Annotated in this window: 49 protein-coding genes, 1 tRNA gene and 1 pseudogene (1 of these 51 running past the window's edge); 35 read left to right on the top strand and 16 right to left on the bottom strand. The window is 37.0% G+C overall.

The window, feature by feature from the left end:
- Positions 1-86: 86 nt before the first annotated feature.
- A complete protein-coding gene (locus QEZ38_RS02525) occupies positions 87-1,094 on the bottom strand; it encodes a lactonase family protein (protein WP_281334926.1) in 1,008 nt (335 codons plus the stop codon).
- A 209-nt stretch (positions 1,095-1,303) separates the two neighbouring features.
- Between QEZ38_RS02525 and QEZ38_RS02520 the strand changes: the two genes are divergently transcribed.
- From QEZ38_RS02520 to QEZ38_RS02500, 5 genes are all read left to right on the top strand, one after another.
- Entirely contained in the window at positions 1,304-2,467 is a 1,164-nt protein-coding gene (locus QEZ38_RS02520; protein WP_281334925.1) for an AI-2E family transporter, read from the top strand.
- Positions 2,457-3,686, top strand: a complete 1,230-nt coding sequence (locus tag QEZ38_RS02515) for a tetratricopeptide repeat protein (RefSeq protein WP_281334924.1) — start codon at positions 2,457-2,459, stop codon at positions 3,684-3,686. The genes QEZ38_RS02520 and QEZ38_RS02515 overlap by 11 nt, the downstream gene beginning before the upstream one ends.
- Before the next feature lie 182 nt (positions 3,687-3,868).
- Positions 3,869-4,705, top strand: a complete 837-nt coding sequence (locus tag QEZ38_RS02510; RefSeq protein WP_153224982.1) for a DegV family protein — start codon at positions 3,869-3,871, stop codon at positions 4,703-4,705.
- A 106-nt stretch (positions 4,706-4,811) separates the two neighbouring features.
- Positions 4,812-5,087 (top strand): HU family DNA-binding protein, encoded by a 276-nt coding sequence (locus QEZ38_RS02505; RefSeq protein ID WP_001284633.1) that lies wholly within the window; start codon positions 4,812-4,814, stop codon positions 5,085-5,087.
- 341 nt (positions 5,088-5,428) lie between these two features.
- A complete protein-coding gene (locus tag QEZ38_RS02500; protein ID WP_153224981.1) occupies positions 5,429-5,749 on the top strand; it encodes a heavy metal-binding domain-containing protein in 321 nt (106 codons plus the stop codon).
- A gap of 44 nt (positions 5,750-5,793) precedes the next feature.
- Here the strand turns inward: QEZ38_RS02500 and QEZ38_RS02495 are convergent, their stop codons facing one another.
- The gene (locus QEZ38_RS02495) at positions 5,794-6,036 is read right to left on the bottom strand and encodes a type B 50S ribosomal protein L31 (RefSeq protein WP_096408869.1); all 243 of its coding nucleotides are present in this window, start codon (positions 6,034-6,036) and stop codon (positions 5,794-5,796) included.
- Between the two features lie 96 nt (positions 6,037-6,132).
- Positions 6,133-7,068: a DHH family phosphoesterase gene (locus QEZ38_RS02490; RefSeq protein WP_281334923.1), complete on the bottom strand. Its 936-nt coding sequence runs from the start codon at positions 7,066-7,068 to the stop codon at positions 6,133-6,135.
- Positions 7,069-7,171: 103 nt separating this feature from the next.
- Here QEZ38_RS02490 and QEZ38_RS02485 point away from each other — a divergent pair, with 103 nt between their 5' ends.
- From QEZ38_RS02485 to QEZ38_RS02460, 6 genes are all read left to right on the top strand, one after another.
- Positions 7,172-7,615 (top strand): flavodoxin, encoded by a 444-nt coding sequence (locus QEZ38_RS02485; RefSeq protein WP_001162134.1) that lies wholly within the window; start codon positions 7,172-7,174, stop codon positions 7,613-7,615.
- A gap of 116 nt (positions 7,616-7,731) precedes the next feature.
- On the top strand, positions 7,732-7,998 hold the full coding sequence (locus QEZ38_RS02480) for a chorismate mutase (RefSeq protein ID WP_153224979.1): 267 nt from the start codon (positions 7,732-7,734) through the stop codon (positions 7,996-7,998).
- On the top strand, positions 7,995-8,369 hold the full coding sequence (gene crcB / locus QEZ38_RS02475) for a fluoride efflux transporter CrcB (protein WP_153224978.1): 375 nt from the start codon (positions 7,995-7,997) through the stop codon (positions 8,367-8,369). Before QEZ38_RS02480 ends, crcB (QEZ38_RS02475) begins: the two co-directional genes overlap by 4 nt.
- The gene (crcB, locus tag QEZ38_RS02470) at positions 8,363-8,692 is read left to right on the top strand and encodes a fluoride efflux transporter CrcB (protein ID WP_281334922.1); all 330 of its coding nucleotides are present in this window, start codon (positions 8,363-8,365) and stop codon (positions 8,690-8,692) included. Before crcB (QEZ38_RS02475) ends, crcB (QEZ38_RS02470) begins: the two co-directional genes overlap by 7 nt.
- Positions 8,693-8,810: 118 nt before the next feature.
- Entirely contained in the window at positions 8,811-9,158 is a 348-nt protein-coding gene (rplS, locus tag QEZ38_RS02465) for a 50S ribosomal protein L19 (protein ID WP_001068669.1), read from the top strand.
- A 42-nt stretch (positions 9,159-9,200) separates the two neighbouring features.
- Positions 9,201-9,272, top strand: a tRNA-Arg gene (locus tag QEZ38_RS02460).
- Between the two features lie 61 nt (positions 9,273-9,333).
- Here the strand turns inward: QEZ38_RS02460 and QEZ38_RS02455 are convergent.
- From QEZ38_RS02455 to QEZ38_RS02430, 6 genes are all read right to left on the bottom strand, one after another.
- Positions 9,334-10,485: a tyrosine-type recombinase/integrase gene (locus QEZ38_RS02455; RefSeq protein ID WP_281334921.1), complete on the bottom strand. Its 1,152-nt coding sequence runs from the start codon at positions 10,483-10,485 to the stop codon at positions 9,334-9,336.
- Positions 10,486-10,536: 51 nt separating this feature from the next.
- Positions 10,537-10,875: a DUF771 domain-containing protein gene (locus QEZ38_RS02450; protein WP_281334920.1), complete on the bottom strand. Its 339-nt coding sequence runs from the start codon at positions 10,873-10,875 to the stop codon at positions 10,537-10,539.
- A gap of 63 nt (positions 10,876-10,938) precedes the next feature.
- Positions 10,939-12,267 carry a Rep family protein gene (locus QEZ38_RS02445; RefSeq protein WP_281334919.1) on the bottom strand — a complete coding sequence of 443 codons (1,329 nt, stop codon included), beginning with the start codon at positions 12,265-12,267 and terminating at the stop codon, positions 10,939-10,941.
- Between the two features lie 143 nt (positions 12,268-12,410).
- Positions 12,411-13,850, bottom strand: coding sequence for an FtsK/SpoIIIE domain-containing protein (locus tag QEZ38_RS02440; RefSeq protein WP_281334918.1), 1,440 nt, complete (start codon positions 13,848-13,850; stop codon positions 12,411-12,413).
- Positions 13,847-14,086, bottom strand: a complete 240-nt coding sequence (locus tag QEZ38_RS02435) for a hypothetical protein (protein WP_268709563.1) — start codon at positions 14,084-14,086, stop codon at positions 13,847-13,849. The genes QEZ38_RS02440 and QEZ38_RS02435 overlap by 4 nt, the downstream gene beginning before the upstream one ends.
- A 13-nt stretch (positions 14,087-14,099) precedes the next feature.
- A complete protein-coding gene (locus QEZ38_RS02430; protein WP_281334917.1) occupies positions 14,100-14,525 on the bottom strand; it encodes a hypothetical protein in 426 nt (141 codons plus the stop codon).
- A gap of 200 nt (positions 14,526-14,725) precedes the next feature.
- Between QEZ38_RS02430 and QEZ38_RS02425 the strand changes: the two genes are divergently transcribed.
- Positions 14,726-15,772: a hypothetical protein gene (locus QEZ38_RS02425; protein WP_281334916.1), complete on the top strand. Its 1,047-nt coding sequence runs from the start codon at positions 14,726-14,728 to the stop codon at positions 15,770-15,772.
- Between the two features lie 8 nt (positions 15,773-15,780).
- Here QEZ38_RS02425 and QEZ38_RS02420 read toward each other — a convergent pair whose 3' ends face one another.
- A complete protein-coding gene (locus tag QEZ38_RS02420; RefSeq protein WP_281334915.1) occupies positions 15,781-16,119 on the bottom strand; it encodes a helix-turn-helix domain-containing protein in 339 nt (112 codons plus the stop codon).
- A 165-nt stretch (positions 16,120-16,284) separates the two neighbouring features.
- On the opposite strand from QEZ38_RS02420, the gene QEZ38_RS02415 reads away from it, so the two are divergent.
- The 4 genes from QEZ38_RS02415 to QEZ38_RS02400 all read left to right on the top strand — a co-directional run bounded on the left by QEZ38_RS02415 (position 16,285) and on the right by QEZ38_RS02400 (position 22,025).
- On the top strand, positions 16,285-18,891 hold the full coding sequence (locus tag QEZ38_RS02415; RefSeq protein ID WP_281334914.1) for an SEC10/PgrA surface exclusion domain-containing protein: 2,607 nt from the start codon (positions 16,285-16,287) through the stop codon (positions 18,889-18,891).
- A 993-nt stretch (positions 18,892-19,884) separates the two neighbouring features.
- Complete coding sequence (locus QEZ38_RS02410; protein WP_281334913.1) at positions 19,885-20,751, top strand: helix-turn-helix domain-containing protein; 867 nt, start codon at positions 19,885-19,887, stop codon at positions 20,749-20,751.
- A 234-nt stretch (positions 20,752-20,985) separates the two neighbouring features.
- Positions 20,986-21,543, top strand: a complete 558-nt coding sequence (locus QEZ38_RS02405) for a CYTH domain-containing protein (RefSeq protein ID WP_281334912.1) — start codon at positions 20,986-20,988, stop codon at positions 21,541-21,543.
- A gap of 122 nt (positions 21,544-21,665) precedes the next feature.
- On the top strand, positions 21,666-22,025 hold the full coding sequence (locus QEZ38_RS02400) for a hypothetical protein (protein WP_232196994.1): 360 nt from the start codon (positions 21,666-21,668) through the stop codon (positions 22,023-22,025).
- Positions 22,026-22,261: 236 nt separating this feature from the next.
- Here the strand turns inward: QEZ38_RS02400 and yidA are convergent, their stop codons facing one another.
- Together yidA and QEZ38_RS02390 are read right to left on the bottom strand one after the other, a co-directional pair.
- Positions 22,262-23,068, bottom strand: coding sequence for a sugar-phosphatase (yidA, locus tag QEZ38_RS02395; RefSeq protein WP_281334911.1), 807 nt, complete (start codon positions 23,066-23,068; stop codon positions 22,262-22,264).
- A 12-nt stretch (positions 23,069-23,080) separates the two neighbouring features.
- Complete coding sequence (locus QEZ38_RS02390; RefSeq protein WP_281334910.1) at positions 23,081-24,385, bottom strand: HD domain-containing protein; 1,305 nt, start codon at positions 24,383-24,385, stop codon at positions 23,081-23,083.
- Positions 24,386-24,456: 71 nt separating this feature from the next.
- On the opposite strand from QEZ38_RS02390, the gene QEZ38_RS02385 reads away from it, so the two are divergent.
- Positions 24,457-24,834 carry a YwiB family protein gene (locus QEZ38_RS02385; protein WP_281334909.1) on the top strand — a complete coding sequence of 126 codons (378 nt, stop codon included), beginning with the start codon at positions 24,457-24,459 and terminating at the stop codon, positions 24,832-24,834.
- 117 nt (positions 24,835-24,951) lie between these two features.
- Here QEZ38_RS02385 and QEZ38_RS02380 read toward each other — a convergent pair whose 3' ends face one another.
- Together QEZ38_RS02380 and QEZ38_RS02375 are read right to left on the bottom strand one after the other, a co-directional pair.
- Positions 24,952-26,034 carry a DEAD/DEAH box helicase gene (locus QEZ38_RS02380; protein ID WP_281334908.1) on the bottom strand — a complete coding sequence of 361 codons (1,083 nt, stop codon included), beginning with the start codon at positions 26,032-26,034 and terminating at the stop codon, positions 24,952-24,954.
- Positions 26,031-27,008, bottom strand: a complete 978-nt coding sequence (locus QEZ38_RS02375; protein WP_281334907.1) for a Gfo/Idh/MocA family protein — start codon at positions 27,006-27,008, stop codon at positions 26,031-26,033. The genes QEZ38_RS02380 and QEZ38_RS02375 overlap by 4 nt, the downstream gene beginning before the upstream one ends.
- Positions 27,009-27,153: 145 nt before the next feature.
- Between QEZ38_RS02375 and QEZ38_RS02370 the strand changes: the two genes are divergently transcribed.
- The 6 genes from QEZ38_RS02370 (at position 27,154) to QEZ38_RS02345 (ending at position 40,956) form a co-directional block, all read left to right on the top strand.
- On the top strand, positions 27,154-27,840 hold the full coding sequence (locus QEZ38_RS02370; RefSeq protein ID WP_153224971.1) for a YoaK family protein: 687 nt from the start codon (positions 27,154-27,156) through the stop codon (positions 27,838-27,840).
- A gap of 279 nt (positions 27,841-28,119) precedes the next feature.
- Positions 28,120-28,434: a 50S ribosomal protein L21 gene (rplU, locus tag QEZ38_RS02365; protein ID WP_000109137.1), complete on the top strand. Its 315-nt coding sequence runs from the start codon at positions 28,120-28,122 to the stop codon at positions 28,432-28,434.
- 15 nt (positions 28,435-28,449) lie between these two features.
- Positions 28,450-28,794, top strand: coding sequence for a ribosomal-processing cysteine protease Prp (locus tag QEZ38_RS02360; protein ID WP_075229048.1), 345 nt, complete (start codon positions 28,450-28,452; stop codon positions 28,792-28,794).
- A gap of 16 nt (positions 28,795-28,810) precedes the next feature.
- Positions 28,811-29,104 (top strand): 50S ribosomal protein L27, encoded by a 294-nt coding sequence (gene rpmA, locus QEZ38_RS02355; RefSeq protein ID WP_075229047.1) that lies wholly within the window; start codon positions 28,811-28,813, stop codon positions 29,102-29,104.
- A gap of 306 nt (positions 29,105-29,410) precedes the next feature.
- Complete coding sequence (locus tag QEZ38_RS02350) at positions 29,411-35,065, top strand: ZmpA/ZmpB/ZmpC family metallo-endopeptidase (protein WP_281334906.1); 5,655 nt, start codon at positions 29,411-29,413, stop codon at positions 35,063-35,065.
- 41 nt (positions 35,066-35,106) lie between these two features.
- Positions 35,107-40,956, top strand: a complete 5,850-nt coding sequence (locus QEZ38_RS02345) for an SIALI-17 repeat-containing surface protein (protein WP_281334905.1) — start codon at positions 35,107-35,109, stop codon at positions 40,954-40,956.
- 50 nt (positions 40,957-41,006) lie between these two features.
- Here QEZ38_RS02345 and QEZ38_RS02340 read toward each other — a convergent pair.
- Positions 41,007-41,747: pseudogene (locus tag QEZ38_RS02340) on the bottom strand (transposase); the annotation flags it as partial.
- Between the two features lie 181 nt (positions 41,748-41,928).
- On the opposite strand from QEZ38_RS02340, the gene QEZ38_RS02335 reads away from it, so the two are divergent.
- The 6 genes from QEZ38_RS02335 (at position 41,929) to sdbB (ending at position 47,312) form a co-directional block, all read left to right on the top strand.
- The gene (locus QEZ38_RS02335; protein WP_153224968.1) at positions 41,929-43,188 is read left to right on the top strand and encodes a UDP-N-acetylglucosamine 1-carboxyvinyltransferase; all 1,260 of its coding nucleotides are present in this window, start codon (positions 41,929-41,931) and stop codon (positions 43,186-43,188) included.
- A 16-nt stretch (positions 43,189-43,204) separates the two neighbouring features.
- On the top strand, positions 43,205-43,756 hold the full coding sequence (locus tag QEZ38_RS02330) for a GNAT family N-acetyltransferase (protein WP_153224967.1): 552 nt from the start codon (positions 43,205-43,207) through the stop codon (positions 43,754-43,756).
- Positions 43,749-45,026: a CBS-HotDog domain-containing transcription factor SpxR gene (gene spxR, locus QEZ38_RS02325; protein WP_000033785.1), complete on the top strand. Its 1,278-nt coding sequence runs from the start codon at positions 43,749-43,751 to the stop codon at positions 45,024-45,026. Before QEZ38_RS02330 ends, spxR begins: the two co-directional genes overlap by 8 nt.
- Positions 45,027-45,040: 14 nt before the next feature.
- Entirely contained in the window at positions 45,041-45,901 is an 861-nt protein-coding gene (locus QEZ38_RS02320) for a methionyl aminopeptidase (protein WP_248034388.1), read from the top strand.
- Between the two features lie 127 nt (positions 45,902-46,028).
- Entirely contained in the window at positions 46,029-46,736 is a 708-nt protein-coding gene (ccdA2, locus tag QEZ38_RS02315; RefSeq protein WP_281334904.1) for a thiol-disulfide oxidoreductase-associated membrane protein CcdA2, read from the top strand.
- Positions 46,737-46,748: 12 nt separating this feature from the next.
- Complete coding sequence (gene sdbB, locus QEZ38_RS02310; protein WP_281334903.1) at positions 46,749-47,312, top strand: thiol-disulfide oxidoreductase-associated lipoprotein SdbB; 564 nt, start codon at positions 46,749-46,751, stop codon at positions 47,310-47,312.
- 57 nt (positions 47,313-47,369) lie between these two features.
- Here sdbB and QEZ38_RS02305 read toward each other — a convergent pair whose 3' ends face one another.
- Positions 47,370-48,356, bottom strand: a complete 987-nt coding sequence (locus QEZ38_RS02305) for an L-lactate dehydrogenase (RefSeq protein WP_000176425.1) — start codon at positions 48,354-48,356, stop codon at positions 47,370-47,372.
- Positions 48,357-48,549: 193 nt separating this feature from the next.
- On the opposite strand from QEZ38_RS02305, the gene gyrA reads away from it, so the two are divergent.
- The 6 genes from gyrA to topA all read left to right on the top strand — a co-directional run.
- Positions 48,550-51,018 (top strand): DNA gyrase subunit A, encoded by a 2,469-nt coding sequence (gene gyrA, locus QEZ38_RS02300; RefSeq protein WP_281334902.1) that lies wholly within the window; start codon positions 48,550-48,552, stop codon positions 51,016-51,018.
- Positions 51,018-51,761, top strand: a complete 744-nt coding sequence (locus tag QEZ38_RS02295; protein WP_153225724.1) for a class A sortase — start codon at positions 51,018-51,020, stop codon at positions 51,759-51,761. Before gyrA ends, QEZ38_RS02295 begins: the two co-directional genes overlap by 1 nt.
- A gap of 155 nt (positions 51,762-51,916) precedes the next feature.
- Positions 51,917-52,993 carry an aspartate-semialdehyde dehydrogenase gene (locus QEZ38_RS02290; protein ID WP_153225725.1) on the top strand — a complete coding sequence of 359 codons (1,077 nt, stop codon included), beginning with the start codon at positions 51,917-51,919 and terminating at the stop codon, positions 52,991-52,993.
- Positions 52,994-53,043: 50 nt separating this feature from the next.
- A complete protein-coding gene (gene dapA, locus QEZ38_RS02285; RefSeq protein ID WP_153225726.1) occupies positions 53,044-53,979 on the top strand; it encodes a 4-hydroxy-tetrahydrodipicolinate synthase in 936 nt (311 codons plus the stop codon).
- Between the two features lie 106 nt (positions 53,980-54,085).
- Complete coding sequence (gene dprA, locus QEZ38_RS02280) at positions 54,086-54,943, top strand: DNA-processing protein DprA (protein ID WP_152904343.1); 858 nt, start codon at positions 54,086-54,088, stop codon at positions 54,941-54,943.
- Between the two features lie 118 nt (positions 54,944-55,061).
- Positions 55,062-56,352, top strand: the 5' portion of a protein-coding gene (gene topA, locus QEZ38_RS02275; RefSeq protein WP_281334901.1) for a type I DNA topoisomerase. It continues 797 nt past the right edge of the window; only the first 1,291 of its 2,088 coding nucleotides appear in the window; its start codon is at positions 55,062-55,064; the stop codon falls past the right edge of the window.

Here is a 56,352-nt window from a genome sequence, read left to right as displayed (position 1 = left end):
ATGGGACTTTTTTTCTACAACAAAATAGGCTCCATAATTCCTATGGTGGTTTTACCCACTACAGAAATTATAGAGCCTTTTTATGTTTAAAATGTGACGCAAACCGCTTCGGGAACGTGGAAATCATTGGAAAGTTCTGCAAGACGACCAGTCTCTGGATTACGTTTAAAGACAGTTGCATTATCAGAATCCTGGTGAACGGCGATGAGGAATTCTTGGTCTGGTGAGAGAATAAAATCTCGAGGAGTTTTTCCGTTTGTAGGAACGAATTCCAACAATTCTAAACTACCATCAGCTAGAATAGTGTAAACTACAATAGAATCATGACCACGGTTTGATGCGTACAGGTATTTTCCATCTTGTGAGAGACGAATAGCAGCAGTTCCATTAAAGTCATTAAATCCTTCAGGAAGGGTAGAAATAACTTGCATTTTTTCAAATGCACCAACACCATCATAAATCAATACTTCAATTGTACTATTGAGTTCACAGATGAGATAAGCAATCTTGTAGTGGTTGTGAAAAACAAGGTGACGTGCACCAGCACCAGGACTGCAATTGTAGGTAATTATCTTATTTAGTTTTCCTTCTGGATTGACATCATAAGTAGTAACCTCATCAGTACCTAAGTCGCAAGTCACTAAATACTGATCTGGTGTTAAATCTGTAAAGTGTACATGTGGAGAAGTTTGATTTTTATGAGGACCATGACCGCTATGCTGAACTGTATCAGCCAATTCTAGACTACCATCTTCTTTACGTTTATAGACCAAAACTTGTCCCTTGTGATAGTTAGCCCCATATACTAGGCTACGTTTCTCGTCAACTGCAACATAACAGTGAGGAGCACCTTCTGTCACAAGATGGTTTAGCAAAGTACCATCTGTTTGATAGGCAGCAATTCCACCTTGTCCATCTTTGCTACCGACAGTGTAGAGGTGATTTTCTTGATCAAAGGCAAGATAGGTGGGACTTGGCTCAGCTGCAAATAGTTTAAGATTGGATAGTTGCCCAGTTTCTGTATCAAAATCAGCTTGATAAATCCCTTGGGATAAACGACGTGTGTAAGTTCCGAAATAAATTGTTTCAATCATAGCTATACCTCTAAATAAAGATGCTTCTATTATATCATAAATTGGGAGACCTGAAGAAAATAGTGAAAAAAGTATGAAACATCTAAGTATAAAATTAGTAAAAAGCAAGGTCGCTTTGTTAAAGTTCTCAATCGTCACCTCAACACTTTAAAAACAGTTTATTCCCTGTAAAAATGGTATAATGAAAGGACAAAGGAAAGGAAGTAGATATGGAACAAAAAGAGAAACATTTTAATTTATCTTGGTTTTTTAAATGGTTTTTAGATAATAAGGCTGTTACAGTTTTTTTGGTAGCCTTGTTACTAGGTTTGAATATTTTTATTTTAAGTAAGATTAGTTTTTTATTTATCCCTGTCGTTGATTTTTTATCAGTGGTTATGTTGCCTGTTATTTTATCAGGATTACTTTTTTATCTCTTAAATCCACTGGTAGATTTGATGGAGAAGTACAAGATAAATCGTGTCTTAGCCATTAGTATTATCTTTGTCATTATTGCCATACTCTTGATTATTGGTCTGGCCGTTGCGATTCCAAATCTTCAACGTCAGGTAGTTATTTTTGCGCAAAATGTACCAAATTATCTCGAAGATGCTGATAGAGTTATTGATGATCTTGTAACTAAGCGTTTGCCAGATGACTTTAGACCTCAACTGGAACAGGTTCTGGCTCAGTTTTCAACACAAGCAACTGCTTGGGCAAGTAATATATCTTCTAAGGCTGTGAACTGGGTGAGTGCTATTATCAGTGGAACGTCACAAGTCATTGTCGCTCTAATTATCATGCCGTTTATGCTCTTTTATCTCCTTAGAGATGGAAAAGGCTTGAGAAATCATATCACTCAATTCTTACCAAATAAATTGAGAGAACCAGTAGGTAAGGTTCTAACGGATGTGAACCAACAACTTTCTAACTATGTTAGAGGACAAATTACTGTTGCTATTATCGTGGCAATTATGTTTATCATCTTCTTTAAAATTATTGGTTTGAGATATGCGGTGACTCTTGGTATTACTGCGGGGGTCTTAAATCTTATCCCTTATCTTGGAAGTTTCCTTGCTATGATACCAGCTCTGGTCTTAGGGTTAATTGCTGGACCAGTTATGCTCTTGAAAGTTATTATCGTTTTTATCGTAGAGCAGACAATTGAAGGTCGTTTTGTGTCTCCATTGATTTTAGGTAGTCAGCTAAACATCCATCCAATCACTATTCTATTCGTTTTGTTGACGTCTGGTTCTATGTTTGGTGTTTGGGGAGTCCTATTGGGAATTCCTGTTTATGCTTCAGCCAAAGTTGTTATTTCAGCTATTTTTGAATGGTATAAAAAAGTTAGTGGTCTGTATGAGTTAGAAGAGGAGGTTGAAGGTGAGCAATAGTCAAGAAATGCTTGAAGCTTTGGATCAGCAAGATTTAACAAAAGCTGATTACTATTTTCAAAAAGCATTGGTAGAAGACTCTGATGATCTTCTTCTGGAACTGGCTTATTATCTAGAAGGTATTGGTTTTTATCCACAAGCTCGTCAAATCTTTGAAAAACTAGCTCCAATATTTCCAGAAGTAAATCTCAATCTAGCTAGTATCGCAAGTGAAGACGGACAAATCGAAGAAGCTTTTGCTTATCTGGAAGAAATTCAACCCAATAGCGATTCTTATGTATCTGCGCTTGTTTTAAAGGCTGATTTTTATCAAATGGAAGGATTGACGGATGTAGCTCGCGACAAGCTATTAGAAGCTCTTAATTACTCTGATGATCCTTTATTGATTTTTGGGCTAGCAGAGTTAGATAGTGAACTTGGAAATGATTTAGAAGCGATTAAGGGCTATGCTCAACTGGATAATCGTGAAATATATGAGCAGACAGGGATTTCGACCTATCAACGAATTGGAACTGCCTATGCTCGACTTGGAAAGTTTGAATCAGCCATAGAGTTTTTAGAAAAAGCTTTAGAGTTAGAGTATGAAGATCAGACTGCATTTGAATTAGCAAGTCTTTACTTTGATCAAGAGGAATATCAAAAGGCAGTTTTATATTTTAAACAGCTGGATACTATTTCTCCAGATTTTGAAGGGTATGAGTATGGTTATAGTCAGGCTCTACATAAGGAACACCAGACTGAGCAAGCCTTACTGATAGCTCAACAAGGTTTGGAAAAAAATCCATTCGAAACACGTTTACTACTCCTTGCTTCACAATTATCTTACGAATTGCATCAACCCGAGCAGGCGGAAGCTTATCTTCTTCAAGCTCAAGAAGATGCGGAAGACCAAGAAGAAATCCTCTTGCGACTAGCAACCATGTATCAGGAGCAAGAACGGTATGAGGATATTCTAGCCTTAGAAGTATATGAGCCAGAAAATCTCTTGACTAAGTGGATGATTGCACGGAGTTACCAAGAAACTGAAGATTTGGATGTTGCCTATGAATCTTATCAGGCATTGGTTTCAGAACTCAAGGAAAATCCTGAGTTTTTAGAGCAATATATTCATCTATTACGCGAACTTGGAAGGTTTGAAGAAGCAAAAGAACAGATCCAACACTATCTCAAGTTGGTTCCTGATGACATACAGATGCAAGATTTGTATGAACGTTTATGATGATACCAAAATAGTCGTCTTTGAAGGCGACTATTTTTATAAAATGAAAGATTTAAAAATCTATAAATTCCATCATAAAAATGAATAGATACAGTATGAATTTTTAGCATTTTTTTGATATAATTGTTATAGTTAAATTGAAAAAACTCACTCAAAAAGTGAAATATAGAAAGATTTGAATTATGACACAAGTAAAAATCGTAACAGATTCGTCAGTTACCATTGAACCAGAAGTGGTCAAAGAATTAAATATTACCGTCGTTCCGCTCTCTGTAATGATTGATAGTGTTCTTTATTCGGATGCTGATCTTGAAGAAGGGGAATTTCTTCGCTTGATGAAAGAGAGTAAAAATCTGCCTAAAACAAGTCAACCTCCAGTTGGACTCTTTGCTGAGATTTTTGATGAGTTAAGTAAAGACGGTAGTCAAATTTTAGCCATTCATATGTCTCATGCCTTATCAGGAACTGTCGAAGCAGCTCGTCAGGGTGCAAGTTTGTCAACGGCTAATGTGACCGTATTGGATAGTTCCTTTACAGACCAAGCCCTAAAGTTTCAAGTGGTTGAAGCAGCTAAGTTAGCTCAAGAAGGACAAAACATAGAAACAATTGTGGCTCATGTTGAAGAAGTCAAGAAAAACACAGAGCTCTACATCGGTGTTTCTACCTTGGAAAACCTTGTTAAAGGTGGCCGTATTGGCCGAGTGACAGGTCTTTTAAGCTCTCTATTAAATATCCGCGTAGTCATGCAGATGAAAGATGATGAATTGCAACCAATCGTTAAAGGACGTGGAGCAAAAACCTTTAAGAAATGGTTGGATGAACTAGTTTCAACACTGTCAGAGCGTTCTGTTTCTGAGATTGGTATTTCCTATTCTGGAACTAGGGACTGGGCAGAAGAGATGAAAGAAATCCTACAACCATTCGTTGAAAAACCAATCTCTGTACTTGAAACAGGTTCTATTATTCAGACCCATACAGGTGAAAATGCTTGGGCTATTTTGGTCAGATACGAGTCCTAAAAAAATAAAGAAAATAGCAAGAAATAGCGTTTTTGACTTGACCTACAAGAGAATTTAGGATATGATTGTAATTGTTAATTAGAAAATATTTGGAGGAATTATTAACATGGCAAACAAACAAGATTTGATCGCTAAAGTAGCAGAAGCTACAGAATTGACAAAGAAAGACTCAGCAGCAGCAGTTGATGCTGTATTTGCAGCAGTAGCTGATTACCTTGCAGCTGGTGAAAAAGTTCAATTGATTGGTTTTGGTAATTTCGAAGTTCGTGAGCGTGCAGCACGTAAAGGTCGCAACCCACAAACTGGTAAAGAAATCACTATCGCAGCTTCAAAAGTTCCAGCATTCAAAGCTGGTAAAGCTCTTAAAGACGCTGTTAAATAATGAATTTAGAAAAAGCCTATTGTATCAAGCTTTCTAGCTTGGTCGATAGGCTTTTTTGTAGTTTTGGGGCAAAAAGGGGGCAGGAGAGAACAGTATTTTCTATACCAGTCATAGATTTTAAGCTCTACTATTGGTAAGAATAGTGAGGCTGAGAAGCCTATCTCAAGTTAGGCTTGCAAAGAAAAGATTTAGGTCACCATCCATACAATTGGCACTAAATAGAGAGCAAACAAGGATGGTGAGAAGAGTTTCCTTTCAAGTATTGAGCCCCTTATAGTATTTATTGACAGAGTTAGTGAAAGGGTTTACAATTATATAAAAGAAGTTAGGAGGAAAGGAAGATGATTATTTCAACTACGGGAATTGAAGGGAAAAAAATCCTAGCCTACAAAGGAATTGTCTTTGGTGAAGTAGTTGCTGGAGTTAATATGTTCAAAGATATGGCTGCTGGCTTCCGTAATGTTTTTGGAGGTCGAGCGAGTAGTTATGAAGGTGAATTGACTCAAGCAAGAGAAGAAGCTATAGCAGAAATGATGGAGCGTGCAAGTGAACGTGGAGCAAATGCTATTATAGGTATAAAAATGGACTATGAAACCTTAGGTGCTGAAAATGGTATGCTGATGGTCACCTGTAGTGGAACAGCAGTGGTGGTTGACTTTTAATTTGAGGAACAAAAAAAGAACAGTCGGAACTGTTCTTTTTATGATTATTTGAGACCGTATTTTTTGTTGAAACGATCCACGCGTCCATCTGCTTGAGTGAACTTTTGACGTCCAGTGTAGAATGGGTGTGAGTCTGATGAAATTTCCACACGGATCAATGGGTAAGTTTCGCCTTCGAACTCAACAGTTTCGTTTGTGCGTTTTGTTGAACCGCTAAGGAATTGGTAACCAGTAGTTGTGTCCATGAAGACAACTGGGCGATATTCTGGATGGATATCTTTTTTCATTTTGCAATATTTCCTTTCTGCCATGGTCTCTTTGCGAGCCATAGATTGTTACCATACTAGTCTAACAGATTATGCTAAGTTTGGCAAGCTTTTTATCTATTTTTTCAGTAAGTTTTTTAATTTTTGGTAGATGACTTCATTTTCCTCTAGGCTATAGGAGTTAGCCCCACTTGCAAGTGGGTGACCTCCACCATCATGTTCTTTTGCAACACCATTGATTGGAACGAATTTACTGCGAAGTCGAACGCGATAGTGGCCATCTGCTTGTTCCACAAATATTCCCCAAAGGTTAACAGTATCAATACGACCTGGAGCACCAACAATGGCTGCTGTTTCTGCGTCTGTTACTTGATATGTTTTTAGAATTTTTTGAGTCAGAATGACACGCGCAACACCGTTTTCATCAACTTCTAAGTGATCATAGACATAACCTTGAAGTTTAGCAATTTTAAAGCTCATGGTGTCCATTTTACGTGATAATTCAGCATAGTCAAAGTCATGTTCTCTTAGTTTACTAGCAATTCGAAGGGTACGAGCAGAAGTAGACGGATAAAGGAAACGGCCGGTATCGCCAATAATTCCAGCGCATAGCATTTTAGCTGCATAGTCAGATAATTCAAGATTAGTTGCTTCAGCAAAGAGAGCAATCATCTCACTGGCACTGCTCGAGTTGGTATCTACCCAAACAAAATCTCCGTATACTTCATCATTTGGATGGTGGTCAATTTTAATAATGGTTTCAGCATTGATATAACGTTTATCATCGATACGAGCAGTATTTGCTGTATCACAAATGATAGAAAGTGCCCCTTGATAATCTTTGTCTTCTACCTGATCCATCTTTGCCAGCCATGTTAGTGTTGGTTCATCATAACCAACTACCTTGATATTTTTCTCTGGAAAATGATGTTCCAAGAGAGCCTTTAGTCCAACCTGACTTCCCAAGGCATCAGGGTCTGGTTTCATATGACGGTGAATGATAATGGTATCATATTCTTTAATTTTTTCTAAAATTTGGTGGCAAATCTCCATAAATAACCTCAATTCTTTCTCATTTCATTGTAGCACAAGAGTTTTTATTTTTAAAATGAAAAAGATGTGATATAATGGAGAAAGATAAATTGAGGAGGACGATATGGCATTAGCAAAAATTGTATTTGCCAGTATGACCGGTAATACCGAAGAAATTGCAGATATTGTAGCAGATAAATTGCGTGAATTGGGCTTAGAGGTGGATGTTGATGAGTGTACAACTGTTGACGCATCTGACTTTCTTGAAGCAGATATCGCAATCGTTGCAACCTACACTTACGGTGATGGAGAGTTACCAGATGAGATGATGGACTTCTACGAGGACCTAGCAGATCTTAATTTGAGTGGTAAAATCTACGGTGTAGTAGGATCAGGTGATACTTTCTACGATGAGTTCTGTAAAGCTGTTGATGACTTTGATCGTGTATTTGTGGCAACAGGAGCTGAAAAGGGATCAGAGTGTGTCAAAGTGGATCTCTCTGCAGAAGAAGAAGATATCGAACGCTTGGAACAATTTGCAGAAGAATTGGCTGCTAAAGTAGGATAAGCATGAAGTTGCACTGATGAAAGTTGTCAGTGCAGTTTTTGTTAGATAACCCTAAGAATGTACTGGCCCATTTAGAAGCTTTTTGATACAATCATTCAAATAATGAAGGAGACTCTATGGATTTAGATATTATTAGACAAGAAATCGATCAAATTGATGACCAAATCGTAAAACTCTTAGAAGAAAGAATGCATCTAGTTGAGGGTGTAGTGGCTTATAAAAAAGCTTCAGGAAAAGCTATTCTCGATACTAAAAGAGAAGAAGCCATCTTTGAGAAGGTCAGAAGTCATGTCAGAAATAAAAAATACGAAGAGACAATCGTTGAGACTTTTTCTGATATTCTCAAACGTTCACGCGATTATCAGGATAAAAACATCAAATGAAAAAAGAACAATTTTACCCACTAGGAATCTTTCTAGCTGCCATGCTAGGAGGACTTATCCGATATCAGATTTCGAGATGGTTGCCAGCTAGTCCAGGCTTTCCATGGGGAACTCTCTTTGCTAACTATCTAGGAATTTTCTGCTTAGTCTATCTTGTCAAAGGTTATTTGGTTTATAAGGGAAGCAGTAAAGGTGTCATTTTAGCGCTTGGAACTGGCTTCTGTGGAGGATTAACGACTTTTTCAAGCCTCATGTTAGATGGCGTAAAATTGCTGGATAGAGGTTCTTACCTAAGTCTAGTAGTCTATCTAGTTCTGAGCATTGGTGGTGGACTTTTATTGGCTTATTATTTAGGGAGGAAGAAATGGTAGTATTATATCTAGCACTTGCTTGTGGATTAGGTGCTCTCGTGCGTTATTTCTTTTCACGTTATAATCAGGGTTCAGTACTGCCTCTAGGAACTCTCATAGCTAATCTACTGGGCTGTTTTTTGATCGGCTTATTTTACAATCATGTGGAGTCTAAAGAAGTCTATCTTATCCTTGCCACAGGATTTTGTGGAGGTCTAACCACTTTTTCAACCTTGAATGATGAACTCCAAAAACTCTTGGCTGATAAGAAGGTCTTTTACAGTTATTTTCTCTTGACCTACTTAGGTGGTTTGCTTGTTATTTTTTTAGGAATTTTACTGTAAATTTCTTTACTTTTTCTAGGAAATTTGGTAAACTGTATCTTGTGTGTAATGGACACACAAAAATACAGTTTATCCGCTGAGGAAGCTTCCTCAAGATTGACAAAGATAGGAGAATAAAATGAATCCATTAATCCAAAGCTTGACAGAAGGTCAACTTCGTACTGATATCCCATCATTCCGTCCTGGTGACACTGTTCGTGTACACGCGAAAGTTGTCGAAGGTAACCGTGAACGTATCCAGATTTTTGAAGGTGTTGTTATTGCACGTAAAGGTGCTGGCATCTCAGAAAACTACACAGTTCGTAAAATCTCTAACGGTGTAGGTGTTGAACGTATCTTCCCAATTCACACTCCACGTGTTGAAAAGATCGAAGTTGTTCGTTACGGTAAAGTACGTCGTGCGAAATTGTACTACTTGCGTGCCCTTCAAGGTAAAGCAGCTCGTATCAAAGAAATCCGTCGTTAATTCGACAAAAAAACTCTGCTCATTCGGCAGAGTTTTTCTCTAGCTCCCTTAGTTCAATGGATATAACAACTCCCTCCTAAGGAGTAGTTGCAGGTTCGATTCCTGCAGGGGGCATATAATATACTATAGAAACGTTGAATTAACAACGTTTTTTTATTTTTTGGTCAACATTTGGTCAACTAATATCCTTTTTATTTAAACTAGTTAATACTGCACGAACTTTATTATTTTCAATATCAGCTTTTTCTTTTATTAAATGTCCGTAAGTTTCAGTTATTTGTTTTATATCTTTATGTCCCATCAATTTTGATACTGCCCAAATATCAATTCCTTTAGCTAACATTGTTGAGCAGTATGTATGTCTTAGTCCTGTGCTAGTCATCTCATGAGGAGTAATATTTAATTTTTTTAATACTTGTCTTAAATGCTTGTTAATTCCTGCATTTGTCACAATATTATAATTCAAATCAATAAATATCATATTTTCTTTATTTGAAATTGTTCCATTTTCAATGAATACCCTTTGCTCTTGTTTTAATTTTTTGAGAACTGATAGTGTGTCATCATCGACAGGAATTGTACGAATTGAATCTTCTGTTTTAGCTTTTGTCCAACGTTGCCTAGCTGTATCGTATCTTCTATAAGTTTTGATTTCTGAAGTTTTCCATAAGATGCAATCCCAAGTGAGACCTGCAACTTCACCTGTTCTCATTCCAGTTTTTAATTGAATAAGTAGTAAGTACGGAACAATAGTAGTTGTTAAATCAAGATTTTTTTCTAGATATGTTATTAATTTTTGATAATCTTTAAAGCTGTGAATATATTTTTCATCTCTCCGTTTTTTAGATAGACGCCCTGAAATAATTATACCCTCAGTGAAATCTTCTATATTTAACTTATCTCTTTTTGCAAAACCAATCACATTTCTAACTTCAGCATTCATTCTACTAACATTGTCGCGACAATTTGTTTCAGCATACTTATTAATAAATGCTTGGTATTCGCTCGCTTTGATTTTTAATGCTGGTTTATCTTTAAAATAATCTTTAATGAATCTTCCTCGTAAAATATGCTTATAAAACGTGATATCGCTTTTGTTTAGTGGTTTTACTGTTAATTCTAACCATTTCTCCCAAAGTGAATAAAACGTAATATTTTTATCTATAATAACTCCATTAATTAACTTTAATTCAAGAGCTAAAGCTTCAATTTCAGCTTCTCGTTTTGTTTTAAATCCAGAATTAGAAGCAACTACTTTTTTATCTTTATCAAAAATCCTATAATCCCATAAATTCTTTTTTCCTCGTTTTCTGTATGAAACTGACATGATTACCTCTTTCTAAAAGACGATAATCAAGATATTATCTTGATTATCGTATCATAAACTAAAAATTTCTGCAAAATTTTCTTCAAAAAATTGTTTCGTTTTGCTAGCTAAAAAGTAGTACCGTCCACCCTGACTGTCTGGATATTTCACAAAACCAGCTTTGTTCTTCTCAATATCGATTATTGACCTAATATCAGCCCGATAGAGAACATTTTCTAACAGCCAAGGTCGAGAGACTGAAACCATCTCTAAAACCTCTGATAAACTCATATATTGCCCCTGTGATGCCTTATTTTTTAAGTCAAGATATTCATCTTTCTTAACTATGATATGAGACGCAGGTAACTGTACTTCTAAATTCTCTATTTTGATTAAAATCTTATCTGTCATATAAATTTTTCTCTTTCTATGATAAAATAGAAGCAGAAATAGTATTTATTATTTCCACTAGTTTTAGTTATCGCTACCCTTACTTTGGTCGGTTGGGTTTGTAGCGATAACTTTTCTTTTACTATCAATATTTTTTTCTTTCTTAATTCTTTCTAATATATCCGAAGCAATTCTTCGAAATTCTTCTTCATTTTCTACACTTTTTAGTATATACGTCTGTAATTTTTTAAATGCTCGTTTCGCTTTTTCTTTTAAATCACGTGTAGCTGTGTAATTCCATAATTCAATTTTGATAACCTTATTCTTTTCATCATGAACCATTTTGATTACAAATCTAATTCTCCGCATTAGTTGATGATATTCTTTATTCTTCTTTCCAAACCACGAATCACACCAATCCCAATAACTATCTGAATTTGTGATAATTGTTAAATCATTGATGATGTACGCATCTTTAAAACGTGAACTTAACTGTGTCGCTGAGTCTGGTTCTAGTATCTGAAATAACTCCCGAAAAGTCATGCCACAACTTGAATCTAATTCGTTTATTACAATTGTTTTTTCCCCTTTATAGCCAGAACCTAAATCGAAACGCTTTTTATTTATAGATGGGGTATGTGCGCCTAATCTATCATGTTCTTCTGCAAGTAAGCGTGCTAAATATGATTTTCCTGTTCCTCCTTCAGCTTGAATATAAATACCTGTGTGATTTCGTTCGCCTTTGCTCATACGAATAAATTCCTTCTGAATATATTCTTGTCTGTTTTCCTCAAATTGTCTTTTATTTGAATTCCATGCTTTTTGTGCTATACGTTGAGTGAATTGCTCAAACAATTGTTGTTTTGCTTCAGTTGTAAGTAAGCCTTCTTCTGAGATTAGATAGCTTAATTCTAAACAATAATCGTCTATTTCTAGACCATTGTCAGCTTTCTCTTTGCTATGATTTTTGATTTTTCCCATGATATCATCAATATAGTTGGCATTTTTTGATGAAATAACTTCTGCGATTTCATACGGAAATTTATGTTCTTCCATGTTACGTTCATTTCGATGCGTTAAGTACCGGCATGCTTTTATCGAACTACGAACAAACTCTAAATTTTTTTCTCTTGAAATTGATAAAGCTTTATAAACAGATGAATAAGTATGAGCATGCTTGAAATCAATATAAAAATGAGCATGTAGTGGTTTTGAACTTCCGTCATCTTTTAAATCTTTATCATGAAAAATAATATGATACCTATCTTCTTCATTTTTACAATAGTCTTTAATCCGTTGAATAACTGATTCACGAAAAGCTTTTTCAGTTAATTTTGAATTTGCATTATGTTCATACTCAAATGAAATTTGACCAAAAAATTTTCGTTTTCTATCATTTTGATTAATTTTCATAAAAATCCTTTCTGTTTTTGACACAAAATGAATAGTTTGTGTTGATTTGTGTTGATTAGATATGTTCTTGATATGGACGCCACTGACGGAGCAAAATGTGGCGTCCAAAAGGTTCAAGAATTAACACAGCACAGTTTCAAATTTTAAGGGTTAGACGCGGGTTGTTCCAATGATTTTCGATTCTTTATACCGTACATAAAAGCCTTTTTAAAAATACTAATCTTTTCCAAACCGTTCTCATGTAGATTGATGTTCCAGAATCGTCTGGGTTTGCTGAACTGTCCATCACTAGTCATGATATAACCTGAAAATCTGACCGCATGATTATCTATATTATCTGCTTCTCCAAATACCATGCGAGCTAATTCGTCAGTTATTGCGCCATTTGATAAACAGATACGAACACCTAAGTTATCCCTAATAGCTGTTGAAAGCAATTCAGAACGCGGTTGTTGCATGCAGATACACATGTAGACACCACTCGAACGAGAACGTGAAACGATAGATAAAACCAAATCTTGAATCCTTCTTCTCATCTTATTATCCGTGATGCTAGAAAGCATAGCTGAATACTCTTCGATAACACATAGCTTCATTTTCATCTCTTTACCGAAATTCACAAAAGTTGCGCCAGTAATATCATCACGTGCTGATAATTTTGCAATTTCTTTTTCACGTTTAATAACTAATTCCAACAAATCTTCAAAATATGCTAAAATCTCTTCACTATCAGAAAGAATTACACCTGTTGGAAGAAAAGTCCAAGAACTGAACTCAGATTTAACATCTAAGATTGTTAAATCAACTTCTGAATCAAACATAAAAACTTGAGTAAGTAATGATTTTAAGAATGTTGTCTTTGAGCTTGAGGTATTGCCCACAATTAACGCGTGAATATTTCTCAGCATTGAGAATGTCAAGCCTTCTTCAACTGTTATTTCAAAATCATTAGCTGATTTTAATTCGGTTATCTTCTTTGGTTTTAGCTGTCTTGCTTTAGCTTCTACAATGTCATCTAATAAATAGATAAATTCTGTTTTATCTTCACTTAACCAATAATCTAAAACTATGAGTGTACGATTTTTTCCCACTAAGCAAGCTGATAACATTTCCGCAAACTTCTCTAAATCCTCAGTACTCTGGTCAGCTAATTTTTTGATTTTAACCGTGATGCGCCTGCTTGACTTCTCGAAGTCCGCATGCGCCTTACTAACATCTATGAATTTGCTACCAAGTTTGCGATTCGCAGTTGCTGAATCTAACAACGCAGAGTGTGTCTGTCGTTCTATCAACCTTAGCTGATAGTATAGAGATACTGAACCAAATTTTGATAGTTTAAAAACAAATCGAACCAATAAAACAAGATTCGTCAAAAGCAAGACAGCTATTCCAATCACTATTAAATTCAAACCAAGCTGTGCTTCACTTCCAAGAATACCAACTTCTGCTCCTTTAAATACTAGCCATTTAATAATAAAGCCACAAAATAGTAACCCTGCTCCAACTACTTGAAGCAGAGTTACGAAATTTGGCAAGCTTGGCATTAAATGACCTGTATTTTCATTTAACCTATATCTAATCATAAAACCCTACAAATTTCTTCCATTTCCTTTAACATTTTGCGACGCATGAGTTCAAAATACATGTAAGCACGAATGAAATCAGTGTAACGACCGTTTGAGTAAACTAAACTCAAATTAACAAAAGATGAAACTCGTCCTTGAACTTCAGAATTTATGTATGCTGCTAAAATTCTACGTAGTTCGATAGGAAGGTCAAACGCTGTTAAATTATCTAATTCTTTAGAAATATCTTTCATATCTATTTTCTTTCTACTTTAAACTAACTTCTTTAACGTCTTCAGCCCAAACTTCTATAACATCATAACTTTTATACTTGTAACGACCTCGCGGGTTGACTAACTGATACAAATGTCTGAACTGAATTTTGTTTGCAATATCCAAATTTGGAACAACTAAACTAATCAATTTAACAGCTCCATTGTCCTTTGGCATTGATAAAAATACTTCATAACCAATTGATTTTTCTGAAAAAATAGGAGCGTTTTTTCCATTACTATTTTTCTCAAAACCGACAATCGGAAAATATGGTTTTGGCTCTGTAACACTGATAGCAATACAAGTTGAGAGATTAGTAAGAATTGGAGCAGTTCGACGGTCATTTACAATCGAACTATCTGATTGATTTGTATTGTTCCCGAACAATCCCGTTTGCAATAATTTTTCATTATTTGTCATAAGAAGACACCTATACTAGCTTAAAGCTAGTGCTTTCTTTAATTTTTTTGGTAAATAGTTGAACGTTCTTTATTTACATTTTCAGTTTATCATTCAAAAATATTTTAGTCGTCAAATGCACCATAAGGAAAAAAATAAAAAAATTTGCATTAGGAAATTATATTTGATAAGCTGAAAATAACGATTCGGAGGATAGTATATTGAGTGAAAAGTACTATAATGTAAAAGAAGCTTTGGATTATATTAGAAATTACCCTAGTGGAAAAATAGATAAAGAATTTTATATGGATATAACTGAAAAACAAATTCGTGATATTTTGAAAAAGGATGTACTAGGACGATATTTACAGTTTTCAGAGGGAGAACGCAGAACAGAAATATACGAAAATTTCCAAGGAAAAGAAGTTGCTGATGATTTATATGTATTTCCAAAATTTGGGGAAAATCCCAAAATTCTCTCGAGTTGGGATAGTCTCTATAAAAAAGAAGATAAGCTAGTGAAGCAATTGCAACTGCAAGGTTTTAAAACAGCAGAAGAGCAAATTAGAGAAATGTTTAAAAATTCTGGTAAGCCTTGCTACTTAATGAATAAAGATTACCTTTTTTCATTAAAACTGGAGATTGAAAGACGTCAAAAACCGATTAATTTTTTTCATATTCAACTACATACTAAATCAACAATTATGCAGTTAATTAATGATGAAGTATTAGAAACTAATTTTGAATTAACTATAAGTACTTTATTAGAAGAATTCCAACAGAGATTAAAGGAAGATTGGTTTGGAAATCAAAATTTGTGCATTGAACAAGCTGAAAAAGTAGGTGAATTATTAGAGGATGTTAGAGGGCGCATAGAAATATTGAAATCTGTAGCACCAGAATTATCATTTGATGAACACAATAGTAGATTAAAAGAAGTAGATGAATTCTATAATAAGTTAAAGAATCAAGAATTTATACCACTTTTTAATCTTGAAAAATCTGTTAATAAGTTCAAAAAATCTTATTTGAAACATGAGAATGAAAAAGCAGTTTCTCAACTTGTTAGTAAAATTTATGATTTCGAAAAGTATCAGTTTAAAAAGTATAAAGAAAAGATTGAAGAACAAAATAAAAATAGAGTAATAACAGAAATTTCATTTAAACAGTATTTAGTTGAATTTTACAAGAATATAAATGACTCATTTTGGAGAGGAAATTTTCTAAGTAATTTAGAGGATAATTTTGGGATAAAAATAAACCGCTGATTTTTTTGTCAGCGGTTATTTATATTATTTAATAAAGTCGATATTGCATCTATAATATCTGTTTTTTGTGGCTCTGGAAGCTGTTCAAGTTGGCTGATGATGTTTTCAATTTCTTTACTTTGGATTGGGAAATCAAAGTTAAAAAAAGTTCTTTCATCTACTTCAAGAGCGGTTAAAATTTTATTTAGTGTTTGTATTTGAAAATTATATTTTTCGTTTTCGATGTTATGAATATGTTTAGAACCCAACCCAGCCAATTCTGAGAGTTTCTCTTGACTTAATCCTTTTTTAAGGCGTAAGTATCTAATTCTTTTTGCAATAAATGTTTGTAAGTTATTTTGATTCATATTTTTTTACCTTCACCTATTATTGTAAAGATAAAAATTATAAATAATAAGTAGCATAAATTACACTTAAAACAATAATAAGTGTTGAATATTACACCGATTAATGATAAAATAACATAATGAAACTATAAAAATCACTCAATAATGTGATTAAAGGAGAAATTGATGAAAAAATTGCAAACGTTAACTACAACAGCAGTTATTGGGCTTGCATCAGCTGTTGTGCCTGCATTTGCTCAAGAAGCTAACTCTGATGTAGATACGGCAACAAGCGTAAATGAACCAGCACTTGTTGAAAAGCCTTCTGCTGAAAAATCATCAGACGTAAAACCAGCTCTTGATGCTCAAAAGAAAGTTGTAGAACAAACTAAAGAACAACTTACTGATGCACAAAATAAAGCTAATGAAGCTAACAAACAAGTGTCTAGCGCTCAAACAGAAGTTACTGAAGCTACTGAAGCTGTTAAACATGCTGAAGAAGTTGCTTCTAAAGCTACACCTCAAAACATTGAAGCTAATAAAGCAGACCAGAAAGCTAATCTTGCTGACCAAGACGCTAACGCTAAAGACACAGCTACTGCTAACGCTAACATTGCAACCCAAACTGAAGTTGTAGATAAAGCTCAAACAAACGTGTCTAGCGCTGAACAAGAGCTTAAAGATGCTAATGCTAATGTTTCTGCTAAAGAAGAACAAGTTCAATCTGCTAAAGATGCAATTTCAGGAACTGGACTTGCTCAAGCTGAAGATAAACTTGAAGAAGCTAAAGCTGAAACTAAGGGTGCTGAAAAGAATGTTACTCTTGCAGACACAGCTTTAACTGATGCTAAGAAAGCTGACCAAAAACGTCAAGAAGCTATTGACAATGCGCAAGCAGATGTTGATGCTAAAGCAACTTTAGTTAATGATGCTAAAGACAACCTTGAATCAGCTACTACAAAAGCTAATGGTGCTACAACAAAACTTTCTCAAGCTGAAGATAAACTTGAAAAAGCTACTAAAGCTTTAGATAGCGTTGATATTGTCAAAATTCCAAATTTGACTCAATTCAAAGAAGATAAAACTTCAGGTGACAATGACTTCATGACTGACTCTGGAGCTAAAGCAATTGAAAACACAGAAGTTTCAATTGGTAAAAACGCCAAGAATCAACCTGTTGATATTGACAATCTGACTCAAGAACAAAAAGAAGAAATTTCTCACTTATATGTTGAAGGATTGAATCAAATTCGTAGAAAACTTGGTGTAACCAACGACACATCAGTTACAAAAGAAATGATTGAAGTTGCTTCAAATCGTGCTAAAGCGTACAAAGAACGAGCTCAAAGTCCACTTACACACGGACACATCAGTTTGTTAGCTGGACAAAAGCTTACTGCTAGAACAGAAAACCTAGCTGGTATCGCACCTAAATCAGAAATCAAAACTATGTACGATTTGAAAGAAGCTGTTGTTGATGCCTTAATGCGTACATCATTTGCTGATGCGCCATCAAACTGGGGACATTTAGAAAATAACCTTTACAGCACTTCAAATGTTGGTCTTGACATTGCAAACATCAATGGTCAATACTGGTTAGTCATTGTTACCGCAGACAAAGGTAAATCAATCGCTAACCCAACAAATGCTGAAGCTATTCAGAAAGCATACGAAGATGCTAAAGCTGAAAAAGAACAAGCTCAAACCGCTTCAGAAAAAGCAAATGATGCTCTTAAACAAGCATCAACTGACTATGCTAACGCTTTAGACCTTAAAACTTCAGCAGAAAAGACATTGGCTGACGCTAATGCTACACCAATCCAAACTACTATTGCTGAAAACAATTTGCGCCTTGCAAAACTTGCTCTTGACAATGCACAAAAACGTCAAGCTGAAGCTCAAAAAGCAGTTGATAACTTCTCAGCTGACCTTGCTTCTAAGAAACAAGCTCTTGATGATGCTAAATCAGCTCTTGAATCAGCTAAACGTGTTCAAGAAATCAAAGTTCAAGCTCTTACTGATGCTAATACTGAACTTGCTCATCAACAAAGCAAACTTGAAAACCTTCAAGCTCAAAAAGCCAAATTGGTTGAAGAAAAAGACCGTTTGGTTACAGAAGCTAAAGCTCTTGCTGAAGAATTAAAAAGTTATGTTGACAGTTCAGAAAAGCTTGCACAAACAAAAGCAGAGCTGAAAGAAAAAGAAGCAAAACTTCTTGAAGTTAAAGAAAAAGCAGAAAATGAAAAGAATAAAGTTAGTGCTATTACTACAAAACTTGTTGAGGAGCAAGCAAAACTAGCTAAGCTTCAAGAAACGTTTGATAAGCTTCAAGATTTAGAAGAAAAATCAAAACACAACAACGTTACAAAATTATCTGATGGAACAATTGTTGCTGTACCTAAAGACACACCAGTTTCTGAAGAGCGTCCTGAAATTGATATTAAAGCACTAAAAGAAGCTATTGTTTCAGGTAAAGATGTTGAAATTGTTGATGGAAAAGTTGTTGTACGTGATACAAAACCAATTAATGTTGAACATCAAAAAGCGAACACTGATAAATCTAAGCAGGCTTACGCAAGTGATAAAAATGTTACTATTGACAACAAAGGGAATGTTATCGTAAAGGGTCAAACATACACAAGTCAGCAACAGGCATCAAGTAAGCCGACTTATTCACGGGTAGAACGTGCAAAATCATTGCCAGAAACAGGCGAATCATCGAGTATTGCAATGTTGGTACTCGGTGCAATTCTTGGAGCATTTGGACTTGTAACGGTACGTAGAAAGAACTAGAATAATAAAAAATCTTCTTACATATGTAGGAAGATTTTTTGTATTCACAAAACTAGTTGAAAAGACTGCGCTATTTAAACTAGTTTTGAGAATGAATATTGGACTATACCGATTGTGCCGAACATGGTATCGAACTATGTATCAAAAATTGTGATTATTAAATTTTTAACTTAGAAATTATAGCAAAAACTAAAAATTTATTTGGTCAACCATTGGTCAATTTCCTCAATTTCAATACTAACTAGCGTGTGATAATATCTTGATTTAATCGTTTCTCGGTTATTTTTTTTAACTTATTTTAACGCTAGTTTGCATGCAGGGGGCATATCAAGAAGCATAAAGAAATATAAAGAATATTCAAAATGTTTATTTGAAGGCAATTTTCTCAAGTTCATTTTTAAAAATAATTTAGCATTTTTAATTTTTTTGACCAAATTTTGACCAAAAGTTATATTTTGATCAATGATTATAGATAAAGTGGATCTGCAAAGTAACTTTGACATCTATTAGTTAAAAAATAAGGACTTCCTTTATTAGAATGTCCTTATTTTTATTATGGAATTGGACAAATGAGGTAAAGGTTCAGATTTATGAATTCAGAAAGCAAGTACAAAGCTTTAAACAGCTTTCGAAAAGATTTGGTGTGGATTTTTTGGGCTAAGGTTTGTGACAAGATGAATTGATTGTTATGAACTAGAGAGCGTAAAAAATGGGGAAAATCCTTATTATTCCTCTGAATTTGATATGTTGTACAAGACTATTTCTGGTCTGTTAAATCTATCAATAGCAAAATCTAAACGTGATAGTCTAACATTTAGTACATTTAACGTTAGTAGTTTTATCAATCATTTGAGTAAGAAAATTTCAAAAGAAGAAGGGATAGGTTTTCAAAAATAAATAACCTATCTAGTCATTGTTTATATATAATTTGTATTTAAAATTTAATCATGTTACAATTAAAATTGAAATCGAATAGAAAAGGAAAATGCAAACGTGGGTACACTATTAGCAACAAGATTAAAAAATAGACGAAAAGAATTAAAAATGTCTCAGCGAGAATTGGCTGAGGGGATATGTAAACAGGGACAGATTAGTCGATTGGAGAATGGAGAATTTACTCCAGGAGCAGACTTTTTATATGCTCTGTCTAAGAAGTTAAAAGTTAGTATAGATTATTTTTTTAATAAGCAGATTGGAGTGGAGATTGATGAGCTATCAGAGTTTAAGAAGTTAGCCCAGACTTTTATTACAAATCGAAATTATGAGTCTTTGAAATATATATATGAATTAGAGAGTGTAAAGGTACATCGCTTGTCTTTAGTAGATAAGTTTTATATGGAGTGGATAAAATCTCTTATAGATTTTTATCTCTATGGGCAAAAAGAGGAGGCTGTGGCAAGATTGGAGAAGGTACTGTCTCAGTTAAGTGTATCTGACTTGACCTATCTTAAGGTTTCAAATACTCTATTCAATTTTTATTATGATATTGAAGATTTAGAAAGTTTTAATGAAATTCGAGAAAAGTTAGAGTATCAAGTAAATCAACTCAAATTAAACACAATTGAAGAATTAAACCTTTCTATTAAATTTAATTATAATGTTTGTCGCTACCTATGGTTGCAGAATAATACTGAGGAAGCTATTACTAAAATCACAAATACGATAAAGCAATGTAAGACGTATAGAACAACATATCTTTTGGCTGATTTGTATTTATTGATGGGAAATGTCAGTAAGAATTTTTCTTCTAAAGTTGCAGTAAAAGATTACTTTGAAACGGCTTATTTCCTGTATAAGCTTGAGGGCAATATGTCAATGGCTCTTAAAATCGAGCATTATATTGCAGATATAACAGAATAGTAAAGACGATGTTCAATTAAGCATCGTTTTTTTAATCCAGAAAGATACAAATATGTATTTAACAAAAATAAATAAAAAAATATTATCAAAATTCTTGACATTATTATATTGAAGTGCTAAAATGAGTGCAAGAAAATATTAGGCTTTTTGTCCATAAAACATCTACAGAAACTAACTATAGACTGAGTGAATGTAAAGAGACTTCAGCCTTTGAAGAATTGAGAGGTAAAATTAATGAATGAATTAGAAGTTAGATTTGAACTCAACGATGAGAAAGATTATAATAATGCTATTTCATATTTAGAAAAATCTTATAAATTTAAGAATGAAAATAAGCAAGTTGATAAATATTTTAAAACAAAAGGAAGAGAATTTGAAAATGATGAGGTAGGTAGCTTTATCTACAGAATTCGCCAAGAAGATGATAATAAAGCATGTGTTTTTACAAGAAAAGAAACGATAAAACAAGGAATGTGGAGTGAAAGTGAAATAGAGTTAGAATCTGAAAAATTAGAATTTGTAAGGAATATCTTGCAAGATGGTTTTTCAAATATTTTCACAATAAGTAAACATAGAAAGACTTATCATGATGAATTAGAAAATAAAACGATTAATCTAGATAAGATTGATGGTCTTGGATTTTATCTTGAGATAGAGATTTTAGGAGATTTTTCAAAAAAAGATTATAATAATTTTTATGATAAAATGTGCGGAGAGTTCTCGTTTTTAAATTCAAAAATAGAAACAAAGGGCTATGTCCAATTAATGCGAGAAAAAAATGGACGTAATTAAAATTATCCAATAGTCTTGTTGGGATTGTTTACTCCATTGCTGGATTTGGTAGTTTGATAGCAGTAACCCTTCTTTCTACTTTTTTGAATAAGAAGGATACCTTTATCCTAATGAATATATCAATGGCAACTATCCCACTTGTCATTATGGCAAGCGGAATAGTAGAAAATTGGATTTTTTTTGGAATTTGTTACTCAATTTTGAGTGGACTAATTACAATAGCTTCTGTCTCAATTACAACAATACAGCAACAAGAAAGTACTGAGTATAATATTGGTAAAATACTTTCTAGTTCTTTTGTAATAGCTACCATTTTTGCTCCTTTTGGAGGGATACTGGCTGCTTATTTTAATTGGCTTTTAAACCCGAGATTAAGTCTAGTTATTTTGGGATTACTAAGTAGTTTATTGGTTATTCTTATAAAGAGTTATGAAAAAAAGCTAACTAAGAAAAGAACTGCAATATTTATAAAGGAAGATTAGTGGATTAATTATCATTAGAAAAAATAATATTAATTCGTAGTAAAATAAAAAAATGAAAAAGGTTTTACATAATGTACTACCTTTTTCAGATTTAAAAATTATTTAGGGGATAGAACTAGAGACAAAAAATACTGAACCTTAAACTGCACCCCAAAAGTAAGATTTTTTCTGTCTAACTTTTGGGGTCAGTACAGTATCTCTAACTTCTGGAGTGCTTTTTCTATATTTAAATTTTTTTACAGTACCCATGTACGGATCGCATGGGCAACGCCTGATTCATCATTTGTTTTGGTGATGTATTTGGCGATTTTTTTGAGTTCTGGATTTCCATTTTCCATAACAACTGGGTTACCTACGACTTCAAGCATAGCACGGTCATTTTCTTCGTCTCCGATAGCCATGGTTTCATCTTTGGTCAATCCTAGTTTTTCAGCTAGGTGAGTGATGGCTGAACCCTTGTCTACATTCTTTTTGAGGAGTTCAAGGTAGAAAGGAGCAGATTTATTGATAGAGTAGCGTTCGTAAAATTCTGCTGGGATTTTTTTAATCGCAGCATCGAGAATCTCGGGTTCATCGATAAACATACACTTGACGATTTCCTTGTCAGCCATTTCTTCAGGAGTGCGGTAGAAGATGGGCATGCTGACGAGGGTCGATTCGTGAACGGTATATTTTCCGATATTGCGATTGGCAGTATAGATACCATCCTTAGTAATAGCATGCATGTGGACGCCAAGTTTGCGACTGAGGAATTCCATATCTAGATAATCTTCATAAGTCAAGGATTCGCTGATAATCTCATGTCCTGTAGCGGTTTCTTGAACAAGGGCACCGTTGAAGGTCACTACATAGTCACCTTCATCTCGTAATTTCAAGTCATCTAGAAGTTTGGCAACTCCTGCGATAGGACGTCCAGTTGCAATCATAACTTTGACACCAGCTTGTTTGGCATCTTGGATGGCAGAAAATACTTCAGGAGTGATCTCCTTCTTACTGTTGACAAGGGTTCCGTCGATATCGACAGCGATTAGTTTAATACTCATAAATTTCCTCTTTTAGTTTTTATTTGGTGTAAAATGATCGTTCTCAATTAAGTGTAAAAATTGCTGGGTAATGCTTGCAAAGATGCTGTTTTGGTCTAACATTTCTTTTGGAAAATAAAAGCGATTATCTCCATGGCGACTGCCAGCAAGGGATTGGACGATAGGAGACAGGCTAGAGAGTTCTGCTAGTTCTCCATTTTTTTGTATAATCTCAATCTGCGTCCGTGGGTTTTCTGATTCGGGGCGATAGATATCATAAGGAAGGTCAAAGTTCTTATGAATAGCTGTGTAATAGTCAGGATCAAAGCCGATATCTTCTACCAGTTTTCTCATAGATGAAAGCTTTTCTTGATCCTCTTGAGAAAAGGTGATGGATTTAAAGACCTTGCGATTGACAAAGCGTTGCGATAAGTCTGCGAGAATCTTGTCAGGACTAGTCATCCAGAGTTGGAAATAGGTATTCATAACTCCGTCATCCAGAGCCAGATAGTCAGTCAAGCTAACATTCTTTTCGAAAAATGGGAGTAGATGCGGGGATGTAAGAGTAAAGAAGTCCTTATTGTCTGGATAAAGTTCTTTAGCACGTTTCAAAAGATTCTGCAGAAGGACTTCCATAGCACGTGTGGCAGGATGGAAATAAACCTGCATATACATTTGATAGCGACTAAGAACATAGTCTTCGATGGCATGCATGCCGTTTCGTTGAAAGGCAATTCCGTTCTCGATAGGGCGAATAACTCGTAAGATACGTGTTAGGTCAAATTCCCCATAGGAAGCACCTGTAAAATAGGAGTCACGTAAGAGATAGTCCATGCGATCTGCATCGATTTGACTCGAAATCAGCTGGACCACCTGCTTATTTGGATAAGTGTGGTCTATAACGCTAGCTACCTTTTCAGGAAAATCTGGCGCTACTTGTAGCAGGACTTGATGAATTTCCGTCTCAGGACTTTGGATAATTTCCTGCGTAATCGCCTCATGATCGGTATCAAAGAGATTTTCAAAGGTATGCGAGTAGGCTCCATGGCCTAGGTCATGAAGGAGGGCTGCAGTCATGGTTAGGAGGGACTCCGAAGGATCCCATTCTTTAGGATACTTTTCCTCAAAAATCTCGGTGATGCGACGTGCAATCTCGTAAACACCTAGACAGTGAGAGAAACGACTATGTTCTCCACCATGAAAGGTGTAACTGGATGTTCCTAGTTGCTTGATACGACGCAAGCGTTGAAATTCTTTGGTATTGATTAAGTCATAGATAATCTGATTATCAACATGGATATAATTGTGAACAGGGTCACGAAATACTTTTTCATTCATAAAACCATTATAGCAAAAAGCTACAGTTTTTGGTAAAATAGTAGGATAAGAGTGTAGAAAGAGGACTTGAAGTGAAGATTCGAATGAGAAATACCATCCAATTTGATGAACAATTGGAAGTGATCGACCAACTTTATGATGTTGAGTTACGTGAGAAAGGTGATTTTTCCTATCTCCTTTTTTACAATGAAGAGAAGGAAAAAGTGATACTCAAGTTTAATGATACAGAGTTGGTGATGTCTCGATTTTCCAACCCTAAGACCATCATGCGTTTTCTGAAGGAAGCTGATAGTTTAGCCTATATTCCTACACCAATGGGGATACAGGAGTTTATCATCCAAACAAGCCATTATCAAGTTGATCAGCAAAAGATTGAACTAGCCTATCAACTACAAAACAAAGAAGGAAATCCATTTGCGAACTATCGCTTAGAAATTACCTGGGGGTAATAAAGCCGGTGGAGGAGAAATCAGTAGATAAAGTTTCGATTTCGAAGTTCTAAATCAACTAGCAGGTCAAAGTTTTTTTGCTAATAAAAAATGAGGTTGGGATTTTTATCCCAGCCTCTATTTGATATACAGTTCTTGATTTTTCAAGACGATTTCACGTACACTTGCAAATTTCTTCAGCTTTTTGATGTCTTCGGGATGTGTTACAAGCGTGATTACATAGCCCTCTTTGCCCATACGTCCAGTACGGCCAGCGCGGTGAGTGTAGGTTTCCATATCTCTAGGAACGTCAAAGTTAACCACGCATTCCAAGCTATCAATGTCGATACCACGAGCTAGAAGGTCTGTTGCAAGAAGCAGTGTTAGTTGCTTGTCTTTGAATTTTTCTAAGATAACTTTTCTGAACTTAACATTGACATCGCTAGCTAGTGAAACAGCTAAAACATCACGATATTGCAATTTTTCCTCAGCGCTTCCGAGGTCTGACAAACTATTAAAGAAGACGAGTCCGCGAAAGTCCGCGACATATGCTAGTTTACGAAGCATATCTACTCTGTGTCGTTGGTCTACTTGCATGTAGAAGTGTTGGATGTTGTCTAGCTTTTGATCTGAAAGGTCAATGGTGCGCGTGTTGGGCGCAATCTTATCTTGGTCAAACTTGGTAGTGGCACTCATATAGATGAGTTGGTGGTCACGAGGTGCGTAGTGAGTGATTTTCTCAACAAAGTGAATTTGAGAATCATCTAGCAACTGATCGAACTCATCAAGAATGATCGTTTCCACATTCATCATCTTGATTTTTTTCAATTTGATCAGTTCAAAGATACGCCCAGGAGTTCCAATAAGGATTTCTGGGCCTTTTTTAAGTCGTTCGATTTGACGTTTCTGACTCGAACCAGAAAGGAATAGTTGAGCAGTCAAGCCAATTGCTTCACCCCAGGTTTTAGTTACCTCAAAAATCTGACCAGCCAGTTCAGTATTTGGTGCTAAAATCAATAGTTGCTGCGCTTTTTTCTTTTGGAGACGGAGAAGACTTGGTAGGAGATAAGCTAAAGTCTTACCTGTACCAGTTGGACTGACTCCAAGGAGGGTTTGACCGTCTAAAATCGGATCAAAAAGCTGAGTTTGGATGGGTGTGAATTCTTGGAAACCAAGTTGGTCAAGGAGTTCTAGCCATTCAGTTGGTAGTTTGGTTTTCATTTTTCTGCCTCAAATCTAATGCCAGCAGTCTGGCGCATGGTGTAAAGTAGCTTATGGACGTCGGTTGCATCATCCAGCCAATCTTGGTAGAGTTTTTGGTTTGGCTGTTTGATCATGTTAGCAAAAGCAGCGACCTCCTCAGTCATGGTATGAGGTGCCTGCTGAATTGGTAGATGTGTTTCATTACCTTGATGATCTGTAAAAATAGCTGAGCGAACATGTTCAATAGTGTTGAGTGTCAAGGTTCCATCTGTTGTATATATTTCACAAGGCAGATTAGAAGTAATGTTTTTACCAGCCTTGATGTGAACTTGATATTCAGGATAAGATAAGATACCATCTCCATTTAAATCAATGGTGTTGTAAAGTTGCTGAGCTTGATAGGTCGCATCAAGTGCCTTTCCAAACAAGCGAACCGCAGCATAGATCGGATAAATTCCCAAGTCCATGAGAGCCCCACCAGCAAAACGGTCTGAAAATACATTCGGAGTGTTTCCAGAAAGAAGGTCAGACATCTTAGAAGAATACTTGGCATAGTTAAAATCTGCACCTAAAACTTGCTTATCTGCTAAAAAGTTTTTAATAACGGTGAAGGCTTCCTCATGATAGTTTCTTGCTGCTTCAAAGATGAAACGGTGATTCTCCTGAGTTATTTCAACTAAATCCTGCCATTCTTGGGGTTGAGTCACCGCTGGTTTTTCAAGGATAACATGTTTGCCAGCAGATAAAGCGGCCTTGGCTTGAGTAAAGTGCAGAGAATTTGGACTTGCGATATAGACAACATCAAATTCAGATTGGAAGAAATCCTCTAAATTATCAAATAGACTAACATCTGTATAGGAACTAGCAAATTGCTGAGCAGTCGTGAGCTTTCTTGAATAAACAGCCACTAACTGAAATTCCTGACTAGTATGAGCAGCTTCTATAAAGTGGTGACTGATTGCACCAGTACCGATAATACCGAGTTTAAGCATGAAATCTCCTTTTCTACAAGTAATGACTGCTTTCATTATATCACAGATAGACTAAACTAGCCAAAGGGAGACAATTCTTTTATTTGACACTTCGAATTTTCCTCAAAAAATGTTACAATAGATTCAGAAAAAATAGGAGTGTAGTATGAGATTATTACCTATGAGAAAAATTTCTCGTCATTCAAAAAGATTGGCGCTTTTTTTGACTTTTTGTGCGGGTTATGTAGATGCCTATACCTTTATCATACGTGGGAATACTCTAGTTGCAGGTCAAACAGGGAATGTCGTTTTCCTTTCCGTTGGTCTCATTCAGGACAATGTTTCAGATGCCAGCGCCAAGGTAATGACCTTGATTTCTTTCATGGTGGGTGTCTTCCTCTTGACAGTCTATAAAGAAAAGTTGAGGATTGTAAGAAAACCAATTCTATCCCTTATTCCACTAGCAATTTTATCTTTGATTATAGGATTTGTTCCCTTGACGGTTGATAATATATACATAGTACCACCGTTAGCATTTTGTATGGGTCTGGTTACAACAGCATTCGGTGAAGTTTCAGGAATTGCATACAACAATGCTTTTATGACTGGAAATATCAAACGAACCATGTTAGCATTTGGTGAATATGTTCGCACAAAACATACACCTTTTTTAAGAGAAGGTCTCATCTTTGTTAGCTTGCTGTCGAGTTTTGTACTTGGGGTTGTTGTATCAGCTTATCTGAGTATTTTTTATGAAGAAAAAACAATTTTAGGGATTCCAATCATGATGAGTATTTTTTATTTAAGTATGCTTTTTGCATCTTGGAGGAAAAAAATAAGAGAAAAAGTTTAAATTCGATGATAAATACTTGTCAAGAACTAGGAATCATGCTATACTTGAAGAGTTGACTATGCACGATCCTGTGCAACCGCACGAACATCGTTGCTCGTCGTATAACAAATTTAAACTTCGTCATTATCGCCTTGCCTAACATAAGTTATGTCTTCGGCTTAATTCCTAGTTTATTCTTTGTTATACTTAGAGCTCTTCTTTTAAGTGGTTCGTCCCACGATGCTAGGCGAGTCTTCACAAAAATACGGGGAAACCCAAAAAAATCATAGGAGGTGCATAATGAGCACATACGCAATTATCAAAACTGGCGGAAAACAAGTTAAAGTTGAAGTTGGTCAAGCAATCTACGTTGAAAAATTGAACGTTGAAGCTGGTCAAGAAGTTACTTTTAACGAAGTTGTTCTTGTTGGTGGTGAAAACACTGTTGTCGGAACTCCACTTGTTGCTGGAGCTACTGTAGTTGGAACTGTTGAAAAACAAGGAAAACAAAAGAAAGTTGTTACTTACAAGTACAAACCTAAAAAAGGTAGCCACCGTAAACAAGGTCACCGTCAACCATATACTAAAGTTGTCATCAACGCAATCAACGCTTAATTTTAAGGAGAACACATGATACAAGCAGTCTTTGAGAGAGCCGAAGATGGCGAGCTGAGGAGTGCGGAGATTACTGGACACGCCAAAATTGGCGAAAACGGCTTTGACGTCGTGTGTGCATCGGTTTCTACGCTTGCCACTAACTTTGTCAATTCAATTGAGAAATTTGCAGGCTATGAACCAATCTTACAATTAAACGAAGATGAAGATGGTTATCTCATGGTGGAAATTCCTAAAGATATCCCTTCACATCAGAGAGAAATGACTCAGTTATTCTTTGAATCATTTTTCTTAGGAATGGCAAACTTATCGGAGGACTCTTCTGAGTTCGTCCAAACCAGAGTTATCACAGAAAACTAACACGGAGGAAAACATTATGTTAAAAATGACTCTTACTAACATGCAACTTTTCGCCCACAAAAAAGGTGGAGGTTCTACATCAAACGGACGTGATTCACAAGCGAAACGTCTTGGAGCTAAAGCAGCTGACGGACAAACTGTAACAGGTGGATCTATCCTTTACCGTCAACGTGGTACACACATCTATCCAGGTGTAAACGTTGGACGTGGTGGAGACGATACTTTGTTCGCTAAAGTTGAAGGCGTAGTACGCTTTGAACGTAAAGGTCGCGATAAAAAACAAGTTTCTGTTTACCCAATCGCAAAATAAAAAGGTCCAGTGAACCTTTTTATCCCGAACCTTAAAATGTAAAGGTGAGGAAGCTAGAAGTAGCATTAAATAAGGCTTTCCGAGTTTTCGGAGAGCCTATTTTTTTATCCAAAAAGAATATAAGAAATTCAAACCCTGCTCCTTCGTATTTTATATATAAAACAAAGTATGAAAGCGCATCTCAATTTTAAGACTTTTTGGTAAATTAAGAGTATAATTGAAGTGTGTTACCTTTTTATAAGATAACAAGCTAATATAATAAATTTTAGCTTGCATATTTTTAAAATTTTATTTCAAGGAGGAATAATGGAAAAGTATTTTGGTGAAAAACAGCAGCGTTTTTCATTTAGAAAATTATCAGTAGGACTTGTCTCTGCAACGATTTCAAGTTTATTTTTTATGTCTGTATTAGCTAGTTCATCTGTAGAGGCTCAAGAGACTAAAGGTGTTCACTATAAATATGTGACAGAGTCAGAGTTATCATCAGAAGAAAAGAAACAGCTTGTCTATGACATTCCGACATACATGGAGAATGATGATGAAACTTATTATCTTGTTTATAAATTAAATTCCCAAAATCAACTGGGAGACTTACCAAATACTGGAAGTAAGAATGATATGCAAACCCTAGTTGCTGGTGCTAGCTTAGCTGCTCTGGGGATTTTAATTTTTGCCGTTTCTAAGAAAAAGGTTAAGAATAAAACAGTATTACATTTAGTATTGGTTGCAGGAATCGGAAACGGTGTCCTAGTATCAGCTCATGCTTTAGAAAATAATCTCTTACTGAATTACAATACTGACTATGAATTGACCACAGGAGAAAAATTACCTCTTCCTAAAGATATTTCAGGTTACACTTATATTGGATATATCAAGGAGGGAAACATAACTTCTGAATCTAAAGTAAGCAATCAAGAGAAATCAGCAGCCACTCCTACAAAACAACAAAAGGTGGATTATAGTGTTACACCGAATTTTGTAGACCATCCATCAACAGTACAAGCTATGCAGGAACAAACATCTGTTTCTTCAACTAAGCCGACAGAAGTTCAAGTAGTTGAAAAACCTCTCTCTGCAGAATTAACCAATCCAAGAAAAGAAGAGAAACAATCTTCAGATTCTCAAGCACAATTAGCCGAACATAAGAATGTACAAGCTGGAACTCTGGGAACCGACAAGGGCGAACCAGCGGTCCAGCCAGAATTACCCGAAGCAGTTGTGACTGATAAAGGCGAACCAGAAGTTCACCCAGAGTTACCAGAAGCAGTAGTAAGTGACAAGGGCGAACCAGCGGTCCAGCCAGAATTACCCGAAGCAGTTGTTACTGATAAAGGAGAACCAGCAGTCCAACCCGCCTTACCCGAAGCAGTTGTGACTGACAAAGGTGAGCCGGAAGTTCAACCTGCGTTACCAGAAGCAGTCGTGACTGATAAGGGTGAGCCTGCAATTCAACCTGAATTACCAGAAGCTGTTGTAAACGCCAAAGGTGAACCGACAGTCCAACCCGCCTTACCAGAAGCTGTTGTAAGCGATAAAGGGGAACCTTCTGTCCAATCCGCCTTACCCGAAGCGGTTGTAACTGATAAAGGAGAACCAGAAGTTCAACCTGAATTGCCAGAAGCAGTTGTAACCGATAAAGGCGAACCTGCAATTCAGCCAGAGTTACCCGAAGCCGTTGTAACTGATAAAGGTGAACCCGCAGTTCAGCCTGCATTACCCGAAGCCGTTGTAAGTGATAAAGGAGAACCAGAAGTTCAACCTGAATTGTCAAAAGCAGTTGTAACCGATAAAGGTGAACCGGAAGTTCAACCTGAATTGCCCGAAGCTGTTGTAAGCGATAAAGGGGAACCTTCTGTCCAATCCGCCTTACCCGAAGCAGTTGTAACTGATAAAGGTGAACCTGAAGTTCAGCCAGAATTACCCGAAGCAGTTGTAACTGACAAAGGCATACCGGAAGTTCAACCCGAATTGCCAGAAGCAGTAGTAAGTGACAAAGGTGAGCCGGAACAGGTAGCCCCACTTCCAGAATACACTGGTGATATTGATCAAGTAAAGCCGGATATTCCGACTGAAAAAATGAAAGAACATGATCCAGAAAAAACACTCGAATTAAGAAATGTTTCTGATGTAGAGCTCTATAGCCAGACTAATGGAATTTATAAACAGCATGTTTCGTTGGATGGTGTTCCAAAGAATACGGATAATTACTTTGTCAAGGTAAAATCTTCGGCATTTAAAGATGTCTATCTACCAGTCGCCTCAATAACTGAAGAGGAAAGAAATGGTCAGCCAGTTTATAAAATTACAGCTAAGGCTGAGAAACTCCAGCAAGAGCAGAACAATAAATATGTCGACCATTTCACCTTCTACCTCGATAAGAAGTCTAAAGAGGAAAATACAAACTTTACTTCCTTTAGTAATCTGGTCAAAGCTATAAACCAAAATCTCTCTGGAACCTATCATTTAGCAGCTAGCCTGAATGCTAACGAAGTGGAGCTTGGTCCTGATGATAAATCCTATATCAAGGGAACCTTTACTGGTCATTTGATTGGAGAAAAAGATGGTAAGAAGTATGCTATCTATAATTTGAAAAAACCTCTGTTTGAAAACTTGAATGGTGCTACAGTAGAAAAACTGAGTCTAAAAAATGTTGCTATTTCAGGGAAAAATGATATTGGTTCACTGGCAAATGAAGCTCAGAATAACACAAAGATTAAACAAGTTCATGTCGATGGTGTTCTGGCTGGAGAACGTGGTATCGGTGGATTGCTTGCTAAGGCAGACCAATCAAGCATCACAGAGAGCAGTTTCAAGGGAAGAATTATCAATACCTATGAAACAACTGCTGCCTACAATATTGGCGGTCTGGTCGGTCATTTAACAGGAAAAAATGCGTCTATTGCTAAATCTAAAGCGACAGTAACCATTTCGTCAAACACCAATAGTTCAGATCAGACTGTTGGTGGGCTAGCAGGTCTTGTAGACCAAGATGCGCATATACAGGATAGCTATGCTGAAGGTGATATCAACAATGTCAAGCACTTTGGTAGAGTTGCGGGTGTGGCTGGATATTTGTGGGATCGAAAGACGAATGAGGAACAGCATGCTGGAAGCTTGACCAATGTACTAAGTGATGTCAATGTAACCAACGGGAATGCTATTACCGGTTACCACTACAATGGAATGAAGGTGAAGGATACATTCAGCAGCAAGGCGAACAGAGTATACAATGTCACCTTGGTTAGGGATGAAGTCATCAGCAAAGAATCCTTTGAAGAAAGAGGAACAATGCTAGATGCTTCTGAAGTGACTAATAAAAAAGCAGAAATCAATCCTCTCACTCCTCCAACAGTGGAGCCCCTTTCAACAAGTGGTAGTAAAGAAAGTGATTTTTCTAAGGTGAAGCATTATCAAGCTAACCGTGCTTTGGTTTATAAGAACATTGAAAAATTGTTACCTTTCTATAACAAGGCGACCATCGTGAAATACGGAAACCTGGTCAAGGAGAACAGTCTCTTATATCAAAAAGAACTCTTGTCTGCAGTTATGATGAAGGATGACCAAGTAATCACAGATATTGTTTCTAACAAACAGACTGCAAATAAACTCTTGCTTCACTATCAGGACCATTCATCTGAGAAGCTCGATCTCAAGTACCGGACTGATTTTGCCAAGCTAGCAGAATATAGTTTAGGGGATACAGGACTCCTATACACTCCAAATCAATTCTTGTATGACCAAGACTCTATCATTAAGCAAGTCTTACCTGACTTACAAAAGGTTGACTATAAGTCGGATACCATCAGAAAGATACTCGGAATTTCTCCAGATGTCAAGCAAACTGAGCTCTATCTGGAAGACCAGTTCGTCAAAACAAAACAAAATTTGGCAAACAGTTTGAAAAAACTCTTGTCAGCAGATGCTGGACTTGCTGGTGACAACCCAGTTACCAGAGGCTATCTTGTAGATAAAATCAAGAACAATAAGGAAGCCTTGCTACTCGGTTTAACTTATTTAGAACGTTGGTATAACTTTAGCTATGGTCAAGTGAATGTCAAAGACCTAGTTATGTATCATCCGGACTTCTTTGGTAAAGGAAATACTTCACCATTAGATACTCTGATTGAGTTAGGTAAATCTGGCTTTAACAATCTTCTTGCTAAAAACAATGTCGATACTTATGCTATCAGTCTTGCCAGCCATCATGGAACGACAGATTTGTTTAGCACGCTAGAAAATTACCGAAAAGTCTTTTTACCAAACACTAGCAATAATGACTGGTTTAAAAAACAGACCAAAGCTTTCATTGTCGAAGAAAAATCCACTATTGCAGAGGTCAAAGCCAAGCAAGAGCAAGCAGGGACTAAGTATTCTATCGGTGTTTATGACAGAATTACTAGTAGTACTTGGAAATACCGCAATATGGTCTTGCCTCTCCTCACCTTGCCAGAAAGATTTGTATTTGTCATCTCAACCTTGTCTAGCCTAGGATTTGGCGCTTACGATCGCTACCGCAACAGCGATTATAAGGCTGGAGATGAACTCAATAAGTTTGTTGAAGATAATGCACGTGAAACAGCCAAACGTCAGCGAGATCACTATGATTATTGGTATCGTATTTTAGATAAAGAAGGACGTGAAAAGCTCTATCGTACAATTTTACTTTATGATGCCTATAAGTTTGGAGATGATACAACATCTGGAAAAGCTACAGTTGAGGCTCAGTTTGATAGTACCAATCCGGCGATGAAGAATTTCTTTGGTCCAGTGGGGAATAAAGTAGTTCACAATCACCATGGTGCTTATGCAACTGGAGATGGCGTTTACTATATGTCCTATCGTATGTTAGATAAGGATGGAGCTATCACCTATACCCATGAGATGACACATGATTCAGATCAGGATATTTACCTTGGTGGCTATGGTCGAAGAAGTGGCTTAGGACCGGAGTTCTTCGCAAAAGGCTTATTGCAAGCTCCTGATCAACCAAGTGATGCAACCATTACCATCAACTCTATCTTGAAACATAAAACATCAGATAGTACAGAAGGCCAGCGATTGCAAGTACTTGATCCAACTACAAGATTTAATGACGCAGCAGATCTTCAGAACTACGTCCACAATATGTTTGATGTCGTTTACATGTTGGAATATCTCGAAGGGCAATCTATTGTGAAACAGCTAGATGCTTATCAGAAAATGACGGCTCTGAGAAAAATCGAGAATAAATACGTGAAAGATCCTGCAGATGGAAATGAGGTTTACGCTACTAACGTTGTACAAAATCTGACAGAAGAAGATGCCAAAAAATTGACTACCTTTGATAGTTTAATTAAAAATAATATCTTGTCAGCTCGTGAATATAAGTCTGGGGAATATGAAAGAAACGGTTACTATACGATTAAACTCTTTGCCCCAATCTATTCGGCTCTGAGCAGTAAGGGAACTCCGGGTGATTTGATGGGACGTAGGATAGCTTATGAACTTCTGGCTGCCAAAGGCTTTAAGGATGGAATGGTACCATATATCTCGAATCAATATGAAAAAGATGCAAAAGCGGCGGGAAGTAAGATTAATTCTTATGGTAAAGAAGTAGGTTTAGTTACAGATGAACTTGTCCTTCAAAAAGTATTTAACGGTCAATATAAAACTTGGGCAGATTTCAAGAAAGCTATGTACCAAGAACGGGTGGATCAGTTTAGAAACTTGAAGCCGGTTACCTTCAACGATCCAACTAAATCTTGGGCAAGTTTTGCCAGAAAGACGATTCATAGTGTAGAAGAACTGCAGCGATTAATGGACGAAGCTGTCCGTAAGGATGCAGATGAGAATCGTTATTCTTGGGACAACTATAATCCAGAATATGATAGTGCAGTTCATAAGTTAAAGAGAGCAGTATTTAAGGCCTATCTAAATCAAACTGATGATTTTAGAAGTTCAATTTTCGAAAATAAAAAATAGTGTTTCCTATTAGGAAATAAAATTAAGGAAGGTGATTACACTTGTCATTATTTAAAAAAGAACGGTTTTCAATCCGAAAAATCTGTGGGATTGTTGGTTCAGTTTTACTCGGAAGTATCTTGGTTGCACCGTCAGTCATTCATGCTTCTACCTATCATTACATTGAAAAAAGCGCTCTTACAAAGGAAGAACAAAGAAAGATTCAAGCAGGAATTCCTACTGATAATGAGGTAACTTATGCTCTTATTTATCAGCAGGAAGCTCTTCCTGCAACAGGTTCATCGACTTCTGTGCTTACAGCTTTAGGACTATTAGCTGTTGGTAGTTTAGTCCTTTTGGTTCATAAAAAGAAAAAAGTTAGTAGTTTGTTCTTAGTTACTACTATCGGACTGATTAGTCTTTCTAGTATGCAAGCTCTCGATATAAGCAATCCTTTGAAAGCTCCAAGTCATGAAGGGGTAGTTCAAATTGCTGGATATCGTTATATTGGATACTTACCGCTTGATGATGATGCAATTTCAGAAATTCAACATAAGGATGAGGGGACAAAAAATGTTCCAGTATCTGAAATTCAAAGTATCCCTAATGAAGCGCCTAAAGCAGAAAAACCAGAACATACAGCACCAGTTGGTGGTAATCTGGTTGAGCCCGAAGTTCATGAAAAACCAGAATATACAGCACCGGTAGGAACAGTTCCTGATGTGGCGCCTAAAGCTGAGAAGCGAGCATACACTGAGCCTGTAGGTATGGCTCCAGACGAAGCACCTAAATCAGAGAAACCAGAGTACACTGCACCAGTAGGCACAGTCCCAGACGATGCTCCTAAGTATGAGAAGCCTGACTATACGCAACCAATAGGTACAAACCTTGTAGAACCGGAAGTTCAACCAGCGTTGCCGGAAGCTATTGTGACTGACAAAGGCGAACCGGAAGTTCAACCAGCGTTACCCGAAGCTGTTGTGACTGACAAAGGCGAACCGGAAGTTCAACCAGCGTTACCCGAAGCTGTTGTAACTGATAAAGGCGAACCGGAAGTTCAACCAGCGTTGCCGGAAGCTATTGCGACTAATAAAGGCGAGCCGGAAGTTCAACCAGCGTTGCCGGAAGCTATTGCGACTAATAAAGGCGAGCCGGAAGTTCAACCAGCGTTACCCGAAGCTGTTGTGACTGACAAAGGCGAACCGGAAGTTCAACCAGCGTTACCCGAAGCTGTTGTAACTGATAAAGGTGAACCGGAAGTTCAACCAGCGTTACCCGAAGCTGTTGTAACTGATAAAGGTGAACCGGAAGTTCAACCAGCATTACCCGAAGCTGTTGTGACTGACAAAGGAGAACCAGAAGTTCATGAAAAACCAGCATACACTGAACCGGTAGGCACAGTTCCAGAAGAAGCACCCAAGTCCGAGAAGTCAGAATACACGGAATCTGTAGGTACAACAGGAGTAGATGAAACAGGAAACTTAATTGATCCGCCGATTATTGAAATCTCAGAGTATACCGATCCACTAGCTACAGTTCCTGACGTTGCTCCAGAGAGAGAAGAGCTTCCTGCTTTACATACTGATATTCGTACAGAGACTATTCCTAAAACTATCACAGAAGAATCTGATTCTAGCAAATTTATAGGTGATGATTCTATTAAACAAGTTGGTGAGGATGGCGAACGTCAAATTGTTACTAGCTATGAAGAGTTACATGGCAAAAAAATCAGTGACCCAGTTGAAACAGTAACTATTTTGAAAGAAATGAAGCCTGAAATTCTTGTAAAAGGTACCAAAGAAAAGCCCAAAGAAAAAACGGCTCCTGTTTTGACTCTGACCACTGTATCTAAGGATGTTTTAGCTAAGTCTGCTACAATTAACTACAATCTAGAAAATCAAGACAATGCTACAATTACACGCATTGTAGCGACTATCAAAGAAGGTGGAAAAATTGTAAAAACGCTTGATTTAAAAACCGATAACTTATCTCAAGTATTAGAGAACTTAGACTATTACAAAGATTATACGATTTCAACCACTATGACTTATGATGTAGGTAAGGGTGCAGAAGTATCGACTTTGGAAGATAAACCTTTACGCTTAGATTTAAAGAAAGTTGAGTTGAAAGATATTGCAAATACCAGTCTCGTACAAGTAAACGAAAGCGGTGTCGAAAGCGATAGTAATCATTTAACCTCTCTTCCAAGTAATGTTAACAACTATTACTTAAAAGTAACCTCCAGAGAAAACAAAGTGACTCGTTTAGCAATTGATAAGATTGAAGAGGTCATTGAGGAAGGTAAGCAGCTTTACAAGATAACGGCAAAAGCACCTGACTTAGTTCAACGTGATAAAGACGGTAAGTTAAGAGACACTTACACTTATTATCTTGAAAAACCGAGGGCTACCGAGGATAAGGTTTATTACAACTTCCATGATTTAGCAAAAGACATGCAAGCAAATCCTACCGGTGAGTTTAAACTTGGTGCAGATTTGAATGCAGTTAACGTTAAGCCAGCAGGTAAAGCTTATGTTATGGCTAAGTTTAGAGGTACTTTATCAAGTGTAGAGAATCATCAGTACACGATTCATAACTTAGAAAGACCTTTGTTTAATGAGGCTGAAGGTGCTACACTCAAAAACTTTAACTTAGGTAATGTAAATATCAATATGCCTTGGGCTGATAAAGTTGCACCTATTGGTAATATGTTTAAGAAGTCTACACTTGAGAATATCAAAGTAGTAGGTTCAGTAACAGGAAATAACGATGTAACCGGTGCTGTTAATAAGTTAGATGAAGCTAATATGCGCAATGTAGCTTTTATTGGCAAGATTAACAGTCTTGGAGATAAAGGCTGGTGGTCTGGTGGACTTGTCAGCGAAAGTTGGATAAGTAACGTTGATAAAGCTTACGTTGATGCTAAGATTAGTGCCAATAAATCTAAATATGGTGGTTTAATTGGTAAACTAGATCATGGTATTGACTCGATGACAGTAGGTAAAAAAGGATTTCTCCGAAATGCTGTAATAAAAGGTACTATGAATTTGATTCAGCATGGCGAAAGTGGAGGTGTAATTCATAACAACTTTAACTGGGGTGTTATTGAAGATGTCGTAACAATGCTTAAAGTAAATAATGGTGAAATTGTCTATGGTTCACCAGCCTTGAATGATAATGACCAATATTTTGGATTAGATAATATCAAACGTGTAAATTATGTAAATGGTGTTGCAAGTGGTTTATCTTCCTACAAGCATTCAAATCGTATTACTGGTATCTCTCAAGCCGAAGCAGACACCAAAATCGCTAATATGGGGATTACTGCGAATACTTTCGCTATTCAAGATCCAGTTGTAAACAAGTTAAATCGTATTGTTGATAGAGATTCTGAATATAAAGCGATTCAGGACTACCAAGAAACAAGAAACCTAGCTTATCGAAACTTGGAAAAACTGCAACCATTTTATAACAAAGAGTGGATTGTAAACCAAGGGAATAAGTTAACAGATGAGTCCAATCTTGTTAAGAAAACGGTTCTGTCTGTAACAGGTATGAAAGCAGGGCAATTTGTCACTGATTTATCGGATATTGATAAGATTATGGTTCACTATGCTGATGGTACAAAAGAAGAGTTAACTGTGACCGCTAAAACGAATTCTAAAGTAGCTCAAGTAAAAGAGTATGATGTAGCAGGTCAAAACATTGTCTATACTCCAAATATGGTTATGAAGAATCGTAGCCAGTTAGCAAGCAATATCAAAGAGAAGTTAGCTAGTGTTACCCTGCTTTCAGATGAAGTTCGTAGCTTGATGGATAAGCGTGAGAAACCTTGGCAAAATACCCCTGAGAAGAAAACTGAGTACATTAAGGGCTTGTATTTAGAAGAAAGCTTCGAAGAAGTCAAAGGAAACTTAGAAAAACTTGTTAGTCAGATTTTAGAAAATGAAGATCATCAGTTAAACGGTGGGGAAGTAGTCGAGCGTGCTTTACTTAAGAAAGTTGAAGATAACAAAGCTAAAATCATGATGGGGCTGGCCTACTTAAATCAATATTATGGTTTTAAATACGATGAGTTATCAATTAAAGATATTATGATGTTTAAACCTGATTTTTATGGTAAGAATGTTAATGTTTTAGATTTCTTAATCAAAATTGGTTCAAGTGAAAGAAATGTTAAAGGAGATAGAACTTTAGAAGCTTATCGTGAAACTATAGGTGGAACAATTGGAATAAATGAATTAAATGGATTCTTACATTACAATATGAAGCTATTCACTAACCATACAGATATAAATGACTGGTTTAAGAAAGCTATTGAAAAGAACGCGTATGTAGTTGAACAACCATCAACGAACCCTGCATTTGCTAACAAAAAATATCGTCTATACGAAGGAATTAATAATGGGCAGCATGGGCGCATGATTTTACCTCTTCTTAATTTGAAAAATGCACATCTATTTATGATTTCAACGTATAATTCAATTTCATTCGGTGCATTTGAAAAATACAACAAAAATACTGAAGAAGAACGTGAAGCCTTTAAAAAAGAGATTAATCTACGTGCCAAAGAGCAAGTTAATTACTTAGATTTTTGGTCACGTCTTGCTACTGATAATGTACGCGATAAACTTCTTAAGAGTCAAAATGTAGTTCCAACTCCTGTATGGGATAATCATAATGCTCCAGGTGGCTGGCCTGACAGATTCGGACATAGAAATGGAAAATCAGACTATACTCCAGTCAGGGAATTCTTTGGTCGTATTGGGAAGTATCATGAGTATAAGTATGGCTATGGAGCCTATGCTTACATCTTTGCTGATCCACAACCTATGGATGCTGTATATTTTGTTATGTCGGATTTAATAAGTGAATACGGCACATCTGCCTTTACACATGAAACTACCCACGTAAATGACCGCATGGCATATTTGGGTGGTCATAGACATCGACAAGGTACAGACCTTGAAGCATTTGCTCAGGGTATGTTACAAACTCCAGCACAACACGGACATCAAGGTGAATACGGTGCACTTGGATTAAATATGGCATTTGAACGTCAAAATGATGGTAACCAATGGTACAACTATAATCCTAACAAGCTGGATTCGCGTGAAACTATAGATAAATACATGAAGAACTACAATGAAGCTATGATGATGCTTGATTATGCTGAAGCTGAAGCTGTTCTTCCTAAGGTTAAAGGTGACAATAGTAAGTGGTTCAAGAAAATTGACCGTGAAATACGTCGACCAATGGATAGAAATAAACTAAGTGGTCCTCACCAATGGGACAAAGTGCGTGACTTGACAGACGCTGAGAAAATAACCAATCTTGAAACCATTGATGATTTGGTAAATAACAATTTTATGACTATTCACGGAAATCCAGGCAATAAAGTCTTCCACCCAGAAGATTTTGGTACGGCTTATGTCAATGTCAATATGATGGCTGGTATTTACGGTGGTAATACAAGCCAAGGAGCACCAGGTTCATTATCATTCAAACATAATGCCTTCCGTATGTGGGGGTACTATGGATATGAACATGGATTCATTGACTATGTTTCAAGCAAACATCAAGGTGCTGCTGATAAAGAAAATAAAGGTCTTTTAGGCGATGATTTCATTATCAAGAAAGTATCTGGAGACAAATTCAAGACACTTGAAGAGTGGAAGAGACATTGGTATCATGATGTGAAAGTCAGAGCTGAAAAAGGATTCACAGAGATTACAATTGATGGACAAACCATCCACAATTATAATGAACTCAAAGCCTTGTTCGACAAAGCGGTCACAGAAGACCTCAAGAAGGCTGGAAACTACTCAAATACTGAAAATTTGAAATCTAAAGTCTTTAAATCCCTTCTAAAAAACACAGATGGTTTCTTAAATCCATTGTTTAAAATATAAAAGGGACAAGTTTTTTGGCTCTTTGTCAACTGTAGTGGGTTGAAGAAAAGCTAATCTCGAGAAAGGACAAATTTCGTCCTTTCTTTTTTGATGTTCAGAGCGATAAAAATGCGTTTTTTGAAGTTTTCAAAGTTCTGACAACCAAAGGCATTGCGTTTAATAAGTTTGATTAGATTATTAGTGGCTTCCAGTTTGGCGTTAGAATAGGGTAGTTGAAGAGCGTTGACAGTTTTCTCTTTGTCCTTTAGAAAGGTTTTAAAGACAGTCTGAAAAAGAGGATGAACCAGCTTTAGATTGTCCTCAATGAGTCCAAAGAATTTCTTCGGCTCCTTATTCTGAAAGTGGAAAAGCAAGAGTTGATAGAGATGATAGTGGTGTTTCAAGTCTTCGGAATAGCTCAAAAGCTTGTTTAGGATTTCCTTATTGGTTAAATGCATACGAAAAGTAGGGCGATAAAAACGTTTATCACTCAGTTTACGACTATCCTGATTGATTCATAATTTGGACACGCACACGACTCATAGCACGGCTTAGATGTTGTACAATGTGAAAGCAATCCAGAACGATTTTAGCGTTTGGGAGTGAAACAGTCTCGTAGACTGTTTCAGCCTGAGCCTAGAAATTCGAAAGCGAAGTTGTCTAGTCAAGTCATAATAAGGGATAAACATATCCATAGTAATGATTTTGACGCGACTTCGGACAGAACTCTCATATTTAAGAAAATGATTTCGGATGATAGATTGTGTTCTACCTTCCAGAACTGTGATGATGTTGAGATTGTCAAAATCTTGAGGGTAATTTCTCAAAGTAATTTCCACTTTCCTGACCAAAGTGGAAATTAGTCTAAAACGGATTTTTATGGTGGAATTAAGTGTGAGACGTTTGTTAATTATTTTATAGGATTGGCTATTAGTAAGAAATATGGTATAATATAGGGTGAGACCTTCTTAATAAATAGTGAAAGAGTATAAAATGAAAAAAATTGTCATTAACGGCGGGAGACCATTGAAAGGTGAAATTACAATCAGTGGTGCTAAAAATAGTGTCGTTGCCTTGATTCCTGCCATTATTTTATCAGATGATGTTGTGATTTTGGATTGTGTTCCAGACATCTCTGATGTAGCTAGTCTTATTGAGATTATGGAGATCATGGGAGCTAGTGTCAAGCGTTATGACGATGTTCTTGAGATTGATCCTCGTGGTGTTCAAAATAAACCAATGCCTTATGGTAAAATTAATAGCTTGCGTGCGTCTTATTATTTCTATGGTAGTCTTTTAGGACGTTTTGGTGAAGCAACTGTAGGTTTGCCTGGAGGGTGTGACCTAGGACCACGTCCGATTGATTTGCATTTAAAAGCATTTGAAGCTATGGGAGCTAAGACAACCTACGAGGGAGATAATATGAATCTCTCAACCCAAGGATCAAGTCTACATGGTGCACATATCTATATGGATACTGTTAGTGTTGGTGCAACAATCAATACGATGCTAGCAGCAGTAAAAGCTAAAGGTCGAACAGTTATTGAAAATGCTGCTCGCGAACCTGAAATCATTGATGTGGCTACATTATTAAACAATATGGGAGCTCACATTCGTGGAGCAGGTACGGATATGATTACAATCGATGGTGTGGATAGCTTGCACGGAACACGTCACCAAGTCATCCCAGACCGTATTGAAGCAGGTACATATATTTCAATGGCAGCTGCAGTAGGTCATGGGATTCGAATTAATAATGTACTTTATGAGCATTTAGAAGGATTTATTGCTAAACTTGAAGAAATGGGTGTTCACATGACTATTTCTGAAGACAGTATTTTCGTCGAAGAGCAAACAAATCTAAAGGCTGTTAATATCAAAACAGCTCCTTATCCAGGTTTCGCAACAGATCTTCAACAGCCTATTACTCCTTTGCTATTAAAAGCAGAAGGTCGTGGCACATTGATTGATACAATCTATGAAAAACGTGTCAATCATGTTTTTGAATTAGCCAAAATGAATGCAGATATTTCAACAACAAACGACCACATCCTTTATAAGGGTGGAAATCCTTTGCAGGGTGCAAAAGTTAAGGCGACAGACCTACGTGCTGGAGCTGCCTTGGTTATTGCTGGCTTGATGGCTGAAGGAAAAACAGAGATTACCAATGTAGAATTCATCCTTCGAGGCTACTCGAATATTATCGAAAAATTGCGTAATCTTGGAGCAGATATTGAGCTAATCGAAGATTAGCACTTTGAGGATTGCAATGAATATCTGGACTAAATTAGCAAAATTTTCTTTCTATGAGACGGAACGTTTATATTTCCGTCCCTTCTTTTTTACAGATGTAGATGATTTTCATCAACTTGCATCAGATCCTGAAAATCTCCAATTTATCTTTCCTGCACAAGCAAGTATTGAAGAAAGTCAGTATGCTCTTGCCAATTATTTTATGAAATCACCTTTGGGGATTTGGGCTATTTGTGATAAAAAAGAGCAACGGATGATTGGAGCTATCAAGTTTGAAAAACTTGATGAAATTAAGAAAGAAGCAGAAATTGGCTATTTTTTAAAGAAAGACTATTGGTCTCAGGGGTATATGACTGAAGCAGTTACCAAATTACGAGATTTATCCATGAACGAGTTTGCCTTGAAGCAACTTTCGATTGTGACACATCTAGAAAATGTTGCTAGTCAGAAAGTAGCAGAAAAATCAAATTTTGTTCTTTATCGTCATTTTAAAGGTAGCGATCGTTATACCCGAAAGATGCGGGATTATCTAGAATTCCGTTATACAAAAGGAAATCTAAATGAGTAAACACCAAGAAATATTAGCCTACTTGGAAGAATTACCAGTTGGGAAGCGTGTCAGTGTTCGTAGTATTTCAAATCGACTAGGAGTAAGTGATGGTACGGCATATCGGGCTATCAAAGAAGCTGAAAATAGGGGACTTGTTGAAACACGTCCTCGAAGTGGAACAGTACGTGTAAAGTCAAAAAAAGTAGCTATTGAGAAATTAACGTTCGCAGAAATTGCAGAAGTTACAGGCTCAGAAGTTTTAGCTGGTCAAGCTGGATTGGATAGAGAATTTAGTAAATTCTCCATTGGGGCGATGACTGAAAAGAATATTCTTTCTTATCTTCATGATGGCGGCTTACTTATCGTAGGAGATCGAACACGTATTCAGTTATTAGCACTTGAAAATGAAAATGCTGTCTTGGTAACAGGTGGATTTGAAGTTCATGAAGATGTTTTAAACCATGCTAATAAAAAAAATATTCCAGTATTGCGCAGTAAGCATGATACATTTACAATTGCGACTATGATCAACAGAGCTTTGTCCAACGTTCAGATTAAGACAGATATTTTAACGGTTGAAAAAATCTATCGTACCAGTCATGAATATGGATTTCTACAGGAAACGGATACTGTCAAAGATTATCTAGACTTGGTTCGTAAGAATAGAACGAGCCGTTTCCCTGTCATCAATCAGCATCAGGTCGTTGTTGGTGTAGTTACTATGCGTGATGCTGGAGATAAATCACCTGGTACAACGATAGATAAGGTCATGACAAGGACAGTCTACATGACTGGTTTAGCGACGAATATCGCTAATGTTAGCCAGAGAATGATTGCTGAAGACTTTGAAATGGTGCCTGTTGTGAGAAGTAATCAAACTTTACTTGGTGTTATTACTAGACGGGATGTCATGGAAAAGATGAGTCGCTCTCAAGTTTCAGCATTACCAACATTTTCAGAACAGGTTGGTCAGAAGTTATCTTACCACCATGATGAAGTTGTCATTACGGTTGAACCATTTATGTTGGAAAAAAATGGAGTCCTTGCAAATGGAGTTCTTTCAGAAATTTTGACCCATATGACGCAGGATCTGGTCGTGAATAGCGGACGTAATCTCATCATTGAACAGATGCTGATTTACTTTTTACAGGCTGTTCAGATCGATGATATCTTGCGGATTCAGGCTAGAATTATTCACCATACGAGAAGGTCAGCCATTATCGACTATGATATTTATATCAATCATCAAATCGTATCAAAAGCAAATGTTACTGTAAAAATTAATTAAAACTAGGAGAAAACATGATTACATTAAAATCAGCTAGAGAAATCGAAGCAATGGATAAGGCTGGCGATTTTCTTGCCAGTATTCACATCGGTTTGCGTGACATCATCAAACCAGGTGTAGATATGTGGGAAGTAGAAGAATATGTGCGTCGTCGTTGTAAAGAAGAAAATTTCCTCCCTCTTCAAATTGGTGTTGATGGGGCAATGATGGATTATCCATACGCAACTTGTTGTTCGCTTAATGACGAAGTAGCCCATGCTTTTCCACGCCACTATATTTTGAAGGAAGGCGATTTGCTGAAGGTAGATATGGTTCTTGGTGGGCCAATCGCTAAGTCTGACCTCAATGTTTCTAAACTAAATTTTAACAACGTTGAGCAGATGAAAAAATATACTCAAAACTTTACGGGCGGCTTGGCAGATTCTTGTTGGGCTTACGCTGTTGGAAAACCATCAGAAGAAATTAAAAACTTGATGGATGTTACCAAAGAAGCTATGTATAAGGGAATTGAGCAGGCTGTTGTAGGAAATCGTATTGGAGATATTGGAGCTGCTATTCAGGAATATGCTGAAAGTCGTGGTTACGGAGTTGTTCGTGATCTTGTAGGACACGGAGTTGGTCCAACTATGCATGAAGAACCAATGGTGCCTAACTATGGTATCGCAGGTCGTGGTCTCCGCCTTCGTGAAGGCATGGTCTTAACCATTGAGCCTATGATCAATACAGGTGATTGGGAAATCGATACAGATATGAAAACAGGCTGGGCACATAAAACTATCGACGGTGGTCTATCATGTCAGTACGAGCATCAGTTTGTTATTACAAAAGATGGGCCTGTAATTTTGACAAGTCAAGGTGAAGAGGGAACTTATTAATCAAAAAAGGAGCTGAGCTCCTTTTTTTGATTCTCTCAAGTTGAAAATAAATTTACGTAGCAGATATCTTACAAACGTTTTCTTTTATAGTAAAATAAAAGATGACTATATGAAAGAAGGTTCTTAATTGGAAAGTATTTTATTTTTTATTTCTGTCTTTATAGCTGGGGTCTTGTCATTCTTTTCTCCCTGTATCTTTCCCTTGTTACCAGTCTACGCAGGTGTTCTGCTAGATGATCAAGAGGAGTCAAAGACATTTCGTTTTTTGGGTAAAGATGTTGCCTGGTCAGGATTGATTCGTACCCTCTGTTTTATTGCGGGTATCTCTCTCATTTTCTTTATTCTTGGATTTGGAGCAGGATTCCTTGGGAATTTACTTTATGCTGACTGGTTCCGTTATGTCATGGGAATCATGATTATTATACTGGGATTGCATCAGATGGAAATTCTTCATCTACAAAAATTAGAGGTACAAAAAACAGTAACATTTAATCAAAAACAGTCTAGCAAATATTTGTCGGCCTTTTTACTGGGTATCAGCTTCAGCTTTGGCTGGACTCCATGTATAGGTCCAGTTTTAAGTTCTGTTTTAGCACTGGCTGCCTCAGGAGGAAATGGAGCTCTTCAGGGGGCCTTATTAACCCTCATTTACACTCTCGGAATGGCACTTCCATTTTTAGTTCTGGCCTTGGCGTCAGGTCTTGTCATGCCTTATTTTAGTAGAATCAAATCCCACATACTTTTATTGAAGAAAATTGGTGGTTTATTGATCGTTCTCATGGGAATTTTATTAATGTTGGGACAGTTAAATGTTTTATCTGGAATATTAGGATAAAAGGAGTTATCTATGAAAAAAATTATCTATTTTGGACTTAGTTTCTTGTCTCTCTTTCTTCTGATTGCTTGTGGCAAGGAAGAGAAAAAATCAAGTCAAGAAAATCCAACGACTAAGACACAGCAGCAAACAACTGTGAAGCAAGTAGCAATTGGAGCAGAAGCACCTGATTTCACCCTTCAATCTATGGATGGAAAAGAAGTGAAATTATCTGATTTTAAAGGTAAAAAAGTTTATCTTAAATTTTGGGCATCTTGGTGTGGACCATGCAAGAAGAGTATGCCAGAATTGATGGAGCTTGCTGCTAAGGAAGATCGTGGTTTCGAAATTTTATCTGTCATTGCGCCAGGGCTTCAAGGTGAAAAAACTGTAGATCAATTTCCAAAGTGGTTTGAAGAACAAGGTTATAAAGATATCCCCGTTTTATATGATACAAAAGGAGCTGTTTTTCAAGCCTATCAAATTCGAAGTATCCCTACAGAGTATCTAATTGATTCACAGGGTAAAATTGCTAAGATTCAATTAGGTGCGATTAGTAACGCAGATGCAGAAGCAGCTTTTGCTCAAATGAAATAAAGTAATGAAATATAAAAATGTCTAGACAAATCGTCTAGACATTTTTTCTAACTTAAATTAGTTTTTTGAAGCTGCTTGGAATTCAGGGTTTTTCCAAGCTTCATCAATAATAGCTTGTAATTCTTTAGCTGAAGCTTGCATTTTTTGAGTTTCAGCATCGTTCAATGGGATGTTAACTGGACGAACGATACCGTGTGCACCAACGATAGCTGGTTGACCGATAAAGACGTTTTCAACTCCGTATTGACCTTCTTGGAATACTGAAAGTGGAAGAACAGCATTTTCATCATCAAGGATAGCTTTTGTAATACGAGCAAGGGCTACTGCGATACCATAGTATGTTGCACCTTTTTTGTTGATGATTGAGTAAGCAGCATCACGAACTGAGATGAAGAGTTCTACAAGGTCAGCTTCATCCAAGTCACGGTTAGCTTGCAACCATTGTTCCAATTTTACACCGGCAACGTTAGCGTGTGACCAAACAGCAAACTCAGAGTCACCGTGTTCACCCATGATGTAGGCGTGAACTGAACGAGCATCAACGCCGATTTTTTCAGCAAGTGCTTGACGGAAACGAGCTGAGTCAAGTGAAGTACCTGAACCGATAACACGTTCTTTAGGGAAACCTGAGAATTTCCAAGTTGAGTAAGTCAAAACGTCAACTGGGTTAGCTGCAACAAGGAAGATACCGTCGAAACCAGAAGCAACAACTTGTTCAACGATTGATTTGTTGATAGCAAGGTTTTTACCAACAAGGTCAAGACGAGTTTCACCTGGTTTTTGTGGAGCACCAGCAGTGATAACTACAAGGTCAGCGTCCGCACAATCTTCATACTTAGCTGCATAAATTTTCTTAGGTGAAGTAAAAGCAAGCGCGTGGCTAAGGTCTTCAGCATCACCAACAGCTTTTTCAAACAATTGAGGAATTTCAATGATACCAAGTTCTTGTGCAATTCCTTGGTTAACAAGAGCAAAAGCGTATGATGATCCTACGGCACCGTCACCGACAAGGATAACTTTTTTGTGTTGTTTAGTTAATGTCATTTGTCTAAACATCTCCTTCATTTTTTAAGGGCTTCCCCTGTTTAGTTTCATTCTATCACTTTTAAATAGCTTTGTCACGGATATAACATCCACTTAGCCATGTAAACGTTTTAGTCGGATTGGAAGACTGAAATCTAGGTCAAACTATGGTATAATATATCTAGTTACTAATAGTGAAATGAGGCATTTGTTAATGCAAGATAAAAATTTAGTGAATGTCAATCTGACAAAGGAGATGAAGACCAGCTTTATCGACTACGCCATGAGTGTTATCGTATCGCGGGCCCTTCCTGATGTTCGAGATGGGTTGAAACCAGTTCATCGCCGCATTCTATACGGTATGAACGAATTGGGTGTGACACCAGATAAACCTCATAAGAAATCTGCCCGTATTACAGGGGATGTCATGGGTAAATACCACCCACACGGTGACTCATCTATCTACGAAGCTATGGTTCGTATGGCGCAATGGTGGAGTTACCGTTACATGCTTGTAGATGGGCATGGGAACTTTGGTTCCATGGATGGTGATGGTGCTGCCGCGCAACGTTATACCGAAGCACGTATGAGTAAGATTGCTCTTGAAATGCTTCGTGACATCAATAAAAATACCGTTGATTTTGTTGATAACTATGATGCCAATGAACGTGAACCTGTTGTTTTACCAGCTCGTTTTCCAAATCTTTTGGTCAATGGAGCTACAGGTATCGCTGTTGGTATGGCGACCAATATTCCACCACATAACTTGGGTGAAACCATTGATGCTGTTAAGTTAGTGATGGATAATCCAGAAGTCACCACCAAGGAATTAATGGAAGTTCTTCCTGGTCCAGATTTTCCAACTGGTGCTCTGGTCATGGGGAAATCAGGTATTCATAAGGCCTACGAAACTGGTAAAGGATCGATTGTGCTTCGTTCTCGTACTGAAATCGAAGAAACTAAGACTGGTCGCGAACGTATCGTTGTAACAGAATTTCCATACATGGTCAACAAGACTAAAGTTCATGAGCATATTGTGCGTTTAGTTCAAGAAAAACGTATCGAAGGAATTACAGCTGTTCGTGATGAATCAAACCGTGAGGGAGTTCGCTTCGTAATTGAGGTGAAGCGTGATGCGTCAGCCAATGTTATTTTGAACAACTTGTTCAAGATGACTCAAATGCAAACTAGTTTTGGATTCAACATGCTAGCTATCCAGAATGGTGTACCTAAGATTCTCTCTCTTCGTCAAATCTTGGATGCTTATATTGAGCACCAAAAAGAAGTGGTGACTCGTCGTACTCAATTTGACAAAGAGAAAGCTGAAGCGCGTGCACACATCTTGGAAGGTTTGTTGATTGCTCTGGACCACATTGACGAAGTAATCCGTATCATCCGTGCCAGTGAAACGGATGCAGAAGCCCAAGTTGAATTGATGAGCAAGTTCAAGTTATCTGAACGTCAAAGTCAAGCAATTCTCGATATGCGTCTTCGTCGTTTGACTGGTTTGGAACGTGATAAGATTCAGTCAGAGTATGATGAGCTTATTGCTTTGATTGCTGACTTGGCAGACATTCTTGCAAAACCAGAACGCGTAGCGCAAATCATCAAGGAAGAATTGGATGAGGTCAAACGTAAGTTTGGCGATCCACGTCGTACTGAGTTGATGGTTGGTGAAGTCTTGACTCTTGAAGATGAAGACTTGATTGAAGAGTCTGATGTTCTCATCACTCTATCAAATAAAGGTTACATCAAACGTTTGGACCAAGACGAATTTACAGCTCAAAAACGTGGTGGACGTGGCGTTCAAGGAACTGGAGTTAAGGACGATGACTTTGTGCGTGAATTGGTTTCAACCAGCACTCACGATCATTTGCTATTCTTCACCAATAAAGGACGTGTTTATCGTCTTAAGGGATATGAAATTCCAGAATACGGTCGTACAGCCAAAGGGTTGCCAGTTGTCAATCTTTTGAAACTGGATGAAGGTGAAAGCATTCAAACCATTATCAATGTTGAATCAGAACGTAGTGATGATGCTTATCTCTTCTTTACAACTCGCGCAGGTATTGTCAAAAGAACCAGTGTCAAAGAATTTGCCAACATTCGTCAAAATGGTCTCAAAGCCTTAAATCTGAAAGATGAGGATGAGTTGATTAATGTCTTACTAACTGAAAAAGACACAGATATCATCATCGGAACCAGATTAGGCTATGCAGTTCGTTTCAGTCAGTCTTCGGTTCGTAGTATGAGTCGTATCGCCACTGGTGTTAAAGGGGTAAACCTTCGTGAAGGTGATGCTGTAGTTGGAGCAAGGGTGATTACTGACCAAGATGAAGTCCTTATCATTACTGAGAAAGGATACGGTAAGCGCACAGTTGCGACTGAATATCCAACAAAAGGGCGTGCCGGTAAGGGAATGAAAACAGCCAATGTTACTGAAAAAAATGGTCCTCTGGCTGGTCTCTTAACAGTAAAAGGGGATGAAGATCTGATGATTATCACTGACACAGGTGTCATGATTCGAACCAATGTTGCCAATATTTCACAAACGGGACGTTCAACTATGGGAGTAAAAGTGATGCGTCTAGATCAAGATGCTAAGATTGTGACTTTTACAAGTGTTGCAGCAGCAGAAAAAGAAGAAGTTGGGGCAGAACAGGAAACAGAAAGTGAAGCATAATGTCTAAAAAAATCAATAAAAAGAAAAATAAACGAAAAAATCTGTTGATCAATATATTGGCAGGATTTCTGATACTGCTATCAATCGCTTTGATTTTTAACGCTAAAATCCGTGATATTTTTATGGTTTGGAATACTAATAAGTACCAAGTAAGTCAGGTATCAAAAGAAAAATTAGAAGAAAATCAGGATACAGAAGGAAATTTTGATTTCGATTCAGTGAAGGCTATCTCATCTGAAGCGGTTTTATCTTCGCAGTGGGATGCCCAACAACTTCCTGTTATTGGTGGAATTGCCATTCCTGAAGTAGAGATTAACCTACCTATCTTTAAAGGTTTAGATAATGTGAACTTGTTCTATGGGGCAGGAACCATGAAACCAAATCAAAAAATGGGAGAGGGAAATTATTCTCTCGCTAGTCACCATATTTTTACAGCTGAAAATGCCAGTCAGATGCTCTTTTCACCTTTGGTCAATGCCAAAGAAGGGATGAAAATTTATTTGACTGATAAGGAAAAGGTTTATACCTATGTCATTCGTGAAGTCAAACACGTTACACCTGACCGCGTTGATGAAATAGAAGACCGTGAGGGAATCAAAGAAATTACCTTGGTAACCTGTGTAGACTACAATGCCACAGAACGGATTATCGTGAAGGGAGATTTCAAAGAAGTGAAACCTTATGCAGAAACTCCATCAGATATCTTAGAAGCCTTTAATAAGCCTTATAAGCAAAGATATTAAGAGATAAGATTAATAAAAAAGGTTTGCTAGTATTAGCGAACCTTTTTCTTGTCAATTTCAGAAAATAGATAGGAAAAAGACTTTTCAATTTTGGTAAAAAGTAGTATAATGTTTCTATTATAGAAATTTTTAGAAAATTCCGAAAGAGGTTTGTTATGGGATACACAGTTGCTGTTGTCGGCGCTACAGGTGCCGTTGGTGCTCAAATGATCAAAATGTTGGAAGAATCAACTCTTCCTATCGATAAGATTCGTTACCTTGCGTCTGCACGTTCTGCAGGAAAGATTTTGCAATTCAAAGGTCAAGATGTGACCATCGAAGAAACAACAGAAGACGCTTTTGAAGGGGTTGATATTGCTCTTTTCTCAGCTGGTGGATCAACTTCTGCAAAATATGCACCTTATGCTGTTAAGGCAGGCGCAGTCGTCGTAGATAACACTTCTTATTTCCGTCAAAATCCAGATGTACCATTGGTTGTTCCTGAAGTGAATGCCCACGCCCTTGATGCTCACAACGGAATTATCTCTTGTCCTAACTGTTCAACAATTCAAATGATGGTGGCTCTTGAGCCCGTTCGTCAAAAATGGGGATTGGACCGTATTATCGTTTCAACTTACCAAGCTGTTTCAGGTGCTGGTATGGGAGCAATTCTTGAAACTCAACGTGAGCTTCGTGAAGTCTTGAATGATGGCGTGAATCCACGTGATTTGCATGCGGAAATCTTGCCTTCAGGTGGCGATAAGAAACACTATCCAATTGCCTTCAACGCTCTTCCGCAAATTGACGTTTTCACTAATAATGATTACACTTACGAAGAGATGAAGATGACCAATGAAACCAAGAAAATCATGGAAGACGATAGCATTGCCGTATCAGCAACATGTGTACGTATTCCAGTTTTGTCAGCTCACTCTGAGTCAGTCTATATTGAAACAAAAGAAGTAGCACCAATTGAAGAAGTGAAAGCTGCTATTGCTGCATTCCCAGGTGCAGTTCTTGAAGATGATGTTGCTCACCAAATCTATCCTCAAGCAGTTAATGCTGTTGGTTCACGTGATACTTTCGTTGGACGTATCCGTAAAGATTTGGATGCAGAAAAAGGTATCCACATGTGGGTAGTATCTGATAACCTTCTTAAAGGTGCCGCTTGGAACTCAGTACAAATTGCAGAAACACTTCACGAACGTGGATTGGTTCGTCCAACAGCTGAATTAAAATTTGAATTGAAATAATGTGTAGGAGTTCTTTTGAACTCCTTCTTTAAAATAGAGAGGTGTTTTGTATGTCTTATCAAGATTTAAAAGATTGTAAAATTATCACGGCCTTTATTACTCCTTTTCATGAAGATGGCTCTATCAATTTCGATGCCATTCCAAAGTTGATTGAACATTTATTAGCACATCATACAGATGGAATTCTCCTAGCAGGAACAACTGCTGAGAGTCCGACTCTAACTCACGATGAGGAGTTGCAGTTGTTTGCGGCTGTTCAAAAGGTTGTCAACGGACGAGTTCCTTTAATCGCTGGTGTTGGTACCAATGATACACGTGACTCTATTGAGTTTGTCAAAGAGGTAGCAGAGTTTGGCGGTTTTGCGGCTGGTCTTGCGATTGTTCCTTACTATAATAAACCATCCCAAGAAGGTATGTATCAGCACTTTAAAGCCATTGCAGATGCCTCTGATTTGCCAATTATCATCTATAACATTCCAGGTCGTGTAGTTGTCGAAATGACTCCTGATACCTTACTTCGTTTGGCGGAACATCCAAACATTATCGGTGTCAAAGAATGTACCAGTCTTGCCAATATGGCTTACTTGATTGAGCATAAACCAGATGAATTCTTGGTGTACACTGGTGAGGATGGTGATGCTTTTCATGCTATGAACCTTGGTGCAGACGGAGTTATCTCTGTTGCTTCCCATACAAATGGAGATGAGATGCATGAAATGTTTACTGCAATCGAAGAAAGTGATATGAAGAAAGCGGCAGCTATTCAACGTAAATTTATTCCTAAAGTCAATGCTCTCTTCTCTTACCCAAGTCCGGCACCTGTTAAGGCGGTACTCAACTATATGGGATTTGAAGCTGGGCCAACTCGTCTACCTTTGGTTCCTACGCCTGAAGAGGATGCTAAACGCATTATCAAGGTTGTTATTGATGGGGATTACGAAGCAACTAAGGCGACTGTCACTGGAGTTCTTCGTCCTGATTACTAAGATAACTAATATAAAAAACTTTCTAAACAAGTAAAATTGTTGGGAAGTTTTTTTCTTTTTCTACGAATAAATAGATAGAGAGAAAAACAAGGAGTCTATCATGAAAATTAAGATTGATAATTTTGAGATTTATAAGTTAAAACAAGCAGGTTTAAGTAATCAACAGGTTTTAAAGGTACTTCAATATGGAGAAATCTATGATCAAGAATTAACCCTAGAAACGATAGCAGAAGCATCTGAGTGTAGAAATCCAGTGGTTTTTATGGAACGTTACCATAAACTCACCTTTGAAAGTATGGAGAGATTAAGAAGTGACTTTGAAAAATTTCCCTCATTTTCAATTCTGGACGATGTTTATCCCTTTGCTCTCAGTGAAATCTATGATGCTCCAGTATTGTTATTTTATAAGGGCGATTTAAATCTTTTAAAGTTACCTAAGATTGCGGTTGTAGGCAGTCGCTCTTGTAGTCAAACAGGGACAAAATCAGTTCGTAAGGTTATTGAAGAACTGGAGAATGAACTGGTGATTGTGAGTGGGCTGGCTAGAGGGATTGATACTGCAGCGCATATGTCTATTCTTCAAGGTGGTGGAAAAACCATTGCAGTCATTGGGACTGGCTTGGATGTCTATTATCCACGATCCAATAAACGACTGCAGGACTACATCGGTGAATATCATTTGCTACTCAGTGAATATGGACCGGGTGAAGAACCCTTGAAATATCACTTTCCAGCACGAAATCGGATTATCGCTGGCCTATGTATGGGTGTCATCGTTGCTGAAGCAAAGATGAGATCTGGTAGTTTGATTACTTGTGAGCGAGCTATGGAAGAAGGAAGAGACGTTTTTGCTATTCCAGGTAGTATTTTGGATGGTCGTTCAGATGGTTGTCATCACTTGGTTCAAGAAGGTGCAAAACTTGTTTCAAGTGGACAGGATGTACTAGCAGAATTTGAATTTTAAGAACTAGCAAGGTTTTATCGGTTAAACTTTTCTTCTATATATAGGAGTTAAGTCTTGACAGGTTTTTAAAAATGGTTTACACTTTATAAAGTTTATTACTTTGAAAAGGTGTGATACTGTGGCTACGGCAACAAAGAAGAAAAAATCAACAGTTAAAAAAAATCTAGTAATCGTAGAGTCGCCTGCAAAGGCTAAAACGATTGAAAAATACCTGGGTAGAAATTATAAGGTTTTAGCCAGTGTTGGTCATATTCGTGATTTGAAAAAATCCAGTATGTCAGTCGATGTAGAAAATAATTATGAACCCCAATATATCAATATTCGTGGGAAAGGTCCTCTGATCAATGACTTGAAAAAAGAAGCTAAAAAAGCCAGTAAAGTTTTTCTCGCAAGTGACCCGGACCGCGAAGGAGAAGCAATTTCTTGGCATTTAGCTCATATTCTCAATCTAGATGAAAATGATGCTAACCGTGTTGTTTTCAACGAGATTACCAAGGATGCGGTAAAAAATGCCTTTAAAGAACCTCGTAAGATTGATATGGATTTGGTGGATGCCCAACAAGCCCGTCGTGTCTTGGACCGCTTGGTAGGTTATTCTATTTCACCAATTTTATGGAAAAAGGTCAAAAAGGGCTTGTCAGCTGGCCGTGTTCAGTCTGTTGCTCTCAAGTTAATCATTGACCGTGAAAATGATATCAATGCTTTTCAACCGGAAGAATATTGGACGATTGATGGAGTCTTCAAAAAGGGGACTAAGCAATTCCAAGCATCCTTCTATGGAATGAATGGCAAGAAGATGAAATTGACAAGCAATGAAGAGGTCAAAGAAGTCTTGTCTCATCTATCCAGCAAAGACTTTACAGTTGATCAGGTAGATAAAAAAGAACGCAAGCGTAACGCTCCACTCCCTTATACTACCTCAACTATGCAGATGGATGCAGCTAATAAAATCAATTTCCGTACTCGAAAGACCATGATGGTTGCCCAGCAACTCTATGAAGGGATTAATATTGGTACGGGCGTCCAAGGTTTGATTACCTATATGCGTACAGACTCGACTCGTATCAGTCCAGTTGCTCAAAATGAAGCTGCAAACTACATTAATGAACGTTTTGGCAGTAAATATTCTAAACATGGCAGCAAGGTAAAGAATGCGACTGGTGCACAGGATGCCCATGAGGCTATCCGCCCATCAAGTGTCTTTAACACGCCAGAAAAAATTGCTAAGTATTTGGATAAAGACCAACTTAAGCTTTATACCCTTATCTGGAATCGCTTTGTAGCGAGTCAGATGACGGGTGCTATCTTTGATACCATGGCTGTGAAGCTCTCTCAAAATGGAGTTCAGTTTGCAGCGAATGGTAGTCAGGTTAAATTTGATGGTTACTTGGCCATTTACAATGATTCAG

Source organism: Streptococcus taonis (assembly GCF_029948085.1).
In the GTDB taxonomy this organism is placed as follows: Bacteria; Bacillota; Bacilli; order Lactobacillales; family Streptococcaceae; genus Streptococcus; species Streptococcus taonis.
Note: the sequence above shows the minus strand (reverse complement) of the source record. Positions and strands in the feature narration are given on the sequence as shown.

Excerpts from the sequence above, each read along its gene's own strand:
- QEZ38_RS02495 (WP_096408869.1), bottom strand. The coding sequence starts at position 6,036 with ATGAAAAAAGATATCCATCCAGAATATCGCCCAGTTGTCTTCATGGAC.
- QEZ38_RS02445 (WP_281334919.1), bottom strand. The coding sequence starts at position 12,267 with ATGAAAATTAATCAAAATGATAGAAAACGAAAATTTTTTGGTCAAATT.
- QEZ38_RS02490 (WP_281334923.1), bottom strand. The coding sequence starts at position 7,068 with ATGGAGATTTGCCACCAAATTTTAGAAAAAATTAAAGAATATGATACC.
- QEZ38_RS02455 (WP_281334921.1), bottom strand. The coding sequence starts at position 10,485 with ATGTCAGTTTCATACAGAAAACGAGGAAAAAAGAATTTATGGGATTAT.
- QEZ38_RS02350 (WP_281334906.1), top strand. The coding sequence starts at position 29,411 with ATGGAAAAGTATTTTGGTGAAAAACAGCAGCGTTTTTCATTTAGAAAA.
- QEZ38_RS02305 (WP_000176425.1), bottom strand. The coding sequence starts at position 48,356 with ATGACATTAACTAAACAACACAAAAAAGTTATCCTTGTCGGTGACGGT.
- rplU (WP_000109137.1), top strand. The coding sequence starts at position 28,120 with ATGAGCACATACGCAATTATCAAAACTGGCGGAAAACAAGTTAAAGTT.
- QEZ38_RS02435 (WP_268709563.1), bottom strand. The coding sequence starts at position 14,086 with ATGAAAGATATTTCTAAAGAATTAGATAATTTAACAGCGTTTGACCTT.
- QEZ38_RS02525 (WP_281334926.1), bottom strand. The coding sequence starts at position 1,094 with ATGATTGAAACAATTTATTTCGGAACTTACACACGTCGTTTATCCCAA.
- yidA (WP_281334911.1), bottom strand. The coding sequence starts at position 23,068 with ATGAGTATTAAACTAATCGCTGTCGATATCGACGGAACCCTTGTCAAC.
- gyrA (WP_281334902.1), top strand. The coding sequence starts at position 48,550 with ATGCAAGATAAAAATTTAGTGAATGTCAATCTGACAAAGGAGATGAAG.
- QEZ38_RS02500 (WP_153224981.1), top strand. The coding sequence starts at position 5,429 with ATGATTATTTCAACTACGGGAATTGAAGGGAAAAAAATCCTAGCCTAC.
- QEZ38_RS02420 (WP_281334915.1), bottom strand. The coding sequence starts at position 16,119 with ATGAATCAAAATAACTTACAAACATTTATTGCAAAAAGAATTAGATAC.
- QEZ38_RS02375 (WP_281334907.1), bottom strand. The coding sequence starts at position 27,008 with ATGCTTAAACTCGGTATTATCGGTACTGGTGCAATCAGTCACCACTTT.
- rpmA (WP_075229047.1), top strand. The coding sequence starts at position 28,811 with ATGTTAAAAATGACTCTTACTAACATGCAACTTTTCGCCCACAAAAAA.
- QEZ38_RS02505 (WP_001284633.1), top strand. The coding sequence starts at position 4,812 with ATGGCAAACAAACAAGATTTGATCGCTAAAGTAGCAGAAGCTACAGAA.
- QEZ38_RS02430 (WP_281334917.1), bottom strand. The coding sequence starts at position 14,525 with ATGACAAATAATGAAAAATTATTGCAAACGGGATTGTTCGGGAACAAT.
- sdbB (WP_281334903.1), top strand. The coding sequence starts at position 46,749 with ATGAAAAAAATTATCTATTTTGGACTTAGTTTCTTGTCTCTCTTTCTT.
- QEZ38_RS02400 (WP_232196994.1), top strand. The coding sequence starts at position 21,666 with ATGGCAACTATCCCACTTGTCATTATGGCAAGCGGAATAGTAGAAAAT.
- QEZ38_RS02320 (WP_248034388.1), top strand. The coding sequence starts at position 45,041 with ATGATTACATTAAAATCAGCTAGAGAAATCGAAGCAATGGATAAGGCT.
- QEZ38_RS02360 (WP_075229048.1), top strand. The coding sequence starts at position 28,450 with ATGATACAAGCAGTCTTTGAGAGAGCCGAAGATGGCGAGCTGAGGAGT.
- QEZ38_RS02330 (WP_153224967.1), top strand. The coding sequence starts at position 43,205 with ATGAATATCTGGACTAAATTAGCAAAATTTTCTTTCTATGAGACGGAA.
- QEZ38_RS02380 (WP_281334908.1), bottom strand. The coding sequence starts at position 26,034 with ATGAAAACCAAACTACCAACTGAATGGCTAGAACTCCTTGACCAACTT.
- QEZ38_RS02440 (WP_281334918.1), bottom strand. The coding sequence starts at position 13,850 with ATGATTAGATATAGGTTAAATGAAAATACAGGTCATTTAATGCCAAGC.
- spxR (WP_000033785.1), top strand. The coding sequence starts at position 43,749 with ATGAGTAAACACCAAGAAATATTAGCCTACTTGGAAGAATTACCAGTT.
- rplS (WP_001068669.1), top strand. The coding sequence starts at position 8,811 with ATGAATCCATTAATCCAAAGCTTGACAGAAGGTCAACTTCGTACTGAT.
- crcB (WP_153224978.1), top strand. The coding sequence starts at position 7,995 with ATGAAAAAAGAACAATTTTACCCACTAGGAATCTTTCTAGCTGCCATG.
- QEZ38_RS02390 (WP_281334910.1), bottom strand. The coding sequence starts at position 24,385 with ATGAATGAAAAAGTATTTCGTGACCCTGTTCACAATTATATCCATGTT.
- QEZ38_RS02480 (WP_153224979.1), top strand. The coding sequence starts at position 7,732 with ATGGATTTAGATATTATTAGACAAGAAATCGATCAAATTGATGACCAA.
- QEZ38_RS02405 (WP_281334912.1), top strand. The coding sequence starts at position 20,986 with ATGAATGAATTAGAAGTTAGATTTGAACTCAACGATGAGAAAGATTAT.
- QEZ38_RS02335 (WP_153224968.1), top strand. The coding sequence starts at position 41,929 with ATGAAAAAAATTGTCATTAACGGCGGGAGACCATTGAAAGGTGAAATT.
- QEZ38_RS02510 (WP_153224982.1), top strand. The coding sequence starts at position 3,869 with ATGACACAAGTAAAAATCGTAACAGATTCGTCAGTTACCATTGAACCA.
- QEZ38_RS02415 (WP_281334914.1), top strand. The coding sequence starts at position 16,285 with ATGAAAAAATTGCAAACGTTAACTACAACAGCAGTTATTGGGCTTGCA.
- QEZ38_RS02290 (WP_153225725.1), top strand. The coding sequence starts at position 51,917 with ATGGGATACACAGTTGCTGTTGTCGGCGCTACAGGTGCCGTTGGTGCT.
- QEZ38_RS02295 (WP_153225724.1), top strand. The coding sequence starts at position 51,018 with ATGTCTAAAAAAATCAATAAAAAGAAAAATAAACGAAAAAATCTGTTG.
- crcB (WP_281334922.1), top strand. The coding sequence starts at position 8,363 with ATGGTAGTATTATATCTAGCACTTGCTTGTGGATTAGGTGCTCTCGTG.
- QEZ38_RS02370 (WP_153224971.1), top strand. The coding sequence starts at position 27,154 with ATGAGATTATTACCTATGAGAAAAATTTCTCGTCATTCAAAAAGATTG.
- QEZ38_RS02450 (WP_281334920.1), bottom strand. The coding sequence starts at position 10,875 with ATGACAGATAAGATTTTAATCAAAATAGAGAATTTAGAAGTACAGTTA.
- QEZ38_RS02520 (WP_281334925.1), top strand. The coding sequence starts at position 1,304 with ATGGAACAAAAAGAGAAACATTTTAATTTATCTTGGTTTTTTAAATGG.
- dapA (WP_153225726.1), top strand. The coding sequence starts at position 53,044 with ATGTCTTATCAAGATTTAAAAGATTGTAAAATTATCACGGCCTTTATT.
- QEZ38_RS02485 (WP_001162134.1), top strand. The coding sequence starts at position 7,172 with ATGGCATTAGCAAAAATTGTATTTGCCAGTATGACCGGTAATACCGAA.